Source organism: Sphingomonas sp. T1 (assembly GCF_902506585.1).
Lineage (GTDB): Bacteria > Pseudomonadota > Alphaproteobacteria > Sphingomonadales > Sphingomonadaceae > Sphingomonas > Sphingomonas aerolata.
Genome location: NZ_LR733895.1, coordinates 1 through 42,159, shown reverse-complemented (window position 1 = coordinate 42,159; position 42,159 = coordinate 1). Strand labels below are relative to the sequence as shown.

44 protein-coding genes are annotated in these 42,159 nt (G+C 64.9%); 21 read left to right on the top strand and 23 right to left on the bottom strand.

The window, feature by feature from the left end; genetic code table 11:
- Window positions 1-946: 946 nt before the first annotated feature.
- The 14 genes from GV027_RS19460 to GV027_RS19400 all read left to right on the top strand — a co-directional run bounded on the left by GV027_RS19460 (window position 947) and on the right by GV027_RS19400 (window position 12,731).
- Entirely contained in the window at window positions 947-1,501 is a 555-nt protein-coding gene (locus GV027_RS19460; RefSeq protein WP_159513291.1) for a hypothetical protein, read from the top strand.
- Window positions 1,502-1,601: 100 nt separating this feature from the next.
- Window positions 1,602-1,985: a hypothetical protein gene (locus GV027_RS19455; RefSeq protein ID WP_159513290.1), complete on the top strand. Its 384-nt coding sequence runs from the start codon at window positions 1,602-1,604 to the stop codon at window positions 1,983-1,985.
- A 468-nt stretch (window positions 1,986-2,453) separates the two neighbouring features.
- Complete coding sequence (locus tag GV027_RS19450; RefSeq protein ID WP_159513289.1) at window positions 2,454-2,744, top strand: hypothetical protein; 291 nt, start codon at window positions 2,454-2,456, stop codon at window positions 2,742-2,744.
- On the top strand, window positions 2,737-5,214 hold the full coding sequence (locus GV027_RS19445) for a type IV secretion system DNA-binding domain-containing protein (RefSeq protein WP_159513288.1): 2,478 nt from the start codon (window positions 2,737-2,739) through the stop codon (window positions 5,212-5,214). The genes GV027_RS19450 and GV027_RS19445 overlap by 8 nt, the downstream gene beginning before the upstream one ends.
- 3 nt (window positions 5,215-5,217) lie before the next feature.
- Window positions 5,218-8,301 (top strand): MobF family relaxase, encoded by a 3,084-nt coding sequence (gene mobF / locus GV027_RS19440; protein ID WP_159513287.1) that lies wholly within the window; start codon window positions 5,218-5,220, stop codon window positions 8,299-8,301.
- The gene (locus GV027_RS19435; protein WP_159513286.1) at window positions 8,298-8,543 is read left to right on the top strand and encodes a hypothetical protein; all 246 of its coding nucleotides are present in this window, start codon (window positions 8,298-8,300) and stop codon (window positions 8,541-8,543) included. The genes mobF and GV027_RS19435 overlap by 4 nt, the downstream gene beginning before the upstream one ends.
- Window positions 8,544-8,837: 294 nt before the next feature.
- Complete coding sequence (locus GV027_RS19430) at window positions 8,838-9,533, top strand: hypothetical protein (protein ID WP_159513285.1); 696 nt, start codon at window positions 8,838-8,840, stop codon at window positions 9,531-9,533.
- Window positions 9,530-10,072 (top strand): DUF2726 domain-containing protein, encoded by a 543-nt coding sequence (locus GV027_RS21955; RefSeq protein WP_159513284.1) that lies wholly within the window; start codon window positions 9,530-9,532, stop codon window positions 10,070-10,072. Before GV027_RS19430 ends, GV027_RS21955 begins: the two co-directional genes overlap by 4 nt.
- 4 nt (window positions 10,073-10,076) lie before the next feature.
- Entirely contained in the window at window positions 10,077-10,283 is a 207-nt protein-coding gene (locus tag GV027_RS19420; RefSeq protein WP_159513283.1) for a hypothetical protein, read from the top strand.
- A gap of 21 nt (window positions 10,284-10,304) precedes the next feature.
- Window positions 10,305-10,655 (top strand): hypothetical protein, encoded by a 351-nt coding sequence (locus GV027_RS21590; RefSeq protein WP_236559406.1) that lies wholly within the window; start codon window positions 10,305-10,307, stop codon window positions 10,653-10,655.
- Window positions 10,648-11,478, top strand: a complete 831-nt coding sequence (locus GV027_RS19415) for a CsgG/HfaB family protein (RefSeq protein ID WP_236559405.1) — start codon at window positions 10,648-10,650, stop codon at window positions 11,476-11,478. Before GV027_RS21590 ends, GV027_RS19415 begins: the two co-directional genes overlap by 8 nt.
- A 63-nt stretch (window positions 11,479-11,541) precedes the next feature.
- Window positions 11,542-11,949, top strand: a complete 408-nt coding sequence (locus GV027_RS19410; protein WP_159513282.1) for a hypothetical protein — start codon at window positions 11,542-11,544, stop codon at window positions 11,947-11,949.
- A complete protein-coding gene (locus tag GV027_RS19405) occupies window positions 11,946-12,458 on the top strand; it encodes a hypothetical protein (protein ID WP_159513281.1) in 513 nt (170 codons plus the stop codon). Before GV027_RS19410 ends, GV027_RS19405 begins: the two co-directional genes overlap by 4 nt.
- Before the next feature lie 18 nt (window positions 12,459-12,476).
- Window positions 12,477-12,731 (top strand): hypothetical protein, encoded by a 255-nt coding sequence (locus GV027_RS19400; RefSeq protein ID WP_159513280.1) that lies wholly within the window; start codon window positions 12,477-12,479, stop codon window positions 12,729-12,731.
- 74 nt (window positions 12,732-12,805) lie between these two features.
- Here GV027_RS19400 and GV027_RS19395 read toward each other — a convergent pair whose 3' ends face one another.
- Together GV027_RS19395 and GV027_RS19390 are read right to left on the bottom strand one after the other, a co-directional pair.
- The gene (locus GV027_RS19395; protein ID WP_159513279.1) at window positions 12,806-13,429 is read right to left on the bottom strand and encodes an SOS response-associated peptidase; all 624 of its coding nucleotides are present in this window, start codon (window positions 13,427-13,429) and stop codon (window positions 12,806-12,808) included.
- Between the two features lie 48 nt (window positions 13,430-13,477).
- Window positions 13,478-13,747, bottom strand: a complete 270-nt coding sequence (locus GV027_RS19390; protein ID WP_159513278.1) for an HU family DNA-binding protein — start codon at window positions 13,745-13,747, stop codon at window positions 13,478-13,480.
- Between the two features lie 65 nt (window positions 13,748-13,812).
- Between GV027_RS19390 and GV027_RS19385 the strand changes: the two genes are divergently transcribed.
- Entirely contained in the window at window positions 13,813-13,965 is a 153-nt protein-coding gene (locus GV027_RS19385; protein WP_159513277.1) for a hypothetical protein, read from the top strand.
- Here GV027_RS19385 and GV027_RS19380 read toward each other — a convergent pair.
- Window positions 13,959-14,408, bottom strand: a complete 450-nt coding sequence (locus tag GV027_RS19380) for a hypothetical protein (protein WP_159513297.1) — start codon at window positions 14,406-14,408, stop codon at window positions 13,959-13,961. The two genes, GV027_RS19385 and GV027_RS19380, sit on opposite strands and share 7 nt — an antisense overlap.
- Window positions 14,409-14,575: 167 nt before the next feature.
- Here GV027_RS19380 and GV027_RS19375 point away from each other — a divergent pair, with 167 nt between their 5' ends.
- The 4 genes from GV027_RS19375 (at window position 14,576) to GV027_RS19360 (ending at window position 20,976) form a co-directional block, all read left to right on the top strand.
- Window positions 14,576-15,337, top strand: coding sequence for an ImuA family protein (locus tag GV027_RS19375; RefSeq protein ID WP_201302719.1), 762 nt, complete (start codon window positions 14,576-14,578; stop codon window positions 15,335-15,337).
- Window positions 15,252-17,036 carry a Y-family DNA polymerase gene (locus GV027_RS19370; RefSeq protein ID WP_236559404.1) on the top strand — a complete coding sequence of 595 codons (1,785 nt, stop codon included), beginning with the start codon at window positions 15,252-15,254 and terminating at the stop codon, window positions 17,034-17,036. Before GV027_RS19375 ends, GV027_RS19370 begins: the two co-directional genes overlap by 86 nt.
- Window positions 17,033-20,296: an error-prone DNA polymerase gene (locus GV027_RS19365; RefSeq protein ID WP_159513294.1), complete on the top strand. Its 3,264-nt coding sequence runs from the start codon at window positions 17,033-17,035 to the stop codon at window positions 20,294-20,296. The genes GV027_RS19370 and GV027_RS19365 overlap by 4 nt, the downstream gene beginning before the upstream one ends.
- Before the next feature lie 440 nt (window positions 20,297-20,736).
- A complete protein-coding gene (locus tag GV027_RS19360) occupies window positions 20,737-20,976 on the top strand; it encodes a hypothetical protein (protein WP_159513276.1) in 240 nt (79 codons plus the stop codon).
- Window positions 20,977-20,980: 4 nt separating this feature from the next.
- Here GV027_RS19360 and GV027_RS19355 read toward each other — a convergent pair whose 3' ends face one another.
- The 20 genes from GV027_RS19355 to GV027_RS19260 all read right to left on the bottom strand — a co-directional run bounded on the left by GV027_RS19355 (window position 20,981) and on the right by GV027_RS19260 (window position 40,835).
- On the bottom strand, window positions 20,981-24,247 hold the full coding sequence (locus GV027_RS19355) for a conjugal transfer protein TraG N-terminal domain-containing protein (RefSeq protein ID WP_159513275.1): 3,267 nt from the start codon (window positions 24,245-24,247) through the stop codon (window positions 20,981-20,983).
- Between the two features lie 15 nt (window positions 24,248-24,262).
- Window positions 24,263-25,702: a conjugal transfer protein TraH gene (locus tag GV027_RS19350; protein WP_225883572.1), complete on the bottom strand. Its 1,440-nt coding sequence runs from the start codon at window positions 25,700-25,702 to the stop codon at window positions 24,263-24,265.
- The gene (gene traF / locus GV027_RS19345; RefSeq protein ID WP_159513274.1) at window positions 25,702-26,574 is read right to left on the bottom strand and encodes a conjugal transfer protein TraF; all 873 of its coding nucleotides are present in this window, start codon (window positions 26,572-26,574) and stop codon (window positions 25,702-25,704) included. Before traF ends, GV027_RS19350 begins: the two co-directional genes overlap by 1 nt.
- A 1-nt stretch (window position 26,575) precedes the next feature.
- Window positions 26,576-26,938, bottom strand: a complete 363-nt coding sequence (locus GV027_RS19340) for a hypothetical protein (protein WP_159513273.1) — start codon at window positions 26,936-26,938, stop codon at window positions 26,576-26,578.
- Entirely contained in the window at window positions 26,938-28,935 is a 1,998-nt protein-coding gene (locus GV027_RS19335) for a conjugal transfer protein TraN (protein ID WP_236559403.1), read from the bottom strand. The genes GV027_RS19340 and GV027_RS19335 overlap by 1 nt, the downstream gene beginning before the upstream one ends.
- A gap of 62 nt (window positions 28,936-28,997) precedes the next feature.
- Window positions 28,998-29,741 (bottom strand): type-F conjugative transfer system pilin assembly protein TrbC, encoded by a 744-nt coding sequence (gene trbC / locus GV027_RS19330; protein ID WP_159513271.1) that lies wholly within the window; start codon window positions 29,739-29,741, stop codon window positions 28,998-29,000.
- Window positions 29,742-29,749: 8 nt separating this feature from the next.
- Window positions 29,750-30,763, bottom strand: coding sequence for a conjugal transfer pilus assembly protein TraU (gene traU, locus GV027_RS19325; protein ID WP_159513270.1), 1,014 nt, complete (start codon window positions 30,761-30,763; stop codon window positions 29,750-29,752).
- Complete coding sequence (locus GV027_RS19320; RefSeq protein WP_201302718.1) at window positions 30,760-31,071, bottom strand: hypothetical protein; 312 nt, start codon at window positions 31,069-31,071, stop codon at window positions 30,760-30,762. Before GV027_RS19320 ends, traU begins: the two co-directional genes overlap by 4 nt.
- Complete coding sequence (traW, locus tag GV027_RS19315; RefSeq protein ID WP_236559402.1) at window positions 31,068-31,715, bottom strand: type-F conjugative transfer system protein TraW; 648 nt, start codon at window positions 31,713-31,715, stop codon at window positions 31,068-31,070. The genes GV027_RS19320 and traW overlap by 4 nt, the downstream gene beginning before the upstream one ends.
- Window positions 31,712-32,296, bottom strand: coding sequence for a S26 family signal peptidase (locus tag GV027_RS19310; protein ID WP_159513269.1), 585 nt, complete (start codon window positions 32,294-32,296; stop codon window positions 31,712-31,714). The genes traW and GV027_RS19310 overlap by 4 nt, the downstream gene beginning before the upstream one ends.
- Window positions 32,280-32,948 carry a TrbI F-type domain-containing protein gene (locus GV027_RS19305; protein ID WP_159513268.1) on the bottom strand — a complete coding sequence of 223 codons (669 nt, stop codon included), beginning with the start codon at window positions 32,946-32,948 and terminating at the stop codon, window positions 32,280-32,282. Before GV027_RS19305 ends, GV027_RS19310 begins: the two co-directional genes overlap by 17 nt.
- Entirely contained in the window at window positions 32,941-33,327 is a 387-nt protein-coding gene (locus tag GV027_RS19300; protein WP_159513267.1) for a hypothetical protein, read from the bottom strand. The genes GV027_RS19305 and GV027_RS19300 overlap by 8 nt, the downstream gene beginning before the upstream one ends.
- Window positions 33,324-35,864: a type IV secretion system protein TraC gene (gene traC, locus GV027_RS19295; RefSeq protein WP_159513266.1), complete on the bottom strand. Its 2,541-nt coding sequence runs from the start codon at window positions 35,862-35,864 to the stop codon at window positions 33,324-33,326. The genes GV027_RS19300 and traC overlap by 4 nt, the downstream gene beginning before the upstream one ends.
- 4 nt (window positions 35,865-35,868) lie before the next feature.
- The gene (locus tag GV027_RS19290) at window positions 35,869-36,645 is read right to left on the bottom strand and encodes a TraV family lipoprotein (RefSeq protein ID WP_159513265.1); all 777 of its coding nucleotides are present in this window, start codon (window positions 36,643-36,645) and stop codon (window positions 35,869-35,871) included.
- Complete coding sequence (locus tag GV027_RS19285) at window positions 36,642-37,448, bottom strand: DsbC family protein (protein ID WP_159513264.1); 807 nt, start codon at window positions 37,446-37,448, stop codon at window positions 36,642-36,644. The genes GV027_RS19290 and GV027_RS19285 overlap by 4 nt, the downstream gene beginning before the upstream one ends.
- Before the next feature lie 34 nt (window positions 37,449-37,482).
- Window positions 37,483-38,805: a TrbI/VirB10 family protein gene (locus GV027_RS19280; RefSeq protein ID WP_159513263.1), complete on the bottom strand. Its 1,323-nt coding sequence runs from the start codon at window positions 38,803-38,805 to the stop codon at window positions 37,483-37,485.
- Window positions 38,802-39,611, bottom strand: a complete 810-nt coding sequence (locus tag GV027_RS19275) for a type-F conjugative transfer system secretin TraK (protein WP_159513262.1) — start codon at window positions 39,609-39,611, stop codon at window positions 38,802-38,804. Before GV027_RS19275 ends, GV027_RS19280 begins: the two co-directional genes overlap by 4 nt.
- Window positions 39,608-40,192, bottom strand: coding sequence for a type IV conjugative transfer system protein TraE (locus tag GV027_RS19270; RefSeq protein WP_159513261.1), 585 nt, complete (start codon window positions 40,190-40,192; stop codon window positions 39,608-39,610). The genes GV027_RS19275 and GV027_RS19270 overlap by 4 nt, the downstream gene beginning before the upstream one ends.
- Window position 40,193: 1 nt before the next feature.
- Window positions 40,194-40,478, bottom strand: coding sequence for a type IV conjugative transfer system protein TraL (traL, locus tag GV027_RS19265; protein ID WP_159513260.1), 285 nt, complete (start codon window positions 40,476-40,478; stop codon window positions 40,194-40,196).
- A 36-nt stretch (window positions 40,479-40,514) separates the two neighbouring features.
- Complete coding sequence (locus GV027_RS19260) at window positions 40,515-40,835, bottom strand: TrbC/VirB2 family protein (protein WP_159513259.1); 321 nt, start codon at window positions 40,833-40,835, stop codon at window positions 40,515-40,517.
- Window positions 40,836-41,157: 322 nt separating this feature from the next.
- Here GV027_RS19260 and GV027_RS19255 point away from each other — a divergent pair, with 322 nt between their 5' ends.
- Window positions 41,158-41,541 (top strand): hypothetical protein, encoded by a 384-nt coding sequence (locus GV027_RS19255; RefSeq protein ID WP_159513258.1) that lies wholly within the window; start codon window positions 41,158-41,160, stop codon window positions 41,539-41,541.
- A 54-nt stretch (window positions 41,542-41,595) separates the two neighbouring features.
- On the top strand, window positions 41,596-42,159 hold a 564-nt coding region (locus tag GV027_RS19250; RefSeq protein ID WP_159513257.1), incomplete at its 3' end, for a hypothetical protein.

The following is a 42,159-nucleotide window of genomic DNA, read 5'->3' as shown; positions in this document are numbered from 1 at the left end:
CCGGAGCCTCCTTGCCTTTTTCGTCGCGCGGGGGCGGCGCTCCGGGGCATCGAGCCCCATCGCGCCGCGTGGGACTGTGCTTCCGCTCCACCCCGCCACCAGCGGCCACGCACGGCTCGCTCGCATCTCGGTCGACCCTGCGGTCGACCAGCTTGCTACGCCTCGCCCGCGCGCGCCGCAGAGCACTCCACAGGGCAGCGCCGAGCACGGCTCGCTCGCATCGTGGCGACCCCTCCGGGGCGCCTACTCGCTACGCCTCGCGCGTGCCCTACGACCTACGGTAACCACCCCGCACCGGCTCGCTCGCATCGCGGCCATTCCCTACGGAATGACCAGCTCGCTACGCCTCGCGGTGCGCGATACAAACCACCCACCGGGCAGCGCCGGGCACGGCTCGCTCGCGTCGTGGCGACGCCTTCGGGTCGCCTACTTGCTACGCCTCGCGCGTGCCCGCGACCTACACTGATCACCCGCGCACCGGCTCGCTCGCATCGCGGTCATTCCCTACGGAATGACCAGCTCGCTACGCCTCGCCAGCGCGGGTAGCAGGACGGGTCCACCTCGCCCCGAGCACGGCTCGCTCGCGCCGCGGCAACCCCTACGGGTTGCCCGCTTGCTACGCCTCGCACGCGCCCGGGCTTACGCCGAGGACGGTCCGCACCGGCTCGCTCGCATCGCGGTCGGCCATCCGGCCGACCATCTCGCTACGCCTCGCCGATGCCGATGGCCTTCACCTCTCCAGTACGGCTCGTGCGGCACGGCTCGCTCGCGTCGTGACGACCCCTTCGGGTCGCCTACTCGCTATGCCTCGCACGCGCCGGGGGACCTCTACCGACGACCATGACTACCCCGGCCCCTACGGGCCGACCAGAGCAGCCATGCATATCGCACAAGCGGCCAGAGAGAAGGGGGATCGAGAGGGCGAGTCATACAGGGAGTGACAAGCATGACGATCAGCTTCACCGCGTCGGTTCTCGCATCCGCCTCAGCTCCGGCAGTCGCCGTGAGCGTCCGCCACCTCGCCGCCTTTCGGGCTTTCGCGCGCGAGCGCGGCGAAAGCCTTGGCGACGAGGGAGACGAGTTCCTCGCCTACAATTTCGAGGCCCGCGTCTGCCCATGGTCGCTCGCCAGCGTCTGCGCGATCTTCGACCATGATCCGGGCGTTATCGCCGTGGTCGAAGAGGCCCAGTTCCGGGGCCTCAACATTCGCTTCTGGCGCAACGAGACAAGGGGCGCGGTAATGATGAGCGTGGCCAAGTCGATCGACGGCTCCGCCTTGATCGACCTGTCCAACGACAACGCCTACGCGTTGCTGGACGCGCTCGGAATCGACCGGGACGCCTGCGGCCAGATCGCGCTGTCGGAGCTCCGCACGATTGTCACCGATCCCGCACGACGGAGTCGGCTCGATACCGACGGCTTGGGACGATACGCCGACCAGCTGGAGCGGCTCGCGACCGTCGAACGGACCGAAGACGAGGTACACGTCGTCTGGGGATAATGCCTCCACCCTGGACGGTCGTGTCGGGGGGACATCGGCTCTGCCGGTGTCCCCTTTTTTATGCCGGCTTGGCTTTCAGCGCGACCAATCTCCGACCCCAATGACGATGGTGAAGGGGGAGGCCGGTCGGCCTGTCCCCTTTTTTGCTGAAAGGGCTCAAGCTTCGAACGTCGACCCGATGCATAGGCCCGAGTTAAGCGGTCAGACGCTTGTCGACTTCCTCGATTCCGAGCTTCTTGATGGCCGTCATGATACTCTCGAAGTGGGCACCATCGGCCTTGAACAGGCCCGACTGCTCAACCAGCTTCAGGCGTTCCGCTCGCTCCCGTTCGAGGAGCTTCTTGCGACGATCGGCAAGCCGCTGTTCTTCGGCTTCAAGCTGCTGCCGTTCCTGTTCGATACTCAGTGCCATGAGGTGCTGAACCTTTCCCTTGATGACGCCTCCATGGACCAAGATGCCAGCGCACTGACGAGCCGACAATAGCCCGATCGCTCCGGGCCTGATGACCCGATGATGGGACGGCCTGGTCCGGGCTGACGCCGGACCATCGGCAGGTTGACGGACCCTGGCTTTCAGCCGGGTCCGTTGGTGCGGGATCGCTTCGCATCCCACGTTTCCGATCGACTAGGGACTGCCCGCGGCGCGCTGCTCTACCGGATTCCGGCTCTACCCAAGAAGACCGACAACGAGGAGCCAGAACCGCCGAGACAGTCCCTAGGATTTGCACACCCTATGCGGCGACCGCGGTTGTAAGTCACTGGTTTTGCACATGTATCGCTAGCGATACCATGTATCGCTCGCGATACATGGGCCGGGCGGCCTCCAACACACTGGAATTGCACACTCTTCCCGTATCGCTAGCGATACACGTTTCAGCTTGCATCGGCTTCATCGATCGGCGAAACTGCGCCTGCGAAAACCCCACCAGCCTCGGCAAGATCGAGGACTGGGATGACTGACAAGCACCAGGTACTGACCCTGCGCCTCAACGGCGATGACTGGGCAGCACTCAATCGCATCGCTGACAAGCACGGGTTTTCCCGGGCCGAGGCTGCGCGGGCCGCCCTCATGCAAGGGCTCCGGTTCGCGGAGGCGGGCCACACCTTCAACATCACCCGGACGGTGCTCCTTCTGGAGTACATGCAGGCTGCGATCGACGTCATCATAACCCGGGATCACGGGGACGCCGTACCCGCCCTCCTCGAGGCTGCGCAGCAGCGCCTGGAGACGTTCCATGCGTAGGAACGATATCCGCTTCAACGGTCAGGCAGCGACGATCCAGCACGCCTCCGCAAGGGGTCGGATCACCCGCAACGCGGACAACTTTACCCGCGGCTCCCAGCTGCTTTCGCACCAGTATCAGATGACATGGGCAGGCATCAAAATCCCGCTCTGGATCTGGGTCGGCGTCGCGGTTGTGGTGTTCAACATATTCATCTGGCTCGGCCTCAAGGAGCACGAGTTCCAGCTAGACCTTATGCGGTGCTACTCCACGCTGTGGACCTGGGTCGGTGGCGACAAATACCACCTCATCAACCTCACCCTTCCCGGCGGGAAGATGGTCCATCTCCCCATGGGCTACGTCCCGTACCACCCGGCCGTTGTCGAAGCGTGGGAGAAGACCTGGCGGATCGTGTGGGCGACCTTTGTGATCGCGTCCATCGTCGCGGCACCCGTCATCATGTGGTTCATCACCTGGGCGAACAAACGCGGCAGTGACATTCTCAAAGAGCGTCACGAGCGCGGCGCCATGCTGGTCGAGCGACCTGTCCTCGTCCGCGAGATCAAGGCCCATAATCAGGACCAGTTCAGCCAGGAATGCCGCTCAGGCACGCCTCAGCGCAACCCGGCGATGGTCGCCCAACTGAGCCTTCCCGACCGCGTCGACCTCGGCATCCACACGCCCTATTCAATCGCTGGCATCCCCTATCCATGGCGCCTCGAACAGAGCCACACCATGATGATCGGCACGACCGGCACCGGCAAGACGACCCAGCTTCGGTCGCTGGTCAATCAGCTTCGCAAGCGGCGTCATCGCGCGGTCATCTTCGACCTCACCGGTGCCTTCATGGAGGCATTCTACAACCCCGAGACCGACATCGTCCTGAACCCGATGGACGCACGTTGCGCGCCCTGGACGTTGTTCGATGAGTGCCGGAACTATGCCGACTTCGTCTCGGCCGCAGCGGCCCTCATTCCCTCCCATCCGGACGACAAGGAGCCCTTCTGGCAGAACGCAGCGCGGATGCTCTTCATCGAGATGTGCATCAAGCTCCAGGAGCTCGGCGAGACCAATAACGCAGCCATCGCTCACCATCTGATGCAGGCAGACCTGAAGTCGATACACTCCAAGCTGGAAGACACCGTCGCCGGGCCGCTGACGACCGAGAAGGCGGCGCGCATGGCAGAGTCGATCCGGTCGGTCCTGAACGTCAACGGTCAAGCCCTCCGGTTCATGCCAGACCCTGTTCCAGGCGGCCCGCCAGCCTTCTCGATCCGCGATTGGATCTCGACCCAGCACCGAGACGGATCGATCATGTTCATCACGGGCAGCTACAACGACCTGGAATTGACGCGCGGCCTGTTCACCCTCTGGATGGACCTCGCCGTCAACAATCTGATGCGGTTGCCCAAGACACGCGATCTGCGCACCTGGTATCTCTTCGACGAGGTCCACGCCCTCCACGCGCTGCCTGCCATCGAGCACGGCCTGCAGAGCGCCCGAAATTACGGGGGAGCGTTCGTCCTCGGCATCCACTCATTCGATAAGCTGGTATCCACCTACGGCCTCCAGAACGCGACCGCGCTGACCGGTTTGGCGCGCACCAAGCTAATCTTGGCGACGGCCGATCGGACCACCGCCGAGAAGTGCTCGGAGTTCATCGGAAGCCGCGAAGTGCGGCAGATGGATGAGGCCTATAGCTACGGCTACAACAATACCCGCGACGCCTCGACGCTGACGCCCCGCAAAGCGATCGAGCCGCTCGTCATACCCGATGACATCAACAATCTTCCGTCGCTGCGCGGCTTCGTGAAGTTCCCGGACGGCTTCCCCGCGACGCGCGTCGAGCTCCAATGGAAGAGTTATCCCGATGTGGCCGTCGGGTTCGAACCACGGCCCGAGTTCAAGCCGACAGAATACGTCTCGCCGGAAGACCGGCGTCGCAGGGCCAAGCGCGCGGATGAGGGTGGCGAGGGTGGCACGGAGCATGTGCCCAATCGGCCGGTGAATGGGGCGGAACCGGTGCTGGAGAAGCCGGAACCACAGCGGGAGCGTAGCGAGGCTGAGAGAGCCGCTGCTGGGATCGAGATCAATCAATCCCAGGCTTTGACGACCTTGGCCATCCCGCAGCCAGGCGGGACTGGTGAGCAGACCATGACTTCAGGGCAGCGCGGCGTGTCACCAGGTCCTCAGCAGGGCTCGTTGACTCCCGCGGCTCTGGACGGCCGTGCGGCCCGTGCCCCCATGATGGCCGGGATGGGGAATGCCGTGACCGGCGCACGATCTGGTCAGGATGGGCCGGAGATGGGTCGGTCGGCAGGCGCCGAACGATCGGCCGATCGCACAGGCGATACCGTCCGTGAAGATCGGCAGGAGGACCAGGTCATCCGCGAGCTACGCGACGGCATCGCGGTCGACAATCGGGACCACCACCATCACGGCCACGACCATGATCACGGGCTCGACGACGGCTACGGGATGGGGGACTGATCCATGCTGTCGGTCGCTTCCGTCAAGTCGGCGTCTGGTGCGGCGAACTACTTCGCCAAGGACGACTATTACACGGCCGAGCACTCGTCCGAGGCGACGGCTTGGGGCGGTGTCGGCGCGGCGGAGGTCGGCCTCAAGGGCGAAGTCACCAAAGAGGCTTTCGAGAAGATCCTCAACGGTGAGCTGCCCGATGGCGAAAAGGTCGGGCAGGTCCAGAACCGACAGTCCGGCGTCGACCTGACATTTTCGATGCCGAAGTCGGCTAGCATCCTCGCATATGTCGCGGGCGACGAGCGGGTGCTCGCGGCGCACATGACCGCCGTCAAAACGACCATGACCTGGGTGGAGCAGAAGTTCGCAGAGGGCCGGACCTACGAGCGGACGAAGTCGGGCGAGCCGGTTCGGACCGGCAACCTCGTCTATGCCCTGTTCCAGCACGACACGAGCCGCGCGCTGGATCCGCAGGGCCACATTCATGTGCTGGTCGCGAATATGACCAAGATGGCCAACGGTGCCTGGCAAGCGCTCCACAACGGCCAACTGTGGAAGAACAACACCACGATCGGCGCGGCGTACCATGCCCAGTTCCGCGCCGAGCTGGCGAAGCTCGGATACGAGACTTCCGTCACCGGCAAGCACGGGCAATTCGAGATCAACGGCGTTCCAAAAGCCGTCCTCGAGGCCTTCAGCCAACGCCGGAACGACATCGTTGCCAAGGCTGCCGAACTGGGGATCACCAGCCCGAAGGCACTCGATCGCATCACAACGAATACCCGCGATGCGAAGCTCAATGTCGAGGATCGGCAGGCGCTGCGCGAGGCGTGGCAGGAGCGGGCCGCCGCGTTGGGCTTCGACGGAAAAACCCTCGTTGCTGCAGCAGAGGCGAAAGCGGGGGGACGCGAGATCCCGGCGATGACGACCATGGAGCGGGTGCGCGAGACGGTCGCCGGCATCGCCGGTGCGCTCGGCGAGCTATTCTCGCCGAAGGACCCGCTGGTCTCGAGTGGCATAGACCGGATCGGCATGCCGGCCGTTGAGTTGCGCGCCCAGCACGCTGTGGCGAGCGCGATCCGGATCCATGCTCAGCGGGAAGCTGCGTTCTCGGTGTCGGAGATCACTCAGACCGCCCTCAACCTTGGGCTGAAGGGGGTTACAGCCCCGCAGATCGACGTGCGTGTGTCCGAGCTCATCCGGGAAGAGAAGCTGCTCCCCGGCAAGAACGATCGGATCGACGGTGTGGTCACCCACGTCACCACGCCCGAGGCGCTTGCGACCGAGCGCGGGATCCTCGCCCAGGTCGAGCGCGGCAAGGGAGCCGTCGCTGCCATTGTACCGGCAGAAAAGGTCCTCGACCGTCTCAACGCCGCGTCCGGCGACAAGGAATTGAACACGGGCCAGCTCGCCGCAGCGACGCTCATCCTGACGTCGACCGACCGGATCGTGGCTGTCCAGGGTGTGTCCGGGGCCGGCAAGTCCACAATGCTGTCCTCCGTCGCGCGCAACGCCGAGCAGGAGGGGCGCAAGGTGGTCGGCCTCGCGCTGATGAAGGCGACCGCCGACCGGCTTGGCGCTGAGACCGGCATCGAGAGCCGCACCGTCTCCTCCTTCATTCACAGCTACGCGCGCCATGCGCTTGCCGGCCAGGGCGACGGGTACAAGGGCGCACGCGCCGAACTCGCTGGGACCGTCTTGGTGCTGGACGAGGCGTCGATGGTGGGCAGCGACCAGATGAAGCACTTGGTCGAAATCGCCAATGCGCTCGGCGTTGATCGGCTCGCCATGGTCGGCGACCGCCAGCAGATCACCGCAGTCGACGCCGGCAAAGCCTTCGCGATCGCCCAGGAAGGGGGGATCGGCATGGCTCGAATGGACGAGAACCTTCGCCAGCGCACGGAGCAGCTGCGCACGGTCGCGGCGCTCACCAATCGTGGCGCGGTGCGCGAGGCGATGGAGGTGCTCGGCGACAAGGTGGTCGCCAACCCCGAGCATGTGAAGACCGCGGCGGAGCATTGGCTGAAGCTGACCCCCGAGGAGCGAGATGCGACCGCAATGTTCTCGTCCGGCCGGAAGGCGCGCGCGGAGCTCAATGTGCGCATCCAGGAAGGACTGGCGACTGAGGGGACCTTGAAGGGAGAGGGGCTGACGATCGGCGTCCTCGACAAGGTGAACCACACTCGGGAAGAACTGCGGTACGCTCACGCCTACAAGGCTGGCCAGGTGATCGATCTCCGCCACGCGGTTCGCGAGCTCGGCTTGCCGCGGGGCACCTTCGACGTGGTCGGCGTCGACGCCAAGGGCCGGGTTCAGGTCATGATCGGCAACCGCCTCAAGACCTTCGACCCTCAGGGGATCTCACCGCTCGACAAAACCGACACGATGCAGCTCGCGCAGCGCGAGCAGATCAAGCTCCACGAGGGCGACAAGATCCGCTGGACGCAGAACGACAAAGATCGCGGCCTCAACAACAACGACGTCGCCCGGGTTCTCTCGGCCGACAAGAACGGCATCAAGGTCGAGAGCCTGGACGGCAAGGTCCACGAGCTGAAAGCGGGCGACCCGATGACGGAGCGGATCAGCCTTGCTTACGCGCTGAACATGCATGCCGCGCAGGGCATCACCGCCGACACCGCGATTACGGTCATGTCGCACAAGGAGAGCAACCTCTCCAACCAGCGCCTCTTCAACGTCACCGTCACCCGCGTTCGGGACGACATCCGCCTGTTCACGGACGACCGCGAGAAGCTGACCGCGGCGATCGAGCGGAACGAGGGTAACAAGACCTCCGCTCTCGAGGCTGTCGGGCAGTTGTCGGTCGATCCGGGCCGACATGGACCGGATGGGGGAGCCGCGCGGCCCGGTGCCGGAGCTAGCACCGGAGCGGTGTTCAGTCCTGACCTGCCGCCAGATCTCGATCGCGGTCCCGAGAAAACGGGGCCGGCTGCGGCTACCAGCGCGCCCGACCTACCGCAGAGCAAACCGGACTTGCGCAGCAATCCGTCGCTCAACCTCACGGCAATCCGCGTGAACGTGGAGCCGAAGGGGCCCGAGCTTCCCTTCCCCGAAAAGGACATCGGACTGGAGCTATGACCATGCACGCCAAGCCGACCTGGGATCAGGTCCTCACCGCCAAGCACTGGCATCCCTGCGACCTCGGCACGCACACGATCGCGCAATGCAGCGCCGACGCCCGCCACCAACATGCCATCGGCTGGGGCGCGGACGTTCTGTCCTTCTGCGCGGTATACGCGGTGCTGTTCTCGGTCGTTCGGCCGATCGAGCGCGCGTTGGCCCGCCGGACGGCTGCGCCGACGAGGGCGGCAGCTGCATGAGCCTCGCCGATCGTCCATACACGCAGGGACGGGGAGCCCGGCAGAGACCAGTCCGTCTCGACCGCCCGCCACCCGGCGCGATCGACATGGAAGGCGGTCCGTCCAGCGCGTCTTACAGCGCCTCTCAGGCTGTGCGCGAAGGATCGCGGCCGCGCAGCCCGCGCTGGCGCTCCCTGGGGTTCCTGGCGGCGTCTGCGGGGCTTTGCACCATCGGATGGGCGATCGCCTGCGGAATGATCGGCGCCAGTCTCAGCACGGAGGGCGGCTCGTTCGTCCCACCGAAGGAGGTCACCCATGGGCCTCGATGATCGCGATTACATGCGCGACCGCTATCGCGAGCGGCAAGGTGGAAAGCGCGAGGTCCCGCTAGGCTCGGCCAGCTGGATCGGCCGAGCGGCGCAACCCGCCGGTAGCGGCGGAGGCTGGTTCGAGAAGAAGAATCGTGGGCATGATTACCAGCGCGGCCGGTATCGTCCTCGGCGATCGTCGCCGCTCCGCCATGCGCGCTGGCTGATCCCGATCCTCTGCCTGTTGACCTACGTCATCCCGATGTACTTCGATGCCAAGCGGGGAGGCTGGCTGCCCGACCTGATGCCGGGCATTCCCTTTCCTGAGTCCGGCAGCGTCACCGTCCCGACGCATCTATCCCAGAAGCGGATCACCAGCAGCCTGACGGTCCAGACAAGCGACGCGAACGCCGTCGTCCAGCTCTTCGACCCCGAAACCGATGAACATGTTCTGTCGGTGTACGTCGCGGGCAACGATCACGTCGTCATCCCAGCGCCGCGCGGCACCTATCGAATGAAGATCGTCGAAGGCCGCAAGTGGCACGGTCCGACGAGGTATTTCGGCCCGAACACTCAATACGAGACCGTGCTCAAGCTCATGACCTTCTCGAAGCGGATGGGGAACGGGATCGACCTGAGGCGTCGCGTTGACGGCAACCTTCACACCCGTCCCATGATCACCAACCCGGAGCCGCTGCTATGAACGGTCTCGTGCCCTTGCTCCTGATCGGAGCCGTCCTCCTGTTCATCGTCCTTGCGCTTCAGAATGTGAGGCCCGGCCGGACGGCTAAACTCCCGGTCGAGGCGAAACCGCTGATGAGCGCGACCGAGCGCCAGATCATCGCCTTGCTGGAGGAGGCGCTGCCGCAGGCGCGCGTACACGCAAAGGTGGCAATGGGCGCGATCGTGAAGACCCGTGCGGGGCTCTCGCAGCGCCAGCGCATGTCCGTCCGCGGCCGCTTTTCGCAGAAGATCGTCGACTTCGTCCTAGAGGACAGAGCATCCGGTCGGATCCTCGCCTTGGTCGAGCACGGTAACGGAGCTCGGAAAGCAGCGAGCGAGCGAAGCGGGACGCGATCACCGGCGCGGCCGGTTACACGACCATCCGCCTGCCCGACACGCGCAGGCCAACGGCCGCCGGCGTCCGCGACGTCGTGCTGGCCGCCCTTTCCGACCACGCAGGATCCAACAACACCAGCGCCCCTCAAACGCGTGGGCAAGGGGCAGAGCAGCGCGAGGTGACCGCATGACATGGCAGTTCGACGAGATGGGCGAGTTCGGGTCGGAGGCCGACGCCGATCGCTGGGCGAAGCGTAACAACATCGCCCCACAAGACGTCCGTATCACCCGAAAGGGTGAAGGCGTGGAGCTCGAGGTCCGGCGTTCGGCCCTCGGGGACAGTGGCAGCCGCCACAACGACCGTCGCGACGGCCGTCGCAACGGCTTTTTCTGACCAGGGAAGGGAGACACGATCATGAAGCTTCGATACTTCACCGCAATGGGGGCCGCTGCCCTCGCGATCGGCATGCCAGCCGCGGCCAGCGCCGCGCCTGCAGGACCGGTCCTCCTCGCCATGGCGACGTTCGCCACAGAGACGGGCGGGACAGACGCGCACGAGAAGGCGAGCCTCAAGAAGGCGCATTACATGTCGCATGCGAAAGCGCATGCAGATGGCGACTGCAAGGACTGCGCTGATTGCCCCGACTGCGCTGATTGCGCCAACTGCGACAAGGCCAAGCCGGTGGTTACCGCGGCGGAAGAGGCGGCGGGGATCTGCGACCCGACCAAGCACGGGGCCGCGAAGAAGGCGAAGGCCGGTGCCTAATCGGACCACCATCCTCGCAGTGACGGCCGCTCTCGCGGCCGTCACCCCTTCAACCCTGTACGCGCAGAAGCTCGGCCAGGGCGGCACGGGCGTCGACGAGACGACTGAACTGCCACGTTGCGCCACGCCGCTCGGCGTCGCAGCGCTGGTCGAGCAGAAAGCCGCCAGCGCGACGGACAATCTTTCGCCACAGCTGCAGGCGCTGATGCGAATGGCGGAGATGCAGAACGGGGGCAGCACCGCCAAGGTGGATCCCCTACCGCTCGTCAAACTGATGGCTGCCCGCAGCGGCTGCTTCGCGGTCGCGGACCGGGGAGCTGCCTTCGACGCATTGGAACGCGAGCGTGCGCTCGCCGGCGGGACGGCGCGACCGGTCACCAAAGCCGATTACCTGATTCAGGTGCAGGTCCTGTATTCCGATGCGAAGGCGCGGGAGAGCGGTGGCGGCTTGGGCGGTGCCTTTGGGGGAGCGGTTGGGCTCAAGTCCAAGACCCTGGAGAGCCAGGTCCTCCTCACGCTCGTCAACGTCGACACGGGGATCCAGGAGGCTGTCGCGAGCGGGTCGGCACGCAAGAAGGATCTCGGTGTCGTCGGGGGCGGTCTGCTCCTGGGGCTGGGTGTGGGCGCGCTTGGGGGCACCTATGGCTCGACCGACATCGGCAAGATCACATCGTTGGCGATGCTCGACGCGTACCGGAAGCTGGTTGCCGACGCACAGCCGCGTTTGGCGTCCAGGCAGCGCGTTGCACCGCAGGCCGGTACGGGCGTGTTGCCGACAGCGGGAACCGCGCCGGCCGTGACCTCGGCTCCTCCGGGCAAGTAGGACAAGCTCGTGAACATGATGGATCGGTTCGGGCTCACCCCGTGCCCCTATTGCTCGGCAGGAATGCTGCCCTGGACCGCAGGCAAGCGGGTCCATCATTGTGAGCGGTGCCAGCGGCCGCTCGCAATCTATCGCGGGCTGTTCAAGCGGGACCGCTTTCGCATCATTCCGCTCTATGCCGCGGTCCACGCGACCGCGGCACTTCTCTTCGTCCTTGCCCTCGCGACTGCCCTGGTCGGCACAGGAAGCATGCGGCACATAATGCTCGCCGTTGCCTTCCCGCTTGCGCTGTTCGGGGCGAGCGATGTTGCAGACGGCTACCTCTCGATCCGCACCGGTGTGAGCCGGATATTCGGTCGTGTCCGCAGAGGCGGCATAGCCCGCGCGATCGGCGCCGGTACGATCCTTTTCGGCCTCGCGGGCTGCTTGATCGCACTAATCGGCATCACAGCCTTCACGGGCGCGCAATGATCGCCCTGTGTCTCATCGTGGGTGACAGCACCGGCGTCGGCACGGCTTCGGCTCTGGCGGCTCAGGGGGTCCGGTGCGAGATCCACGCCCGCGTAGGCGCTAGCTCGGCCGAGGTGGCGAAAACGTGGAAGGGCAGTCCTCCGGTCGCGCGCGCCCTGCTCGCGATCGGCTCGAACGATCCGACAAACCCCTCGCTGACGCGCAATCTCGTCTTTGTGCGTCAGCGCGTCACGGCTGCGCGCGTGACCTGGCTGTTGCCATACAACACGACTGCGGCGCGCGTGGTCGCGAGGGTTGCCACCACATTCGGGGATCAGATCGTGCCGCTGTCGTTTCAGCCGTCGACCGACCGCGTCCATCCGCGGAGCTATCGACCTGTTGCGGCGAGCCTCGGCTGGAAAGATGTTTCCGGATGCCGGCACATCGTTTCCACCAAATCCGCCGACGTCGCTCGACAGGCACGCCCGATCGAGCCCCGCCAGCGGGCGACAGTCATCCTCATGCAGTGACCGGAAGGGTGCCGTCCCATGCCTTCGCCCGAAATACCGACACAGATTGCCGACGACCAATCATCAGAAAGCATTGCCGCTGCTTTCAGAGCGCAAGCATACGATCTCATGGACAGGTCACCGATCGCCGCAGCTCACCTCGTCCTCGCTGCCGCGACACTCGCCCCGGAATGTGACGACGAGCGAGACGTCGCCGACCAGTTCTCATTTGTCATCGCCGACTTCGCGATGGGGCTCGCAAGGATCCATCATCGCGCCCGCGCCCGCCTATAATCGAAGAGCGCCTTTCCTGGGCTCCACGAGCGCGTTGCGGTTGATCACCTCGATCGCGTCGCTGCTGAGGGTGGTCATTCGACGCGCATCAGCTGGGAGGGGTAGGGCGCCACGGCATCCTTCAGCTCATCCCAAGGCGCCGAGAGCCACCGATCGTAGTCCTCGTCGTGCAGGATCACGGGCATCGCCTTCGGGTGAATGGGAGCCACGACAGCGTTCGGCTCGGTGGTCAGGAAGCCATAAGCGTTGCCACGCTCGGTCGGCCGCCAGATGCCGGCGAAGGCGAAGATCGGCCGGCTAGGAACTTCGAACCAGTGAAGCGGCTTTTTCCCGTCCTCGCCCGGGGCCACTCCGTACTCCGAAAAGGCAGTCACCGGCACCAGGCAGCGCCGTGCCGGCGTCGTCAGCATGGACCGCCAGAAGCTTGAGCTGAGATTCCGCACGTTCGTGACGTATTTCGTCAGCTTGGCGGCCGGATCCCGCTTGCTCGGCACCTGGGTAGGGACGCCCCATTCCATGCGCTCAATCTTCCGATCGGCGCCGTCCTGGACCACCACTGCTCCGTAGAACGGCGTCTTCTTACCAGTCGGAAAGACGTCGCCGGCCGGAAACGTCTCGTCCGGCTCATAGGGCGGGCGGATGCCGAACGTCGCAGCCACCTCGGCCTGCTTCGCCGTCAGCCGATACCGATTGCACATCCGCGCCTCCCATCCGGCGCCGGCAGACTGGTCGCCAGCGCGCTTACCTCAGAGCTTGTCCTTGAAGCCCTTCGCAGCTGTGAAGGTGACCTTCTTGGAGGCTGCGATTGTGATCGCCTCCCCGTTCGATGGGTTTCGGCCCTGACGTTCCGGCCGGTCCTTCACCGTAAACTTCCCGAAGCCGTTGATCGAGACTTCCTCACCCTTCACCGCAGCGTCTGCAATCTGATCGAAAACAGCATTGATTGCCTTCTTCGCATCCGCCTCGCTCGAGCCGGTCGCACCCGCAACGCCTTTGGCCAATTCACCAATGTTCATGCTAGATCTTCTCCGTTGATTAAAACGGTGAGACCTTAGCCATCGCGAGCGATGATACAACGACCGTGCTGGACGAGGCGAATGCCGCAGCCGTCCGCTTGATGGTCGAGAGGCTGGCCGACCATGACGTGATCAAGGTGTTCAACCTGACCGGCGGGCTGGGACCTGTCGCAGATCTTGCTGCCGAGCAGATGAAAATACGGGAGCTGGATTACTGAACCCGCGCGATCCGTTCGCGTGTGACGCGCGGATCTTCGTACAAGTCGCGGACGGCGCGAACACGAAAGAGGTTCCACCAGCGCTGCCAACGATGCTCGGCCGCGTCGTGGAGCATGTGGCACCGCTGACATAGCGCCTTGAGGTTGGCAGGAGCGTTGTTGCCTGGGTCGTGGTCGAGATGGGCACATGCCAGGACTACGAAGGTCATCCGTACAGAGGCGAGGACGAAGCCCCCTTTGATCGCAATGCGCTTGCCTCGATCCGAGCGCCAACACCTCGATTCCGCATCCCACCACCGCCCGTCGCCGAGATGGGCCACACGGCGGAGATGCGGACGAGCACACCGCTCGCAGCGCGCGCCGGCACGCTCGAAACGAACCGATCGCGAGATCTGTTGCCAGTCGATCGGATAGAGCCAGCGGTTCTCAGGGCGGATCGGCATAGCGATTCTATGAGTCAGGCGCGCCCAGAACGGAAGCGCTTTTTCCGCTTTGTTTGCGGTCCGTTGCGCAGCCGTTCCGCCTGAATCGATGAACCGATTGAATGCGAGCTTGACCGATGAAGCCCGGTAACGGAACATAAAGGGAACGAGTAGAGTCTTAGAACATGATGTCCGCCGCCCTCGATTCCTTCGCGCCCAGCATAGCGCACCTGCGGACGATCGCCACGCCAGTGACGGAGTACCGGGTGCTGCCATTCGGCGTCGACGAGATCGACAGCAGGCTCGGAGCAGGGGGATTGCGCGCCGGTGCGCTTCACGAGGCAACCGCGCAGAGTGCGGCGCTGGTCGACGATGCGGCAACGACGCTGTTCCTTGCCGGGATCGCCGCCCGCGAGGCTGCGAACACCGGAGGTCCCGTTCTATGGGCGAGCTGCAGGGCCGACCTGTACGCTCCCGCCTTGGAGCAAGCCGGCCTCGCCTCTGCCAACGTCATCTACGCTCAGTCGCAGGACGATGCCGCGCTACTGGCCGTGATCGAGGATGCGGTCCGAGACGGCACACCTTCGGCCATCATTGCAGAAGCGAGCAAGGTAGCGATGGTCGCAACGCGTCGCTTGCAGCTGGTGGCAGCAGAAGCCGACATGCCGGTGCTACTTCTCCGCCGTCGCCGCGGCCGTGACCAGGATCCGTTTTCCGAGCCTTCCGCTGCCTGGACGCGCTGGCGGATCGGCTCCGCGCCTTCGGCGCGCTTGGACGTCGCGGGTGTGGGAAGAGCGCGGTGGTCGGTTGAACTCGCACGCCAGCGCGGTGGTGCATCCTTCTCCCTGATTGTGGAGGGCAGCGATGAGACGGGTCGTCTCGCTGTTCCTGCCGAACTTGGCCATCGAGCGGCTGAGACGGCTGGAACAGCCCGCTATGCGGCCGCCTGAGCGGCCCTCTTTGCAACTGCCGATAGACGACGACCCGGGTGCCTGTTCGGTGCCGCGGGGCGGCGGTTGGCGACCTGGTGCCAAGTGGGCGCGATCCAGCGCGCAGTCGCGCGAAGAAGTCGAGGCTCAGATCGCGTCACTGCCGGTCCACGCCCAGCCGCCCATGCGTGAGCTTGGCAGGAGATCCGAAGCGGCAAGCCACCCGTACAAGGCCCCGACGCTCGCTCCGCGGGTTATCGCGCCTGCCGCAGCTCCGGTCCAACACGCGCCGGTCGCGCTCGTCGGAAAGGTCGGTAGGCGGGAGGAGGTAGTCGCCGCCTGCACCGGCGCGCAGGCACTCGGCATCCACCCCGGCATGGCGGCGACCCATGCACGTGCGCTGGTGTCGGATCTCGACTTCCGTCCGGCAGAACCTGACGCTGACGCGGCGCTGCTCGACAGGCTGGCGTTGTTGGCGGTCAGGCGCTGGTCCCCGATCGCGGCCGTGACGCCGCCAGACGGCCTCTGGATCGATCTCGCCGGCTGCGACCACCTCCACGGCGGTGAGGAGCGGTTCTGCCGGCGTCTGGTTGCCTTCTGCCGTCGTGCAGGCTTCACCGCGCGCGTTGCCGTCGCAGACACCCCTGGCGCTGCCCATGCGCTGGCTCGCTTCGGCAAGGGTGACCTCATCCGCGTCGGACCTCACGGGACAGCGGACGCACTTGCTCCGCTGCCGCTCGCAGCATTGCGGCTCGCACCCACGGCGCTGGCCGCAGCGCGTAAGTTCGGCTTCGACCGGATCGCAGATCTGCTGCCGGTCGCGCGCGGGCCGTTAGCGCGTCGTCTTGGCCTGCCCGCAATCACCCGGCTCGATCAGGCACTAGGCGGCGTCCCAGAGCCGATCACGCCACGTGACGACCCGGAGGTGCCCGCAGCCGAGCGCCGGCTACTAGAGCCGATCGGGACCGCCGAGGCGATCGAGCAGGTCATGGGCGACCTGCTGCGCGATCTCGCCGTCGTCCTGCAGGCGAAAGGGCTAGGTGCTCGGTCTCTTCGCCTGACATGCTTGCGCGTCGACGGCACCGAGCAGCTCGTGGCAGTCGGCACCTCTCGGCCGACGCGCGAGGTCTCGCATCTGCTGCGGCTTCTGAAGCTGCGCATCGAGCGCATCGATCCAGGCATGGGCATCGAGCAATTCATGCTTGTTGCCCCGCATACCGAGCCACTCGACGCCGTCGATCTCGGTGCCGTCCTGGCAGGCGAAACGCTGGTGCGCGATCCGTCGCGGCTGGTCGACGTCATTGCCGGCCGCATTGGTGTACGCTCGGTCTTCCGCATCGCCCCGGTCGAAAGTCATGTGCCGGAGCGAGCCGTCGCCCACTCCGACCCGAATGAGGTTCCGGGAAACTGGCCCGCTTGGCAACGTCCGATCCGCCTTTTCGCGCATCCAGAGCCGCTGCACCGGGTGTTGGCACTGATGCCCGACCAGCCTCCACGCCGGTTCGAGTGGCGTGGCAAGACCTACAAGGTGGTTGCCGGTGACGGGCCTGAGCGCGTCCATGGCGAGTGGTGGCGCCGCGACGCGGAGGTGTGGGCCGTCCGGGACTACTACAGGGTCGAGGACGAGACTGGCGGCCGCTTCTGGGTGTTCCGCCGCGGAGACGGCTTCGAGGACGATACAGGCGATCTGTCCTGGTGGATGCACGGGGTCTTCGGGTGACCCACTATGTCGAGCTCCAGGTGCTCACCCACTTCTCGCTCCTGCGCGGGGCATCCAGTCCGGAGGAGCTGTTCGCGGCCGCGGCGTTGCTCGGCTATCCGGCGATCGGGGTCAGCGACATCGGCACCGTTGCCGGCGTCGTCCGGGCATGGGAGGCGCAGAAGGCGACCGGCGTCCGCTCAATCGCCGGCACTCGCGTTGATCTATCCTGCGGCCGTCGCCTGCTGCTCTACCCCACCAACCGGCCTGCGTGGTCGCGGATTACGCGTCTGCTGACGGTTGGTAAGACGCGGGCAGGGAAGGGCGGTTGCCTCCTTCACTGGCACGATCTCGAACCATGGTCCGAGGGCGTTGTCGCGATCCTGCTGCCTCACGAGGCGGACGAGGATAACCTTGCGGCGCTGAGGGACCTGAAGGCGGTCTACGGGCGGCGCGGCTACATGGCGCTGTTCCAGCGGCGCCGGCCGGGAGACGCGGTCCGGATCGATGCGCTTGCCCGCCAGGCGGGCGGTGCCGGCGTGCGCGCCGTCGTTACCGGCGATGTACTCTACCACGCGCCGGAAGCGCGGCTGCTGCAGGACGTGGTCACGGCGGTGCGCGAGAAATGCACCGTCGACGAGCTTGGCTATCGCCGCGAGGTGAACGCCGATCGCGCGCTGAAATCGCCCGACGAGATGGTCCGGCGCTTCCGCGCCTATCCCGACGCACTGCAGGCGAGCGTCGACATCTCGCGGATCTGCACCTTCGATCTTGGCGAGCTTCAGTATCAGTACCCGCATGAGAAGCTGATCGACGGGCTGACCGCGCACGAAGCGCTGCAGCGCTTGGCAGACGAGGCTGTCGACCGGATGTTCGATGGCAACGTGCCCCAGGCCTACACTGACCAGATCACGCATGAGATGCGGCTGATCGGCGAGCTTGGCTACGCGCCTTACTTCCTGACTGTCTACGCGATCGTCCGCGAAGCACGCCGGCGCAGTATCCTCTGTCAGGGCCGCGGCTCGGCCGCCAACTCCTGCGTCTGCTTTGTCCTCGGCGTCACCTCGATCGACCCGATTAAGCACGAACTGCTGTTCGAGCGCTTCGTGTCCGGGGAGCGTCGTGAGCCGCCCGATATCGACGTCGACTTCGAGCATGAGCGCCGGGAAGAGATCATCCAGTGGATCTACGAGACCTATGGGCGCAACCACTCCGCCCTGACAGCGGTGGTGCAGCGGTATCGCGCCCGGGGCGCAGTACGCGACGTGGGCAAGGCGCTTGGGCTGCCCGAGGACCTGACCTCCTCGCTTGCGGGCCTCGTCTGGGGCTGGTCAGCAGAAGGTGTCGGCGAGAAGCAGGTCGACGAGCTGAACCTCGACATAGGCGATCGCCGGCTGCGGCTGACACTGGAACTCGCCCGCAAGCTGATCGGCGTGCCGCGCCACATGTCGCAGCATCCTGGTGGCTTCGTTCTGACCCATGACCGCCTCGATGACCTAGTGCCGATCGAGCCCGCTGCGATGGAGGATCGGCAGATAATTGAGTGGGATAAGGACGACATCGACGCACTCAAATTCATGAAGGTGGACGTTCTCGGCTTGGGCATGCTTGGCTGCATGAACCGCGCCTTCAATATGCTCGAAGCGGACAAGGGGCTACGCGTCGGCTTGGCTGACCTGCAGGACGATGATCCCGACGTTTACGCCATGATCCAGAAGGCTGACACGCTCGGCACCTTCCAGATTGAAAGCCGCGCGCAGATGTCGATGCTGCCGCGCATGAAGCCTCGCCGCTTCTACGACCTTGTTATTCAGGTCGCGATCGTGCGGCCGGGCCCCATCCAGGGCGACATGGTCCATCCGTATCTGCGCAGGCGAGAGGGTCTGGAAAAGCCCGAGTACCCGCGGCCCGAGCTACGCGCCGTGCTGGAGAAGACACTCGGCGTGCCGCTCTTCCAGGAGCAGGCGATGAAAGTCGCGATCGTCGGTGCCGGCTTCACGCCTGCCGAGGCGGATCAGCTGCGGCGCGCCATGGCGACGTTCAAGTTCACTGGCGGTGTCTCGCACTTCTCGGAAAAGCTGGTCAACGGCATGGTCGAGCGCGGCTACCCGCGCGAGTTTGCCGAGCGAACCTTCCGCCAGCTCGAAGGCTTCGGATCATATGGCTTTCCAGAGAGCCACGCAGCGTCTTTCGCCAAGATCTCCTACGCATCCTCGTGGATGAAGCATCATCATCCAGACGTGTTCTGCGCTTCGTTGATGAACGCGCAGCCGATGGGCTTCTACGCGCCGGCTCAGATCGTCCGTGATGCCCGCGACCACGGCGTCGAGGTGCGACCGCCCTGCGTGAACGCGAGCCGTTGGGATTGCACCTTAGAGAAGACGGGCGGGCGCTACCTCGCTGTGCGGCTAGGCCTGCGGCAGATCCGCGGCCTGTCGAACGCTGATGGTGCCAAGATCGTCGGGGCGCGTACCACCACCGCCTTCGAGAGCGTCGAAGACGTCTGGCGGCGATCGGGGGTCCAGCGGGCCGCAATCGAGAAGCTGGCAGATGGCGATGCCTTTCACGGCTTCAGCGTCGATCGCCGACAGGGTCTCTGGAAGGTGAGGGGTCTCGGAGAGGCCCCGTTGCCGCTCTTTGCTGCGGCCGATCGAACCGCCGAAACCTTCAGCGCCGAAGGTGTCGAGCCCGACGTGACGCTGCGACCGCTCACCGACGGCCGTGAGGTGATCGAGGATTACCGCGCGCTCCAGCTATCGCTCCGGGCGCATCCGCTGACCTTCGTCCGCGACGAGCTAACCCGGCGCGGGGTCACCAAATGCGCTGATCTCGCGAGCATCCGCGACGGCCGCCGCGTCGAAGTCGCAGGCATCGTCTTGGTTCGCCAGAAGCCGGGATCCGCCAAAGGCGTGCTGTTCATCACGATCGAGGACGAGACCGGGATCGCCAACGGCATTCTCTGGCCCGACCGTTTCGAGGCGCAGCGGCGCACGATTATGTCAGCGTCGATGGTCGGCATGAAGGGGCGGGTGCAGAAGGAAGGCGAGATCATCCATGTGATCTGCGACCGGATCATAGACCACGGAGATCTGCTCCACCGCGTTGGCGACATGTCGTTTCCGCATAAGACTGGCCGCGGCGATGCTGCGCAGCATCCAGGGTCGCCTGATCGCGGCGACAAGGGCTGGCAGCCAGAGCCGCGCAATCAATATTGGCCACCACATGCTGACGGACTGGACCCCGAGGAGGTCGTGCGCTTCAAGTCGCATGACTTTCACTGATCGGTGTCCCAGCTCCCAAGGCACCAGCGCGTCGTGATCGCGCTATCCGTGCATATACTCCGCTGCGGGGTCAGCCGCTGCTCCGAGGCGCGCGTTGACGTTCCGGAGATCCGCTTGGCGCTGCGGTGCCTGCTGCCGCACTGCCCCGAAAAATGGCCTCTCGCGCTGTACTGGGACTCCGGGTCGCAAACAAACGACATTGGTCGCGCTCAAGGCGTGACTGCTGCCTTCAACGGGATCGTTCGTCAGCTACGTCGCGCCGGCTGCTACGAGGAGGTGACCCCTTCCTGAGAGTGCGCGAGGATGAGCGATTAAAGTCGGTAGGTCGACGATCGCTCGGCGACAGCCCCGACCTGTCCTGCTAAAGGCTTTGTGTCTCGTTGCCGAACGTGCTAAACTATACCTCAGAAAGGTGCCGACGTCGAGCTGGAGTAGAGACTATGTCTGATCTTGATAATCTCCGACTCGGCCATCACCGCAATCAGCCCACGTCGTCGGTTTTTCCAAACTCGGCTTACTATCAGAGCCCTGAGAACATGTACGATATCGCTACACCGCGAGGCCGAGAGCTGTTGGACGAGGTTTACCCGTCGTCGAGCAACCGTAGTGGCGAGGCGAAGCAGTCCGGCTGGCTGATCCTCTTGATCGCCGCCCTCATCATCTTCGTCCTGGTCATCTAGTTGCTCAGTCCCTGAGTTGATGCCGCTTAGGGTCGACCGGCACCCCGCCTTTCCAAAGTTCGTAGTGCAGGTGGGGGCCGGTCGACCGCCCCGTGCTCCCGACATGGCCGAGAACATCGCCGGCTGACACCGAGCTTCCGACAGCGAGCTCCGACCGGTGCTGCATGTGGAAATACTTGCTTTCTGACCCGTCCGAGTGGCCGAGCACCACATAGTTGCCGGCGCCGTTTTCCTGGAAGTCGTTCCGTAACACGGTGCCGGAAGCCGGAGACCGGATTTCACTCCCAGCGGCCGCCGCGATATCGATACCGTTGTGACGTCCGTGCTGTCCGGTCAGCGGGTCTACACGGCCGCCCATACCCGAGCGGATCTGCCCGGAAACGGGTAGTGTTGCCCGTTCCCCGCGCGGAAGTTCGGTGACGTGGCTCTGCCCACCACCGAGGCCCAACTTGTCACCGATCCATGCTCCGGCATCGCCAATGCGATCGATCGCCGGTCCCACGACAGGCATGGTCGTCAGCAAAGACCTATCATTCCGATCATCTACATGGCCGCTCAAAACATCCCCGCGCTCCCGAGAGTTGTCAACCTCGTTTCCAAGGCCGAGCGCACCATTCGTGATGCGGGCCGAACCGCCCATGATCGCCTCGGACACTTCGTCAGCAAGCGCCGGGTCGCGAGAGTCCGCTCTGACCGAGACGTGGGGTCCTCTATCCCGAACATCGTTGGCGCTGCGGTCACCCCATGCCCTGACACCAGCTCCTGTAGTGATCGAGGGACCAGAAAGCGTGTTGTTGAGGTGCTCAGGAACTTGGATGCCAAGCTCCTGCCGGACGTCGTTGACGCGCTGGTCCATGAACTCCTGAAGCAGGATGTCCCGTGCCTGCGCCTGCTCGCGCGTACGGGGCATGACCATGCTCGGATGCCACCCTGCCTGGGCGAGCGTCGGGTCCTCCAGAAGGCGCTCGTTAGCGAAGACCACGAATTCCTGTGTCTCGTTGCTGTTGAGGGTCCAACCGCGGGACGACGCCTCGCGCACGTCGTGGCTTACCCGCTGGTATGCCTCTTCCGCCCGCGAAGCCTCCAACGACGCCGACCGGGAATCATTGACGCTAACCCCCAGCTTTTCGGACAGCGAGCGCACCTGGCTGTCGCCGCTGCTGCTCGTCCGCCGCATAAACTCGTCGCGCGCGTTGCGCGACTGGGTCGAATTAACCTCGCGATTAACGTAATCGCGGAGATCGGAGTACGCCTGCTCGGCCGAGAGATTCGCTCCGGTGGTCTCAGACGCGAGGGTAGAAAGCTTGCCACCCACGCCAGCCTCGCCCTTGACACCCCAGCGGCTCGCAAGAACCGAAAGCCCTGCATTAGCATCGCCCGATGTCTGCGACGCTCGCGCTATGCTTTGGCTGTCGGCCTCGCTGAGACCGAAGCGGCTCGACAGCCCACTCGAGAGACTGCGCGACGCCTCAGTCATCTTCGAAACGCTGTTGTTGAAGCCAGATCCAGTTTCCGTGGAGCTGCCCCTCCGGTGCTCGGCCGCTGTGAGAAGATCGGTTCCGGTCGATGCCGTCGCCTGCCAGGATTGCGACGCGGCGTTGCGGACCTGTTGGGTATGGGACTGACCTTCCGATAGCGCTTGGCTCATCTGCTGGTCGAAGCCGCTGCTGCGCGACGGAGTGAACGCGAGGCTCGAGATGCCCTGCCGTGTGTCGTAGGCGTTACTGCCCCCGGCGAACGATGTGGTCACGCCGCCATCGGCATTCATGAAGCTGCCCACCCCGAACCCGGAGACATGCTTCGGCTGATCGTCCCACTTGTTGGCCTGGACCATGTTGGAGGTCAGGTTCTGGAAGGAGGTGTTCCCGTAGGAATAGTTGCCGGTCGTGCGCTCCGTCGCCGCCTGTTCCGCGGCGTTCTGTGCCGGCATCAGCATGGACGTCGCCTGGCCGGCAATCGCCATCGCGCCCTTGGCCATGCCGGCCGCCAGGAACGGCACGCTCATCATCAAGAACCCGGCTAGGGTCGAGATGTCGATGTTCACGCTATCGATGCCGTCCGCAATCAGCAGGGTCGGACCATTCGGCGCAATCGCGTGATAGGCGCTGGCAGCCCGGCTCATCACGAACATGTGCAGGATGACGTAAAGTGGACCCCAGCTGGCCAGATAGAAAAACCCCACCGCGTAACCGCGGAGGGTTGCGACACCAGTTCGCGGAAAGAGGAAGAGCGGGAAAAGGACGGGGAACATCGCGTAGAAAACAACGGTGAGCACGATGCCGAGCAGGGGGACCCACGTCATCGCTTGCTGGGCGATTGACGTGTAGGTGTTCTTGGCCTGTGCGTCCGCGCGCTGGGAGGCGTACGCGTCCCAGCGCGCGTCGGAGAAGCTCTCGCGGGCTGCCAGGAAGCTGTCGATCGTCGAGGTCTGCTTCAGGTATGCGTACACGTCCGTCGAGGAGCCGTGCATGTGCGCTGCAACGATCGGTAGATCGTCCTTCAGCTTCTGAGCGGCGACGCTATCGACGAGTTTGGGATATGCGCCGCGAGCAAAGGGCAGGAGGTCCTTCTCGATTTGCGCGTTGAACGTCGCATCCAGCCGGCCATAGGCCTCGTTACACGGGATGATGGTGGTCTCGGTCGTCCCCGCGCCCGTCGAGGCGATCCACCGCTGGCTGCGAGCCGGGCTGCCCGGTCCGATCGCTGCCCATACGTTGGTGGAATGTGTCAGGTCATCCATCGACTTGAAGCCCAGCAGCACGTCGTAGAACGTGCATTGCTTCAGCTGCTCGTCGAGGTTCGCCCGAAACACGCTGTCCGTGATCTGGAAGGTACGAGCCTTCTCCATCAGCCGAGCGCCGTAGATCATGCCGTTATTCGACAGCGCGACCGCGTTGGGCATGACGAAGACGGTCTCCGCCTGCCTGGTCATCCAGTCCCCGATCTGGCTCGTGAACGAGGCCATGACGCCGAGGCCGAGCGGGACATTGTCGACGACGGCCGGCGCAAGACCGGGGTCGATGCGGTCCGTCACCTTCACCGACACGGTCGGCACCATGAGCATCATGTAAATCGCCGTCGACTGGATGAACCAGTTCAACCAAGCTCGCCAATCCAGATTAAAGGCCACGACGGCGAGCGAGTAGGCCAGCCCCATGACCATCACGACCTGCAGGAGTGAACGGTATCCGCCGCCTCCGCACCATGCCGCCACGGCGTTTAAGACGTTGACGACGTACTCGCCGCCACCAATCGTGAAGACTTCAAGCATGGCGGCCCGATCCCCTTACCGGATTCCCTGAGCCGACAGTCCCCGCCCGAAGCGGAGAGAGGCGGTCATCTGGGGGCTCATTGCGTTCTTGAGCGTCGCTTCCAGCATCTGGGTCTTTTGGATGACCTGAAACGTCTGGTTGAGCGACGCATTCATCTGCTGGCTCTTGCGAGCCAGTTCCGTTTTCACGGTGTCGACCTGATTCCGCCACGTCTTGAACTCGTCCATGCTGACGAAGGCGGCACCGCTCTGCGCGCGGGAAACGACGTCAAGCATGCGGTCGATCTGCGCCATCAAAAGCTCGATCGCGACGATCTCGGACAGGCTGGCCTTGTCCGACGGCGACATGGCGAAATGGGCCGCCTCGTCGACCACCAGGATCTTGTAGAGCGGAATGCTCGTCATCCCGAGCAGGCTGATCTCCTCGCCGGAAAGCGCGGTGTTCGTCCGGATCTTGTCGCTCATGCTGTTCAGCATCTTGAGAACACGAGTGCGAAACGCCTGGTCCGTCGACACGCTGAGGTCTTGTGTTGCGGGATTGAGGCAGCCCTTCTCCTCGGTCGTGTCGCAGCGAAGCACCTTGGCGGGTGCCGTCGCGGATCCGTCGAGCAGGGTCTGGTAGACGTCCCAGCTGGCCGGCGCGATGAAGTGGAAGCCACCCATGCTGTCGGCCTTCTTGGTGGAATCGTAGATGATTGTGCCGACCATCGTCATGAGGAACTCGGCATATTCCGGTGATGGTTTGGTGACGGATTTCGACATCAGAGCGTACCAGGTGTAATTCTTGCTCTGGACGAGCTCGGCCGCATCGCCAGCCTTTGCGATCGTGTCCTCGCGCTCGCCCTTGTTGGTGCAACCATGGCGCGACGCCGCGGCGTCCGAGAAGAAGCCTTTGGCGCCACCTACCTGCTGGCAGATGGTGGAACTCGCCCCGTCCATCGCCGGCCAGATCGATCCGATCGCCTGCTGGGCGGCCTCGCAGCTCGACATGTTGAAGGCGTTCAGCTGCTGGGCGCGCTGGCTCATGTCCTTCATCACGCCGCCAATCTGCGCGGAGATGCTGTCGATCGCGAGCTGGAAGGCAAAGCCGATCGCGTTATTGGCGGTCGCCTTCAGCATGGCGACCATCTCGTCGGCGTTGATGAAGCTGAAGCTGCCGGCGAAGAGGTCGATACCGCCGCACCCGGCGCGCGCGCTCGGCAACGCGACGTTCACCGGATTGATCGACTTGGACGGAAAGCGGCTCCAGAGGCTGCCGCCCGAATAGTAGCCAGCGGCCTGCCCGTTGAACGCGGTCGGTCCCGTGACGTTCGCCGCGGAGCCGGCCGAGTTGAAATAGGTATTCATCTCGGAACCGACGTCCGCCATCGCCGGCGTGACGACCAGGCCGCCGAGGGCGAACACCATTGTGAGCTGCGCGAATATGGCTGCGCAGAGCCGGAGCAGCGAGCGCATCAGAAGTCACTCCCGGGTTCGACGCTGGTGAGGGTGAAGATGCGATCCATCACCTCGTCTGCGGCCATCACGCCGTAGCCGATCGGCATCGGGCGCTTGGTCTGGGTGTCAAAGAGTACGAGCGCGGGGACCTGCTGGCCCTGCATGCCCATCGCGCGATACTGGCCGGTGTCGACGGTGAAGTTCGGGAACGCCTTCGACGGACCCCCGTCGAGAGAAACCGCCATGACGGTTAGCCCAAACCGGTCCGACACGCTTCGCATGATCGGGCCGAAGACCTCGCAGGCGGCACACGCCGAGGAGTAGAAATAGAAGACGCCGTACCGCTTCGAAATCGACGCCAGCACCCGGTTCTTGTCGGCCGTCCGGTTGTCGAGCCAGGTCCGCTTACCGAGCTGGTTGACCGGCCGCTGCAGCGTGTAATCGAGCTCCGGATTCTGCCAGATCGTCCGGCGCCACATGTCCGCGAACGACGAGGCGCGGTTCAGCTGCTCGCGTTGGAACGCGATGTAGGCGGACACATTCTCCGTGGTCGGCTGCAGGATCGCGCGAGCCTTCATTTCCTCGAGCTGCTTGGAGATTGCGGCCAGCTGGTCCGCGGATGACTGCGTCGGCTGCTGGGCGCGCTGCTCAGAGGGTTTGGCCTTCGGCTTCTCGCAGTAGAACCACTCGCCGAGCCTACGCTCGCGGCAGTAAAAGTCGCCGCCGCTCTGCTCGGCCACCTGCGCCGGCACGGCTTCCCGAGCCGCTTCGGGCTCCTCCTGGGGCGCGGATAGGAATACGGAGTCCGCCAGCTGTGCATTCGCAGAGGTCGCCGGCAAGCCGGACGCGACGAGCGACAGGGTGAGGGCGAGGGTCAGCGGCGCGCGCATGTCAGGAGCCTTTCGGTTGCAGCAGATCGTGGAGGGACGGATCCTTGAGGGCCATCAGCCTGACGAGGTCGTAGCCAAGGATCCTGTAGAGCATCCCGTAGAGCGTCGTGACCGCGTCCCGGGCGCTGACGTCCGGCGTGAGCACGCCGCCCGCGTGGCTGAGATAGCCGACACGGCTCAGCCGCCCGATCGCGGGCTGAATGTCGTCCAGTCCCAGCGTGATGCCGAACCACTCGCCCAGGGTCGGGAGAAGGAACGGCGCCGGGTGCGGACCGACGCGGCACAAGGCGGTGAGGACAGCGAACTCGACCACGGAAAGGTCGGTCAGCTTGCGGCGCTGATCGTAGCGGACCACGTCAGCCATCACGGGTTAGCCTTGTGCGTGTCATAGTAGGCCTTGATCCGCTCCTGGATTTGCTTCGAGGTCTCGATCTCGTCGGGCAGCTTCGCGGCGTCGGTGAACTCCGCGTACACCTCGGAGAAGTCCATCACGGACAGGTCGAGGTGTGAGAACTCGTCCAGCGTGAACCCCTTGCAGGTCTCGCTCTTCGGCTTGCCCCAGGGCTTTCCGATCTGCGGGCGACCTTGTTCCTGCAGGATCCGCGACAGCTTGCTCTCGAAGCAGCAATAGGCGTCTTTGGAGGTGACGCAGATGCCAAGCACCTTGTCGGAGCAGTAGCTGCCGAGCTTGTGGCACAGGCCCTTGTCGTCCTTCTGGTCGAGCTGCTTCTCCGCCGCGCTGCAAAGCCACGGGGTCAGGAGAGGGAAGCCGCTGCCGGAGCAGCAGTTCGACGCGCCGAAAATCTTCTTGTTGCAGGTCTCGCGCGTGCCCGAGAACAGCGTCAGCGTGTCGGGATTGAACTCGGCGTTCGCCTGCCCGAGGACATGCAGGCCGACGGCTGCATCCTTGAACTCGGTCGACGCCTCGCGCTCGATCGGCTCGCAATCGCCGTTGATGCAGTAAACGTCATCGCCGCAGATGTACTTCTCAGTCCCGTCGCTCGGCTTTGCCGGCAACGGACACCTATAAACCTTGGTAGTCACCTTGCAGGGGCCGTCCTGCGGATCGTCCAGACACTCGTCACGGACGTAGGTGCATTTGCCGTTGTTCTCGAGCTCGGAGCAGTCCGAGGCCTGCGAAATCCGTTGGCAGATGAAAGGGCGTGACCAGGCCCAGCAGGACTGGGTGACGGCGACACCGTCGATGATCCGCGTCTCCGGCCCTTCGGTGCAGACCTCGGGCCCTTGCGCCGTGCAGGTCGTATCCGCGAGCATGGCGGGGCACGTTCCCTCGTTGCGCGTCACCGTGACCGACCTCGTGCCCTCGGACTTCAGGTAGGCAGTTCCGGTCCGATAGTTGATGTGCTCCGGGATCTCGCCTTGCGGGATCTCGGCCGCGCAGGAGTATTGCTGCGCCGTCCCCCTGACCCTCGAGCGGCAGAACCGGAGATAACCGGCAGGGTCAGTACCGCCAGCGCCCATCTCGATTTGAGCGTCGCAAATCTGCGTCACCGTCGGCTCGGCACGGCAGATCCCGGCAGAGACCTTGGCGCTCAGGACCGCGGTCGAGGCGAAGCCGTATGCGGTTTGGTTCGGCGCCACCCCGTAATAGAAGTAGCGAAGGGTGTTCACGACGGTCGGGTCGATACGGCCGGTACAGGTCGCGGGGGTTTCGACCACCTGTGCGCCCTTGTTGCAGGTCGCCTCGTAATAGTCGGTGCTTCCCGGTGCCGGCAGCGGTTTGCAGCTGCCGTCCGCTGCGCCGAGAGCCTGCCCCGACAGGAAGCTGTTCGGATCCTTCTCGACCTCCTGTGCGCCTGCAATCTCGCCGGGCGCGAGCTTCACGACTTGGCGCGAGGGATCGGTTACGGTCCGCCACGCGTCGTTGCCCCCCGCCGCCGAGGCGCCCGCGCTGCTCAGGCCGTCGGGATCATCCGCATAGACGGCTCCTGGCTGCGTCGCGGCGGTGTAGCCGGGGATCGTGCTCCCCAGGTCCGTGCCGGTCGGAAGACCGGCAGCGGTCTGACGCGCCGGCGTCGCGAGCGCCTTGGCATCGGCTTTCGCCTTGGCGAGGTCTCCCTTCGGATAGGCGTAGGGCGTTCCCGCAGCGGCAGCAGCGACCGCCGCAGCGGGTGCGGCGCTGACCGCGGCTGTGGGGGGTGCCGCTGCAGCCTTCGACGCCGCGACCGGGCTAAGGGGCGCCGCGGTCGCGGGCACCGCCGCGGTCACGGCCGCGCTGGCCGGGGCGGTCGGTGACGGCGACGGGGTGGGCGCCGTCTGGGGCTCGTTGAAGTAGCTGTAGTCCTTCAGGTCGTAATAGCCGCCGTCCTGGGCCGCCGGCTGACGCTGCTGCGCATGCAATGCGCCTTGCACTGCAAGAACGCATGCGATCGCGCCAACAAGGATCCGCCCCCCAGCCAATGTTAGGGCACCCGGCCGAGGTTCGAGAGCGCGGTGCGTGCCATCAACGCACCGGGCCCGTTCTCCTGAGCGAAGGTCTCCAGCGCGTACCGAACCGTCACGTTGCCGACCATGCGATCGAAGGGCGGGGGCTCCGACCGGCAGGTCAGGCCGTCGCACGGCGTGAAGTCGGTCGATGACACGACATAGGTCGGGACCGCGGTGACGTTGAACGCCCGGAATAGCCGGGGATCGATGCCGATCGACGCGAACTGCTGCTGCTTTTCGACCACCTTAGAAAGGGCGGCGATGAACGCCTTCCCGGAGTTGCCGGGGAAGCCGCGGAAGACGACGACCCCACCCGCGGCGGAGGTCTCTGCGATGATCCGCTTCAGCGCCTGCTCGGGCATCGACGTCGAGACGAACACCATGAATTGCGGCGCGGTGCCCCGATTGTCGCGCATGTTCGACGACGCGGCGTCGATCATCTCGTCAAAGTCGACCGCCCCTGCCGGCCCCTTCGGGAGGTTCGCCTTGTCGATGGTACGAACCTTCTCCAGCGCAACCGACCGGAGTGTCTCGGCATCCTGCCGGAAGGCGTCGCCGCGACGTTCGACTTCAGCCGACAGCGCGCGCGCATCGGCTTCCATCGTCGCCGATCGGCCGCGCACCGCGTCGAGGTTCAATCCCTCGACAGTTTGGGCGAGTACCGCACAACCGGTACCGAAACTGGCGATCCCGATCGCGGAGAAGAGTAGCTTGCGCATGGGCGGCCTCACAGCATGCAACAGTTGCGCTTGCGCCAGAGCAGGTAGCCGAAGTCCTCGCCCCCCACGGGGTAGGCGCGACCGGCGTCTGGCGGCAGCGTGGATGCCCCGATGGACGAGCAGGCATACTTGCCGCTCACCGTGGGCGTCGGGTTGGTCATCTGGATGCGGTATTGGGACTTCTTCAGGATCGGCATGATGTACTTGTTGCAGAGCGCCTTCGACCCTGCGGTCCCCCAGGCCAGGCCCTGACGGTGCATCTTGAACAGCAAGCGCTCGGCCGCGAGCCGCGACGACTGCACGGGCGAGTTATGCGCCGCGATGTTGCCGTTCATCGGGAACATCGACCCGTTGCAGCCATCACACCAGAACATCTCGTCTATTGGCAGCTTGGCGGTCGCGGCTGCGCAATCGCCGGCGCACGCCGCCACGGCGATCGGATTGTTGAACAGCGCGACCTCTGGGTTGATGATCGTCGTCAGGACGTCGTCGTTCCACAGCGGATCGATCTCGGTCATGTACGCGATGTCGAACGAGGTTTGCTCGAAGCAGGCGAAGTCGGTCAGGATCTCCATCCAATAGAGCAGCGGATACACGTAGTAGTGGGCCTGCCAGTTTGCCGTGTTCGCCGTGCGGCCCCCCAGCATCTGTGGGCCCGTGTACTGGCCTTGGCCGATGTCGAGCCCGGGGTTGAGCCGCAGACCGCCGAGGTTTGGAAAGCACCATGGCTTGGTGGTGACGTCGACCATCCGCGCCGGCTCCCAAAAGCCGATCGCGATACCAATCCGCGGAACGGGCGAGCCGCAGGCGCAGACGGGTAGGGCCGGGTTCTTGGTGTCCGGTCGGCTGCCGGGCCAGATCGGAAGGCCGCCCACCGACAGGGGGAACAGGCACGACCAGCATACGTCGGTAATCGGGTTCACGAATTTGCCCGTGCAATTCGATGGCACCGCCGAGGCGGGCGCCGGCAGCGCCGCCAGCGCGATTACGAAACCGAGCAGGGCGAGCAGGCGGCGAATCATCCCGCCACCTTCGGCGCGTCGACGGCCGAGGCGGACTCGTCCCGGTCGCGGATAAGGTCGTCGAGATAGGAGTCGTCAGCCCTGTTCTTTCGGATGACGTAGACCGGGACCAGCACGAACAGCGCCACGAGGAGCCCGGCGACAGACCCGCCCGCACCGGCTCCAAGGAGGGCCCGCATAGGCTTGAGCAGGGCGATCGACAGCGCGAGCGCGACGGCGAGCGACAGCACCACCATCCGAAGCATCCGCAAACCCGGGGTCTCGGGAGCGGCCATCGGCGTCTTCAGGAAGTCGAGCCAAATGTTCACGACGTGCCTCCTGGAAGCTCGATCTCGCTCACCTTGAGCGCCTGTCCGGCTGGCGCGACGATCGCCGGGACGTGCGCTATGCCGAAATGACCGGTGAGCTTGCCCTGCTGGTCGAAGAAGAAACGGCGCTTCTTCTCTCCCATGCGCTCGAACGGGGAGCCGGCCACGAAGATGATCTTGGCGGCCGAGGCGGTCCACCGCTTGATGGCCCACTCGACCTGGGCGTCGTCGCGTCCGTCGATGAAGACCAGGTCGGTCTTCATGCTGACGAACGAGAGCGGGTTCACCCGCTGCCCCGACTGGGCAATGAGCCGACCCTTCTGATCGCGGATATCGCGCTCGAGCACGATCGACGGATCGAAGTTCCAGCTGCGCGCCTCGCGCACCGCGCCGATCCCCATGACCGGCGTCGGGTTGCGGACACGGTCCTCAGCCTTGGCTGCCAGCGCGGTTTGCATGCGGTCGATGCTGCCATTGGCCTGCATCGCCTTCAGCTTGGCGTCGATCGTGGAGAGGAGGTCGGGCTCCGCAATCCCCCAAGTCTGGCCCATCACGCCGTGGTCCTTGGCGAGAGCCGCGCGCGCGAACGGGTAGAGCGAGCTGGCGGCGACCAAGCCGCCGAGGAGCAGGACGCGCCGGATCACAGGATGGGCGTCCCTGTGCCCAGGAGCTGCTTGCGACACGCGAAGCCGATCTCCGCATAGCGGCTGTCAAAGCCGTCCGGATGAGGAGTGCCGACATAGAAGCAGCCGTCAGGCACGCGGCCGACGGGGCCCGGGGTCAGCGCTTCGCCGGTGCGCGCGCGGGATTTCATGTGCGCGACCCGGACGCCGTTCACCAGCACCCACGATCCTTCATGGCTGACGACGTCTCCCGGCATGCCGATCACGCGCTTGCCGAACGGGCCCGACGCAGGGCCGAAGTGCCGCCGCACCAGCTCGTTATCCGGGGGCACGAAGAAGACGTATTCGCCGCGCGACGCAGCCTTCCCCTTCTCCACGAAGAACGCCCAGTTGGGCAGGCTCTCGCTCGCGTTGATCATGAACGCGTGCGTCTCGCGCCAGCCGCTGATCCCGTTGTAGCTCGCCATGACGACCGCCAGCAGGGCGACCGCGCCCCATTGCCTCAGCCGCTTGCGACCGACAGTCTCGACCGGACCGGTCGGTACGGACGCGCGCGGAGCGAACAGATCGCCTTGCCGGCGCGCGTCAATTCGGGAGGCCATTGCCGCCTCCGGCGATCGGCGAGGCCGCTCCGGGGAATGCGGTGCCGACAGGCGCACCCGCGAAGGGAGAAGGCGCAGTGACCGCCGCGGCGCCGATCCCCTGCTGGGGAAGGATCGGAGCCGGGGCGGCCGCGCCCAGCTGCGGTCCCGCCGCGGGGGCCGGCGCGGCTGTGGGAAGCGGAACCTTGGCGTAAACGGCCTTGCGAACTTGGTCGGTGATGTCCGGGACGTTCTTCGAAAGCACCGCCTCGCCGACGAGGACTGTCGTCCCACTCGCACCGACGCGCTTCAGCTCATCCTCGATCGCTGACATGAACCGGGCGGTCTGCTGGGTCACGGCGTCCGGCGTCCCGTTGCTGTGGCTCTGCGCCTGAACGTATTCCGTTACCAGAGCCTCGAGGCGAACGCTGGCCATCGGCAGCTGTGGAGGCGCGGAGGCGATGTGCTTGGTCACCCACGCCGCCCAGAGGAGCATGACGACCGCCAGCGCGGTGAGCGCCCAGGTGATCGGGGGAAGGCCCTGACGGGCCTTGGTGGCTGCCGGCTGCGGCGCAGAGGCGCGGGGACGGGGCAGGGGTGTGGCTGACGCCGGAGCGGCTGGCGAAGGGATCGCGTCCGCGACGGGAGCAGCGTGTTCGAGAACATCAGCCATGACGACGGCCTTTCGTGAGATCAAGGATGGTCAGAAGGAGGCGTCCGCGGGCGAGCGCCGTGAGGCCGAAGATCACGGCCTGGACAACGTGGACCTGACCCATGAAGGCTGCCCGTCGCGCCTCGTCGGCCGCCACGAACCGGGTCCCGAGATTGCCGATGTGGGAGAAGAAGCCGAGCGGCGTGAAGTTGCCGAGCATCAGGAAGAACAGGGCAAACACGCCGAGGCTCGCCAGCCCGGTGCCCAAAAGCCAGCCGGACAGCCGGAGCGCGACATAGCTGGTATCGGCGACGGCTTGTCCGAGATCCGGTCGCCACCCGCGGGTGCGGGGCGCGGCGGTCCATTCGATCTCGGGCGCGAGATGATGCGTGGCGCTCATTCCGCGGCCTCCACATACTGCTCGGGGAAGGCGACCCGCTCGATGGCCTCGTCCATCGAGAGGCCTTGCTCAATCAGGTGCTCGATCGCCGCGAAGGTTTGCGGGCTCGAGGAGTAGAGCGTCGCCGAGTATTTATCGAGGACAAGACGGCCAACCGCCTGGCTGTCCGGACCCTTGATCATGATGTCCGAATATTCGGCGCCGTTCCGCTTCAACGAGCGGAGCAGGCTCTCAGTGTACGGATCCATGTCGAAGCGGCCGTGCTTCTGGAAGTCCGAAATCGTGTCGGGCTTCTGCATCAGGATGACCGACCAGTCGCTGTTCTCCAGCGCCGCGAGGCTCCCCTCCGACTTGTAATAGTCGTTGAGGCTCTGCGTGGCAGTGATCAATGATGCGCCGTACTTGCGGCAGGTGCGGCTGTAGGTCTCGACGAAATCCGCCATGGAGCCGCCGCGCAGCATCTGCCACGCTTCGTCGATCAGGAGCGCCTTGGGGATCTGGCGATCCATGCGGCGCATCGTCTGCGATGACAGGAACATGATCGCGGTCAGCACCACCGACCGGAGCTCCTCGCGGCTCGACAGGTCGGAGAGCTCGAAAACCGTGAGCGCGTTCGACATGTCCACCGATGCCGCGCCTTGGAAGAACCGGCCGTAGGTGCCGCCGCCCGAGAACGGAAACATCGCGATCGCAAGATCCGAACCCTGGGGGGTCCCGTCAGCCTTGAGCGCTGCAATGATGTCGTCGACGGCACCGTTGCGACCCTTGGCCTCCCAGACACGGTTCACGGCGCTGTCGATCAGGCCGCGCTCGGTGTCGTTCAGCTTGTCGACGTGACGGCCCATCTGCCCGATGATCGACTTGAGCATCGCGAGCGCGTCGACCAGGTAGTCCTCGTCCTGCTCGACCAGCGTCTCGTCGATCATCGAGAATGGGTTGAGGCTGAAGCCGTCGCGGAGCCGGAACTCCACGAAGTTGCCGCCCAGGCTCTTGGCCATGTGCTCGAACGACCGGCCGTCGTCGATCACGATGATCTTGGCACCGACGCCCGCGAACGCGGCACACAGCTCCTGCAGGGCGACCGACTTGCCCGATCCCGACTTGCCGAACACCGCCACGTTGTGGTTGCCGGCCTTGTTTTCGAACGGGGACCAGAAGAAGGGCTGGCCGCGACGTCCGACGAACATCAGGTGCGGCTGCGTTCCGCCGAGGTATTCGCCCTGGACCGGCAGCATATTCGCGGCCGTGCTGGTGAGCATCGACCGGAGCCGCTTCATGCGCTTCAGGTCGGAATCGAGCCCGTTCGCCAGCGTCATCGGCATGCACGACATGAATGCCATGATCTGCAGGAAGCGCTCGTCGAGCAGGTCCCAGCCCGCGGCCTTGTACATCGACTTGAGCGTGCGCTCGTTGGCGTCGCCCGAACCCTTCGGGCTGATGATGCCGACCGCATAGTAGGCCTGGACCAGCTTCTTGCCGAGCCGGAGCTCCTGACTCACATGCTCCCACTCGCGGCTCTGGTCCTTCAGCTGCGGAAGGAGGCGGGCCGACTTGCTGTCCGCCAGACTCGACGTCCGCATGAACTTGTAGCCGGCCTTGGAGGCGGCCGCTTGCTCGTCCTGGTAGCACAAGCAGAGCGACGTGAGCGTCGGGCAGCCCGGGCGAAGCTTGTCGGAGAACATGTCACCGATCACCTTCTGGACGTCCCAGGGCGCCCAGCGGTTCGGAAAGTTGCGGACCGAGAAGAAACGGTAGTCGAACGTGTCCGGCCGGATCTCTTCGTAGTGCGTCTCGCCGGAGAGGTTGGTGACCGCGCGCAGCGGCTCGACCGAAACCAGCATGCGATCGGCCTGGACTACGGTCTGGACGTCGCGGCGAACGCACTGGTCGGCGATCGGATCGAACTCGGAATACTCGGTCGCGTGGTCGGTGACGTCGAAGGCCGGAGCCGTGATGTCGTCGATCAAGCTGATCAGCTCGACGGGACCGAGCCGGGTCGAGGCGACGTTGATCGACTGGAGCGTCGAAACGACGCTGTCGCGGACCGCGACCAGTTCGGCCGGCGTCGCCTTGCCGTTGGCGATCGACACGGAGACGAACACCCGGTGATTGCGGACGTGGAAGGGGCCGTCCTTCGACATGCTGAACCACGCGCCGGACCGAAGAAACGCGGAGCGGTGCTCGGCGATCTTGCGATGAACTCCACCGGCCGCGAAGCGGGGCAGGGCATAGCGCGCGATGATGGAGCCCACCCGCGGGCTCTGGAAGGCAAGGATCTGGACCCGCGCCCCGGCCGGGATGTTCTCGGACAGGAGCTGCGCGAGGATCTCGCCCGTCCGCTCATCCGCGCCAATCAGCGGCGCCACTTCGAGCGCAAAGGCGATCGAGTCCGTTTGGTAGAAGATGTCCGTCTTACGGTCGAAGCTCCGATAGGGGAGCCACTGCGAAAGCATCGGGGCACCGTGCGAGGGCGTCCCTTTGTCGGGGCCGCGCGTGTCTCCGAGCAGGCGCGACATGAAGCCGGACTTGGACGCCATCGTTTCAGTCCTCGATCGTCGGGTTGAAGGATGCGGGACGGTTGGCGGGAGCCGTCGACGCGAGCCGGGGCGCGCCGGGGTCTTTCCTGCTACCGACGCGAGACGGCGCAGCCGTGGCGGCCGGCGATGGCGCAGCTGAGTCCGATTTCGGCGCACGCGCCTTGGCCCGGGCAGCTGCAACCGACGCAACAGTCGGAGCCGAGGGAGCCGGTGTCGGCACCGCGATCGGCTCCGCGGCCGAGACCTCACGCGGCTCGGCCGCTATGGGCGCGCCGAGCTGCGAAAGGATCTCCGGGCTGACGTTCAGCGTGCTCGAGGCGGCAAGCCCCGGACCATGCCCGTTGGTCGCTGCCATCCACTGTCCGTTGTCGACGACGGTCTGGACGACACTGGTCTCGTGATACCGGCCAACCGCATCCACATGGGCGGGGAACACGATCCGAAGGACCTTCTGCGGCGAGACCTCGGCCGGCGCTCCGGCGGTGTAGGCGACACGCTGCGGTGTCGCCCGCTGTGCCGGCGCCGTGTAAGGCCCCGCAGGCTGATAGCTGCTGTCGCCGGTAATCTCCGCCAATGCCTTGTCGTCGATCACAGTGGCGGGGGCGCAGCTGCCGCCCTCGGGCGCGCCGCAAGCGAAGCTGCCCTTGATGTTCGTGCCGAATGTCGTGCAGCTCGACAGAACGCAGAGGCTTGCGGTTGCGAGAACCGTGGCCAGCCGCTTCCGACGCGGACGATAGTCGGCAACCGGGCATGCCGGGAGCCGGATCACTCCATTCCTCATGATTTGGCTCCCTTCAGCCATTGCTCAAGCAGGGGTTTCGGCTTGAAACCTTCCAGCACGGCTCCGTCGGAGCGCACGATCACCGGCGTCCCATTGAGACCATGGGCACGGGCGAAAGCCTCGTTCTCGTCCAACCCGCTGGTGTTGCACTTCGGGCCGGGCCGGATCGGATCCTGCGCATAGGCGGCGCGCACCGCAGCGTGACGGTCGCGGGCGCACAGCACCTGGTCGGCGATCTCGCGGCTGCCGAGGACCGAGATCGGCCGCTCGATCACCGTCACGTTCATCGATTCCAGCGTCTGACTGAGGGCACGGCAATAGCCGCAGTGAAAATCCGAGAAGACGGTGACCCGCTGCGGTCCCTTGCCCCAAACGATGGCGCCCTTGTCGGAAAGCCGGGAGACGTCGAGATGCTGGGCGACGGCAGGCTGTGTTACGCGGGTTCCAGCACCCGCCGCTGGGGACTCGGGCGCTTCGGCCGAGGCATTCGCCTTCGCCGCGCTGCCCACCAGCATATCCGGGTTGAGTGCCAGGAGGCGTGCAGCCGTCAGGTCTTGCCTTGTCTGCATGTCGTACACGCGACCGATGACAAGGAAGCGGGCCGTGCGGTCGACGTAGAAGAGGTTCTCACCCGCAACGACCTCGCAAAGGCCATCGACCTTCGAGCAGTCGACCGAGCTGACCTTGGTCTTGGGAAGGCGATCCTTGAGCGCTGTCTCGACTTGCGCGGATGTAGGTGCCTGCGCGCTGCCGGTCAGCATCATGATGCCGCCGAGTGCCGTCAGGATTGTGCTGTGTGCCATGTCCATTACGCCTCTCGATCCCGGCACGACCGGGTCAGTTCTGGATGAAGACGCCCTCGAGGAAGACGATCTCGACGTTGATGCCGGTCGGCATTTCGATGACGGGCTGGTACTGCTCGGCGCGCTCGATCAGGTACTTGCTGACCATGTCGGCCGACTGTGCGACGCCGTTGCCGAAGCCGCCTTGCGCGAGCTCGCCGATCCCCAGCTGCTGCCGTTTGCCGTTCACGGTCACGTTGCTCCCGTTGAGGATTGCATCCGTGTTCGCCGAGAAGCCGCGACCGAACCCACCGGCGACGCCGGCGAGGAAGGCTTGCCCGACGAGACCGCCCTCGCGGCTGACCACGCGGCCGCGAACGCCCGTCTTGCCGGCGAAAGAGATGAACCCTTTCACATCGGACACCGCATACCGGCCGTTGGCTTGCGGGCAGGTCATGCGTTGCAGCTTGACGTAGACCTTCTCGCTGCTGAGATCGCCGCGAGCGGCGCCGTTGACTAGGCAGCCCTGGATGCGGGTCGTGAGCAGCTTCCCGTCACGGTATACGGACCGGGCGGGGCCGGTGATGCGAAGCACCACGGGCAGCGGATCAGACTGAGACTGCACACCGGCCGAGGCATCCACGCCGACGATCACCTTGGCCGTCGCGATCGAGTTCGGGGGCAGGTAGTTCGGGCTGTCGGTGTAGCTCGTGGTCCCGCCCGAGATCCGCGTGGCGGTGCCCGCCGGGCCACCTTCGAACGACACCAGCTTGATCTGGCGGGAGGACGAAACCGCTGCGGCTGCGGCCTCGCCTGGCGTCATAGGCGCGGCAGGGCCGCGATAGTTCTGCGGCCCCATCGGGCCGTACATGGGCGCCGGAACCGGAGGAGCCGCGGGCGCGCTGCGCGCTTGCGAGAGCTGCTGGCGCAGCTGATCGTTCTCCTGCTGGTACGCGCCCATGACCCGCTGGCCGTCGGACGCCATCGACGTGTTCTGGCCTTGGAGCGCTGCGACCTGTTCCTGCAGAGCATGCATCTGCGCGGCCTGGCCATCGACTGACTTCAGCTGGTTGTTCATCGATTGCATCTGCGCTTCGGAAGCAGCCTGCCACTCCCGCTGGCTCATGTTCTTGTTGACGATGTCGTCGGTGGCGATCTTGGTTTCTCTGCCGTTCGCATCGGCAACCGTGGTCGGCTTGTCGTCGTCCATGATGTACCAGGAGCCGAGAACCAGAGCGGCCGCCGCGGCCCCCGACATATACAGGAGCTGCTTCTTCCGGACCGCCTCGTTGCCGGCCATCATGTCGGAACCGTCGCCCTCCTCGGGCTCGGCGTCGAGCTGCTTCGGCTTGCGCTTGAACATGTCTGCAAGGCTCATGGCCGGGCTCCGTTCGCGAGGCCGGCAGGCGTGACAATGTAGGCCGTCGTCGCCTCTCCCGGCTTGAGTTGAGGATTGGCGACGCTGACCGCGATCGCGTTCGACGGGGCGATGGTGCCCTCACCAAGGGCCACGGGCTGGCGGCCCTTGTTCTCGATCTTGAGCACCCGGCCGGCGAGCGCCGCGCCGCGGTACTCGGAGATCATCTGCACCTTGAGGGTCCCGACCATAACCGCGTCCGTCTGGCTCGGGAGAATGTCGAAACCATCGAGAGACGCCGATTGGTACATCGCCTGAACCAGCGAGGCTGACGCCTCCTGCGGAGAGGCGGCCTGCGCCACCTGCGGGGCATTATCCCCGACGATGTCCTTGTTCTCGACAAAGACCTGCTGGGCGTCGTCTCCTCCCAACCGACAGGCGAACTTGTAGACATATCCCTTCGCGGTCGTGCCGAAGAATGACACGCGCTGGCGCGAGAAGCCCTCGGGAACCGACAGGTATATGTCACCGCGTGTGGGCTCGTTGACGACAGTGAAGTCGTCGCTCTCGACCCCGGTCGTGAGCTTGGACACGCTGGCGAAGCGGTCGTCCTTGAGGCTGACCCGCGTCAGGCCGCTTTTCGAGACGGTGCAGCTGACCTCGCTGTTGTCGCGGGCCAGGACGCGTTCGTCGGCCCACGCGGGTGAGGACAAGGCGATGGCCCCCGCGACGATCATGGCCGCGCCAAGGCCGCGCGAGACGTGGCACCAACGAGAAGCGACCGCGGCGCCACTTGCCATCAGTCCATAAGCGAAGATGGGCGTCATGCGTCGCCTCCGGTCGAGGCGCCGTCAGCGTTGTCCTTGGTCACCATCCCGAAGCCTTTCAGCTGCAGGGACAGGCCGCTGTACGCCCAATAAAAGCGAAAGGTTTTCGGCTCGCCGGTGACCGCCTTGGAGCCGACGACGGTATGGAGCGTGCCGGAGACCTCGGACGTAAGCGCCTTCGGGTCCACCTTCATGCTCGCGATTGTGAAATACTGGCTGATGCTGGAGCCGCTCTGCTCCGTGACGATCTTCATCAGGTCGCGCTTCAGCGCGCCGTGCGACTGCGGCGTCGCAATCGCGAGGATCGACTTCATCCAGTAGTCGAGGTTCTCAGGACTGCGGTTGAGGGTCATCAGCGCGGTGTCGCGCGTGACCAGCTCAAGATAATCTTCGGAAACCCCGCTCGACGAGAGCGTCAGAGGTGTCCTTGCGATCGGCTGGAGGACGATCTCCCGGTCACGGGTCGCCCCTACCAGGAACAGAATCACGACGAGCCCGGCAAGGGTCAGCGCAGCGATCCCGAGCGCATTGCGCTGCTTGATGACCCGCTGCGACTGCGCGAGCCCGACACTGTAATCCATCTCAGCCCACCATCACGCGAAGGTGAGAGGGCGGCATCGCCTTGAGACCCGTGAAACTCGATGGCAGGTGCCAATAGGCCATGTGGAGAATCCACGATGAGGCCTTACCAGCTTTGAGTTTGCGAAAACCCCACCAGCCGAATCCCGCAGCCATCAACCCGATCACGACGTGCTGCGTGAGGATCCCCCAGATGAAGGGGATCGACATCGCGAGGAACTCGTCCAGCGTCCAGAACCCAATGAGCTCCGGATCGTCGAGATGCGAGGGAATGGAATACCGGTCCATAAGCGAACACCGCCCTCCCAGCGGTTAGTCCTTGCCTCAGATCGTCGCGGTGACGGTCGAGGTGACGATCGGAACGCCGGTGCCGGCGCCGACGCCGACCGCGACGGGAACTGCGACCTGGCCCAGGCTGAAGCGGCCCGAAGCGAGCGCCACAATGCCGCCGGCGAGGCTCATCACGGTGATGATCTTGCCGCCCGACCCCTGGAGGAAGTCGGTGAACTTGGTCAGCGCGGTATTGAACGTGGTATCGGCGCCCGCGTAGGCGGCCGATGCCCCCAGCATCATCACGACGGCGATGATGGCCAGGCCGAGAAGGATACCGTTGACACGGTCCTTCTCCATCGAAAGTGCGTGCATGCTCTTTCCCCTAACAAGACGAAGCGGGTTGCCTCGCCGCTGTTAAGAAGATCGAAACCAAAGTGTGCTGCAAGCGTTATTTGTACTTGCTCAAAAGATTACACACTATCGTGTAACTGGCTTACATCTTAGTGTAACCTCGATACATAAAGGTGTAACCTCGTTACACGGTGTGTAATCGGCTTACACTACTCTATCGGACCGAAAGCCGATCGGCTCATCTTCGAAGCCGTCCAGCTCGATTCATCGAACGATGACATTTTGGCGAAGGCTCCGGCTCCCGCTGGAACCGACCGCGAAGGAGGCATAAAGTGCCTTGAGAATGTCACAGGTGATTTACAGCTTCAGGGTTGGCCCACGCCTCTTCCGCCTGGCGGCAGACGCCATGCGTGCCCATGCGATCGCGGTGGAGCGATTCGACTCCATTTCTGCTACCACCATGAAAGGGTTGGAGGATTTCCTGTCCGCGACCAATCCTCACGAGATTATTTGCAAGGCACGCGAGTTCGATGAGGCGGGGGAGATACGGGTGACACTGCGGGTGCAACTCGCCCAGAAGGAGTGTTTTCAAGCGGCCCGAGTCCACGCCGGCGCCGCGCTAGGCGAGCCTGCCACGACCCGGCTTACGATGACAATCGGCTTGCTTTGCGTCTTCCCTGGGATCGTATCTACATCGGGTGCAACCCAAACGTTAAAAGAGAGTTGACAGCCCCCCGCTATACCGCGGTATAGTACTTTCCGTACCCCGGGGGGTGATGTGATGCGGGACCTGGAGCAAACCGAAGGGCAGAACCAAGAGCGGATGAACCGCTACCGTTTGCTGTTCGTGGAGGAATGGCGCCGGCAGCGGTTCACGAATGCCCAGATGGCGAAACGGCTCGGGAAGAGCTTGAGCCTCACCAACAAGCTCAAAGCCGGCACGACGCCGCTCACTCCCCCGGTAATCGACAAGTTTGTCGAGGTGCTCGGGATCAATCCCATTCGGGCCATGTTCGCGGTCGACATCGCCATGTCGCATATGAGCTACTTCGACCCCGGGTTTCAGTCCGCCTGCACGACGGCACTCACCTTCTTCGACCAGGTAATGGTGGAGTTCGGCTACGCGCGCGGCCTCGCCGATTTCACAACGACCAGCAACGTTACGGCCGAGCGAGTCGAAGAAACAGCACGGATGGCGGCCAGCACCCTGGCAAGCTCTGACGTGACCCCCGCCTTTCATCCAGCTGCGACCAGAGACCGACCGTTGTTGTCGCGCAGGAGCGCGGGTGAAGCAACGGTCAGGTTTAAACCCGACCGTTGCTTTTCGAGTTCTGCGGCGAAGGCG

What these genes read in the sequence shown, in the direction of transcription:
- GV027_RS21590 (WP_236559406.1), top strand. Translation starts at nt 10,305, where the DNA reads ATGAAGCTTCGATACTTCACCGCAATGGGGGCCGCTGCCCTCGCGATC.
- traF (WP_159513274.1), bottom strand. Translation starts at nt 26,574, where the DNA reads ATGCGCGCGCCGCTGACCCTCGCCCTCACCCTGTCGCTCGTCGCGTCC.
- GV027_RS19460 (WP_159513291.1), top strand. Translation starts at nt 947, where the DNA reads ATGACGATCAGCTTCACCGCGTCGGTTCTCGCATCCGCCTCAGCTCCG.
- GV027_RS19305 (WP_159513268.1), bottom strand. Translation starts at nt 32,948, where the DNA reads ATGGCTGATGTTCTCGAACACGCTGCTCCCGTCGCGGACGCGATCCCT.
- traC (WP_159513266.1), bottom strand. Translation starts at nt 35,864, where the DNA reads ATGGCGTCCAAGTCCGGCTTCATGTCGCGCCTGCTCGGAGACACGCGC.
- GV027_RS19405 (WP_159513281.1), top strand. Translation starts at nt 11,946, where the DNA reads ATGATCGCCCTGTGTCTCATCGTGGGTGACAGCACCGGCGTCGGCACG.
- GV027_RS19375 (WP_201302719.1), top strand. Translation starts at nt 14,576, where the DNA reads ATGTCCGCCGCCCTCGATTCCTTCGCGCCCAGCATAGCGCACCTGCGG.
- GV027_RS19300 (WP_159513267.1), bottom strand. Translation starts at nt 33,327, where the DNA reads ATGAGCGCCACGCATCATCTCGCGCCCGAGATCGAATGGACCGCCGCG.
- trbC (WP_159513271.1), bottom strand. Translation starts at nt 29,741, where the DNA reads ATGCGCAAGCTACTCTTCTCCGCGATCGGGATCGCCAGTTTCGGTACC.
- GV027_RS19275 (WP_159513262.1), bottom strand. Translation starts at nt 39,611, where the DNA reads ATGACGCCCATCTTCGCTTATGGACTGATGGCAAGTGGCGCCGCGGTC.
- mobF (WP_159513287.1), top strand. Translation starts at nt 5,218, where the DNA reads ATGCTGTCGGTCGCTTCCGTCAAGTCGGCGTCTGGTGCGGCGAACTAC.
- GV027_RS19430 (WP_159513285.1), top strand. Translation starts at nt 8,838, where the DNA reads ATGGGCCTCGATGATCGCGATTACATGCGCGACCGCTATCGCGAGCGG.
- GV027_RS19340 (WP_159513273.1), bottom strand. Translation starts at nt 26,938, where the DNA reads ATGGCTGACGTGGTCCGCTACGATCAGCGCCGCAAGCTGACCGACCTT.
- GV027_RS21955 (WP_159513284.1), top strand. Translation starts at nt 9,530, where the DNA reads ATGAACGGTCTCGTGCCCTTGCTCCTGATCGGAGCCGTCCTCCTGTTC.
- traU (WP_159513270.1), bottom strand. Translation starts at nt 30,763, where the DNA reads ATGATTCGCCGCCTGCTCGCCCTGCTCGGTTTCGTAATCGCGCTGGCG.
- GV027_RS19435 (WP_159513286.1), top strand. Translation starts at nt 8,298, where the DNA reads ATGACCATGCACGCCAAGCCGACCTGGGATCAGGTCCTCACCGCCAAG.
- GV027_RS19455 (WP_159513290.1), top strand. Translation starts at nt 1,602, where the DNA reads ATGACGATGGTGAAGGGGGAGGCCGGTCGGCCTGTCCCCTTTTTTGCT.
- GV027_RS19260 (WP_159513259.1), bottom strand. Translation starts at nt 40,835, where the DNA reads ATGCACGCACTTTCGATGGAGAAGGACCGTGTCAACGGTATCCTTCTC.
- GV027_RS19420 (WP_159513283.1), top strand. Translation starts at nt 10,077, where the DNA reads ATGACATGGCAGTTCGACGAGATGGGCGAGTTCGGGTCGGAGGCCGAC.
- GV027_RS19370 (WP_236559404.1), top strand. Translation starts at nt 15,252, where the DNA reads ATGAGACGGGTCGTCTCGCTGTTCCTGCCGAACTTGGCCATCGAGCGG.
- GV027_RS19270 (WP_159513261.1), bottom strand. Translation starts at nt 40,192, where the DNA reads ATGGATTACAGTGTCGGGCTCGCGCAGTCGCAGCGGGTCATCAAGCAG.
- GV027_RS19390 (WP_159513278.1), bottom strand. Translation starts at nt 13,747, where the DNA reads ATGAACATTGGTGAATTGGCCAAAGGCGTTGCGGGTGCGACCGGCTCG.
- GV027_RS19450 (WP_159513289.1), top strand. Translation starts at nt 2,454, where the DNA reads ATGACTGACAAGCACCAGGTACTGACCCTGCGCCTCAACGGCGATGAC.
- GV027_RS19355 (WP_159513275.1), bottom strand. Translation starts at nt 24,247, where the DNA reads ATGCTTGAAGTCTTCACGATTGGTGGCGGCGAGTACGTCGTCAACGTC.
- GV027_RS19280 (WP_159513263.1), bottom strand. Translation starts at nt 38,805, where the DNA reads ATGAGCCTTGCAGACATGTTCAAGCGCAAGCCGAAGCAGCTCGACGCC.
- GV027_RS19290 (WP_159513265.1), bottom strand. Translation starts at nt 36,645, where the DNA reads ATGAGGAATGGAGTGATCCGGCTCCCGGCATGCCCGGTTGCCGACTAT.
- GV027_RS19400 (WP_159513280.1), top strand. Translation starts at nt 12,477, where the DNA reads ATGCCTTCGCCCGAAATACCGACACAGATTGCCGACGACCAATCATCA.
- GV027_RS19380 (WP_159513297.1), bottom strand. Translation starts at nt 14,408, where the DNA reads ATGCCGATCCGCCCTGAGAACCGCTGGCTCTATCCGATCGACTGGCAA.
- GV027_RS19445 (WP_159513288.1), top strand. Translation starts at nt 2,737, where the DNA reads ATGCGTAGGAACGATATCCGCTTCAACGGTCAGGCAGCGACGATCCAG.
- GV027_RS19360 (WP_159513276.1), top strand. Translation starts at nt 20,737, where the DNA reads ATGTCTGATCTTGATAATCTCCGACTCGGCCATCACCGCAATCAGCCC.
- GV027_RS19350 (WP_225883572.1), bottom strand. Translation starts at nt 25,702, where the DNA reads ATGCGCTCGCTGCTCCGGCTCTGCGCAGCCATATTCGCGCAGCTCACA.
- GV027_RS19310 (WP_159513269.1), bottom strand. Translation starts at nt 32,296, where the DNA reads ATGGCCTCCCGAATTGACGCGCGCCGGCAAGGCGATCTGTTCGCTCCG.
- traL (WP_159513260.1), bottom strand. Translation starts at nt 40,478, where the DNA reads ATGGACCGGTATTCCATTCCCTCGCATCTCGACGATCCGGAGCTCATT.
- GV027_RS19395 (WP_159513279.1), bottom strand. Translation starts at nt 13,429, where the DNA reads ATGTGCAATCGGTATCGGCTGACGGCGAAGCAGGCCGAGGTGGCTGCG.
- GV027_RS19255 (WP_159513258.1), top strand. Translation starts at nt 41,158, where the DNA reads ATGTCACAGGTGATTTACAGCTTCAGGGTTGGCCCACGCCTCTTCCGC.
- GV027_RS19410 (WP_159513282.1), top strand. Translation starts at nt 11,542, where the DNA reads ATGCTGCCCTGGACCGCAGGCAAGCGGGTCCATCATTGTGAGCGGTGC.
- GV027_RS19285 (WP_159513264.1), bottom strand. Translation starts at nt 37,448, where the DNA reads ATGGCACACAGCACAATCCTGACGGCACTCGGCGGCATCATGATGCTG.